Origin of the sequence: Saccharothrix obliqua, from assembly GCF_019375475.1 — a bacterium.
GTDB classification, from domain to species: domain Bacteria; phylum Actinomycetota; class Actinomycetes; order Mycobacteriales; family Pseudonocardiaceae; genus Actinosynnema; species Actinosynnema obliqua.
In genome coordinates this window covers 230,687-287,403 of the sequence record NZ_JAHXGQ010000004.1, presented here as the reverse complement: position 1 = coordinate 287,403, position 56,717 = coordinate 230,687, and the positions used below count along the sequence as shown (strand labels likewise).

The window sequence follows — 56,717 nt, the reverse complement described above, 5'->3', positions numbered from 1 at the left end:
CACGATCGTGCGTTGTGGACCTACCGGTCGCGGCCGGAACGGCGGCGAGTGGCGCGCGTACCACTCGCCGCCGTCACCGGGTCATTCGCCGAAGCGGGCGGACATCCACTCCGCCACGGCGGTGCGGTAGTCGGCCGCGTTCGGTGCGTAGCCGAGCGTGTGGCCGGCGTTGGGCAGCAGGTACGCGTCGACCGGCGTGGTCGGCGCGAAGTACGGCCGTTCCGCGTCCAGCAGCCGAGCGCGGTCCGCGCACACCGCGGCGCAGAAGATGCGGTCCGCCGCGCCGTTCACCAGGAGCACCGGCACGTCGATCTGCCTGCTCAACGGGCTGACGAAAGCGAGCGGGAACAGGTCGGGGACGATCGTGGCGGGCACCTGGTCCTTGGTGTCCTCGTCGGCGTCGACGACCGCCGGGTCCACCACGCCGGGGTCGTGGAAGACGCGCCGCTGGCCCGCCGCCGTGGTGATGTAGCCCGGGTCGGTGCCCCGCCGCACGAGCGTCGGGTCCAGCGCGGCCGGGCGGATGCCCTGGGCGAAGATGCGGACGAACTCCACCATGTTCACCGCGTGCGAGTAGCCGGTGAGCACGACGCCGTCCACGTCGCGGTAGGTGGCGGCGGCCACCACCGCCAGCCCGGAGCCCATCGAGTGGCCGACCAGCACCACCCGCTCGAACCGCCGGCCGAGGACGTGGCCGGACCGCAGCTTGCCGACGAGCTGGTGCACCACCGACGCCTGGGCGACGCCGGTGACCAGGACGCTGAGCGGGTGGTCGCTGCGGCCGGAGCCGATGGCGTCGAACGCGAATGTCGCGATACCGCGCGTCGCCAGGTCGCGCTGGTAGGAGTACCGGTGGCCGTCGAACGGGAAGTCCCAGTACCGGCTGCTGTAGGTCGCGCCGTGGACGAGCAGCTGCACGGTGCCGGGTGTCGTGCCCGCCGGGCGGCAGAGCTGCCCGCGCACGGTCTGGGTGAGCAGGCCCACCGACACCGGCAGTTCGGCTTCCGAGCAGTCGACGGTCGCGGTGCGCGCACCGGCCGGTGTGGTGAGCGTGACGATGAGCAGAAGTGCCGCGGCCAGGGTGCGGGGTGATCGCACGGCGCATCCTCTCGGGGATCGGCATTTGCGGGGAGTCGGATGAGACGAGCAGGCTACAACCGTGACAGTTGTCGTCTCTTCCGGGTAATGCGTTCACCCGTCAGGGCCGTTACGGTGCCCGTTTGGAATAGTGTTCCGGCGAAAAGAACATTCATCGGCGATGAATGTTCCCGGGTCACCACCAGCCGAGCGGCACCGCCTGGTGGACAACCCGCGTGGCGTCGTGCACCGGACCGCCCACGTCGAACACCGCCACGCCGGCGAGCGCCGCCCGCGACCGCTCGTGGTGGTGGCGGCACAGCAGGAGGTCGACCGCGTGGTCCGCGCCGGGCGGCGTCACCAGCACGACGACCGACGGCTCGGCCGCGCAGCAGCACGCCCGTTCCGCCGACCACACCACCGGCGCCCAGTCGAACGCCGCGGTCCGCTCCGCCACCGCCCGCTTCAACCAGTACGTGTTGTTGTCCACGCCGGAGAGCCAAACACGGCCGCGCCCGGTGGCGGCAGGGACCAAAGTCCCTGCGCGCCAAGCGCTTCACCGTGTTCCGGCACGGTCGCTTCACCCGAACGTGCAAGCGTGTCCGGGATGTGGGAAGGCGGTTCCGGCGGGTCGGCGCGCCCTACGCTCGGGCTCGTGAGTTCCTCGAACGCCACCGCGCTGCCGTTGATCGACATCTCCCGGTTCCGCGACCCGGGCGCCGACCGGGGGGAATTCCTCGCCGGGCTGCGGCGCGCCGCGCACGAGGTGGGCTTCTTCTACGTCGTCGGGCACGGCGTGCCGGAGGAGCTGACCACCGGCATCTTCCGCGTGGCGCGGGAGTTCTTCAGCCTGCCCGAGGCCGACCGGCTGGCCGTGGAGAACGTCAACTCGCCCCAGTTCCGGGGTTACACGCGCACCGGCCACGAGTACACGGGTGGCGCGCCGGACTGGCGGGAGCAGCTCGACATCGGCCCGGAGCGGGCCGCGCTCGACCTCGCGCCCGGCGACCCGGCGTGGCTGCGGCTGATCGGGCCGAACCAGTGGCCCGCCGCGCTGCCGGAACTGCGTGCCACGACGCTCGCGTGGCAGGCCGAGGCGCTGCGGGTGAGCCGGGAGGTGCTGCGCGCGCTCGCGGCGGCGCTCGGGCAGGACGAGGGCTACTTCGACACGTGGTTCGACGAGGAGGCCGCGACCCACGTGAAGATCATCCGTTACCCGGGCCGCCCGGCGCCCGACGCCGACCAGGGCGTGGGCGCGCACAAGGACTACGGCTACCTGGCGTTGTTGCAGCAGGACGACGTCGGCGGGCTCCAGGTGCAGGCGGCCGACGGCGGCTGGCTGGACGCGGCCCCGGTGCCGGGCAGCTTCGTGTTCAACATCGGCGAGATGCTGGAGATCGCCACGCAGGGGTACCTGACGGCGACCAGGCACCGCGTGGTCAGCCCGCCCGCCGGCGTCGAGCGGTTCTCCGTGCCGTTCTTCCTCGGCCCGCGCCTGGACGCCGTGGTCGAGCCGCTGGTGCTGCCCGCCGACCTGGCGGCCGGTGCGCGTGGCGTGTCGCAGGAGGCGGACAACCCGCTGCTCGCCGCGTACGGGGAGAACGCGTTGGTCGGCTGGCTCCGCTCCCACCCGGCCGTGGCGCGGCGGTGGTGGGGCGACGTGGTGGCGGACCGCGGATGACCGGCTGGTCGTTCGAGACGCGCCAGGTCCACGCCGGCGCGCGGCCCGACCCGGTGACCGGCGCGCGGGCCACGCCGATCTACCAGACGACGTCGTTCGCCTTCGACAGCGCCGAGCACGCCGCCGAGGCGTTCGCGCTGCGCGACCTGGAATCCCACGCCTACACGCGGTTGTCGAACCCGACCACGCAGGTGGCGGAGGAGCGCATCGCCGACCTGGAGGGCGGGGTGGCGGCGGTCGCCGTCGCCAGCGGTCAGGCCGCGTCCACGCTGGCGTTGCTGAACCTCGCGCGTGCCGGCGATCACGTGGTGGCGTCGTCGGCGCTGTACGGCGGCACGTACAACCTGTTCGCGCACACCTTCCCCGACCTCGGGATCGAGGTGGGCTTCGTGCGCGACCCGGACGACCTCGGCGAGTGGCGTGCCGCGATCCGGCCCGGCACCAGAGCCCTGTACGCGGAGAGCATCGGCAACTCGCTCGGCAACGTGCTGGACGTGGCGGCGGTCGCGGACGTGGCGCACGACGCGGGCGTGCCGCTGGTCGTCGACAACACCGTGCCCACGCCGTACCTGTGCCGGCCGTTCGAGCACGGGGCCGACATCGTGGTGCACTCCACCACCAAGTTCCTGTCCGGCCACGGCACCGGCATCGGCGGGGTCGTGGTGGACGGCGGCCGGTTCGACTTCACCGCCGACCCCGCGCGCTGGCCGCGGTTCAACCAGCCCGACCCGAGCTACCGCGGCGTGGTGTTCGGGACGGATTTCGGCGACCTGGCGTACGCGTTGCGGCTGCGCGCGAAACTGGTCCGCGACCTCGGTCCGGCGGTGTCGCCGTTCACCAGCTTCCTGCTGCTCCAGGGGATCGAGACGCTGTCGCTGCGGATGACGCGGCACGTGGCCAACGCCGAGGCGGTCGCCGGGTGGCTCGCCACGCGGCCGGAGGTGTCCGGGGTCCACTACGCCGGGCTCGCCGGCAACCGCTGGCACGACGCGGCGAAGCGGTACCTGCCGCTCGGCGCGGGCGCGGTGGTGGCGTTCGAGCTGGCGGGCGGCGCGGCGGCGGGTCGGCGGCTGGTGGACCGGCTGGAGCTGTTCAGCCATCTGGCCAACATCGGCGACGTGCGCAGCCTGGTGATCCACCCGGCGTCCACCACGCACGCCCAGCTCTCGCCGGAGCAGCAGCGGGCGAGCGGCGTCACGCCCGGCCTGGTGCGGCTCTCGGTCGGCATCGAGGGCGTCGCCGACCTGGTCGCGGACCTGGACCGGGGACTGGCCGATGGGTGAGTTCGCGGGCCGCACCGGGACGATCCACTTCGGACGGTGGTCGCCGCCGGAACCCTCGGCGCTGGTGGTCTTCCTGCACGGCCTGGGCGAGCACATCGGCAGCTACGACGCGCTGGCCGCCGCGCTGGGCTCCGCCGGGTTCGCGTTCTGGGCGCACGACCACGCGGGTCACGGCCGGAGCGAGGGCGTGCGGGTGCTGGTCGACTCGGTGGACGACCTCGTCGCGGACGCCGCCACGTCGTTGCGCCTGGCCCGCGCGGAACACCCCGGCCTGCCGGTGGTGCTCGCGGGCCACTCGCTCGGCGCGACGGTGGCCGCCCTGCTCACCGCGGAACAACTCGTGGGCACCGCCGACGCGCCGGACGCGCTGGTGCTGAGCGGCGCGTCCCTGCTGCCCGGGTACTCGCCACTGGCCGCGTTGCTCGCGTCCGGTGTCGACCCGTGGGACCTGCGCAAGGACCCGGGCGAGCTGACCCGCCACCCCGCTCACGCCCAGCGGATCCGCGAGGACCCGCTGACCTGGCAGGGCGGCCTGCGGCGGGAAACGCTGCACGCGTTGACCGCGGCGGCGCCCCGGCTGCACGCCGCGGTGGGCGCGTTGCGCCTGCCGGTCCTGCTGCTGCACGGCGCGGAGGACGACATCGCGTCCGCCGAGCACGCCGTCCGCGCCGCCGAGGAGCTGCCGGACGGCCACGTCACCGTCTTCCCCGACGACCGCCACAACGTCCTGAACGAACTCGACCGCGACGACGTGCACCGGGTGTTCGCCGAGTTCGTCGCCGCGCACACGGGCTGACGCCCGCACCGAGGAGGACCATGCGACGCCTGGCCCGGATCCCGGCTGCCCTGATCGCGGCGGCCCTGTGCACCGCGGCGTGCGGCACGGGTGACGCCGTCGACCCCGGTCCGGTCGCGAGCGGCCAGGAGGCCACCCCGCCGGACGACCGGCTGGACCTGGACGCCACCGCGAACGTGCGGGCGGTGCTCGAACCCACCAGCCTGAACCTGTTCGGCACGGCCGGCGCCGCGCTCGACCAGGTGTTGCTGGACAACGTGTACGAGGGCCTGCTGTCGGTGGACCCCGACGACGGCGACCGGATCGTGCCGCGGCTCGCCGAGTCGCACACCGCGTCGCCGGACGGGCTCACGTACACCTTCCGCCTCGTCTCCGGCGCGCGGTTCCACGACGGCACTCCGCTCACGGCGGCGGACGTCGTGTGGTCGCTGGAGCAGCAGACCGCGCCCGGCTCGAAGGGCGTGTACGCGGCGGACTTCGACGCCATCGCGTCGGTCACCGCACCCGACCCGGCCACCGTCGTGGTGTCGTTGCGGCAGCGCGACACGTTCCTGCTGTGGAACCTCGCCCAGCGCGGTGGCGTCGTCTACCGGCGGGGCACGGACTTCGCGTCGCTGGACGGCGCGGCCAACGGCACCGGGCCGTTCACGCTCGCCGGGTGGAACCGCGGCGCCACCATCACGTTGCGCCGCAACCCCGACTACCGGGGCGCGCGGCCCAAGGTGGCGCAGGTGGTGTTCCACTACATCCCGGACCCCAACGCCGCCGACAACGCCCAGCGGACCGGGCAGACCGACGTGCAGACCGCGGCCGACCCGACGCTGCTGCGACCGTTCACCGGTGGCGGTTTCACCGTCCTGCGCGGCACCACCACCGACAAGTACACGCTGGCGTTCAACGCGACCCGCGCCCCGTTCGACGACCCGGACGTGCGGCGCGCGATCCGGCGGGCGATCGACAAGCGGGACGTCGTGGGCGCGGTCGGCGCGGGCACGCTGATCGGCAGCGCGGTCCCGCCGCAGGACCCCTGGTACGAGGACCTGACCGGGATCGACGCGCACGACCCGGGCGGCGCCCGGGAGTTGTTGGCGCGGGCCGGTTTCCCGGACGGGCTGGCCGTGACGCTCACCGTGCCGTCGATCTACCCGCGGTCGATCGGCGACGTCCTGGTGTCCAACCTGAAGGAAGCCGGGATCACGCTCACCGTGCGGCAGGTCGAGTTCCAGACGTGGCTGTCGCGGGTGTACCGGGACAAGGACTTCGAACTCAGCCTCGTGGACCACGCCGAACCGCGGGACCTGGTGAACTTCACCAAACCCGGTTACTACTTCGGCTACGCCGACGAGCAGGTGCGCGAGTGGTTCGCGGGTGCGCGGTCCGCCGCGAGCGACGCGGAGCGCGACGGGTTGCTGAAGAAGGTCGCGCGGCGGATCACCGAGGACGCCGCCGCGGACTGGCTGTTCCTCAACCAGACGCACACGGTGGTGCGCGAGGGCGTGTACGGCGTGCCGGTGGCGCAGACCAGCAACCGCTACGACCTGTCCGCGCTGGCGGTGGCCCGGTGACGTGGTACCTGGTGCGCCGCACCGGGTTGCTGGTGCTGTCGCTGGCGGCGGCCGGCGTGCTCGTCTTCACGTTGCTGCGCCTGCTGCCCGGCGACGTGGCCGCCACGATCGGCGGGTTGCGGGCGGAGCCGGAGCGGTTGGCGGCGATCCGCGCCGACCTGGGCCTGGACCGGCCCCTGGTCGAGCAGTACGCGTCGTGGCTGGCCGGGGTGGCGCGTGGCGACCTGGGTCGCTCGCAGCTCAACGGGTCGTCGGTCGGCGCGGAACTCGGGCGGAAGCTCCAGGTGACCGGACCGCTCGCGGCCGGAGGGGTGGTGGTGGCGCTCGTCGTGGCCGTGCCGCTCGGGACGTGGGCGGCGTTGCGGTCGCGGACGGCGGTCGGCACGGGCATCTCCGCGCTGGCGCAGGTGGGCGTCGCGGTGCCGACCCTGTGGCTCGGCCTCGTGCTGGTGCTGGTGTTCTCGGTGCGGCTGGGTTGGCTGCCCGCGCAGGGCTTCCCGGTCGACGGCTGGGCCGATCCCGGCGCGGCGGCGCGCGCGCTGGTGCTGCCGTGCGTCGCGCTCGGGCTCACCGAGGGGGCGGTGCTGCTGCGGTTCGTGCGGTCGGCGGTGGTCGGCGTGCTGCACGCCGACCACCTCCGCACCGCGCGGGCCACCGGGCTCACCAGGGGCCGGGCGTTGTGGCGGCACGGTTTCCGCAACGCCGCGCTGCCCGTGGTGTCCGTGCTGGGGCTGCAACTGGCGGCGCTGCTGGTCGGCGCGGTCGTGGTGGAGCGGGTGTTCGCCCTGCCCGGTGTGGGTTCGATGCTGGTGGCCGATGTCGGCAACCGCGACCTGGTCAAGGTGCAGGGCGAGGTGTTCCTGCTGGTGGCGGTGGTGCTGGTGATCGGTTTCCTGGTGGACGTGGCGCACCGGCTGATCGACCCGCGGCTGCGGGAGCCGCGGTGACGCGCGTGGTGCTGCGCCGCCCGGGCGGCGTGTTCGGGTTGGCCGTGCTGGGCCTGCTGGTGGTGGGCGGCGTGGTGTCGTACTGGTGGACGCCGTTCGACCCGCGGGCCGCCGACCCTGCGCGGGCGTGGCTGCCGCCGTTGCGGGAGGGGCACCTGCTGGGCACCGACCGCATCGGGCGCGACCAGTTCAGCCAACTGCTCGCGGGCGCGGGTGGCACGCTGGTCGCGGCGGTGGCGTCGGCGGCGGTCGCGGCCGTGGTGGGTGTCGCGCTCGCGTTGGCGGCGGTGCTCGCACCTCGCCCGTTGCGCGCGTCGGCGGTGGGGCTGATCGACGTCCTGGTGGCGTTCCCGACGCTGCTGCTCGCGATGGTGTTGTCGGCGGTGTACGGCAGTTCGCTCGCCACGGTGGTGGCGGCGATCGGCATCGGCTTCGGCGTCGGCGTGGCACGCGTGACGCGAGCGGAGCTGCTTTCCGTGCTGGGCAGCGATTACGTCCTGGCGGCACGGGCGTCCGGCGCGCGCACCGGGCGGATCGTCCGGCGGCACCTGCTGCCGAACGTCGCACCGACGCTGGTCGTGCAGCTGTCGCTGGTGATGGCGCTGGCGGTGCTGGCCGAAGCGGCGTTGACCTACCTCGGGTACGGCGCGTCGCCGTCCTCCCCGTCGTGGGGCGGGATGCTGCACGAGCAGCAGGCCCACCTCGCCGCCCGGCCGCTGCTGGTGATCTGGCCGGGTGTCGCCGTCGCGGTGACCGTGCTCGGCTGCAACCTGCTCGGCGACGCCCTGCGGGACGCCGGCGACCCCCGGGCGGTGGCGGCCCGGTGAGCCTGCTGGAGGTGGCCGGCCTGACCGTGCGGTCCGGTGACCGGGTGCTGCTGGACGGCCTGGACTTCGCGGTGGGCGCGGGCGAGCGGGTCGGGTTGGTCGGTGGCTCGGGGTCGGGCAAGTCGCTGACGGCCCTGGCGTTGCTGGGTCTGCTGCCCGCGGGGATGACGGTCGAGGGCGGCGTGCGGCTGGCCGGCGTGGACCTGCTCGGCCGTTCCGACCGGGAGCTGTCGGCGGTGCGTGGGTCGCGGATCGCGATGGTGTTCCAGGAACCACGCACCGCGCTCGACCCGTTGATGCGCGTGGGCAGGCAGATCGCGTGGCCGTTGCGCGCGCACCGGGGCATGTCGCGGAAGGCGGCGTCGGCCGGGGCGGTGGAGCTGGCGGCGAAGGTCGGGCTGCCCGATCCCGAGCGCGTGGTGCGGGCGTTCCCGCACCAGTTGTCCGGCGGGCAGCGGCAGCGGGTCGGCCTCGCCATCGCGCTGGCGTGCCGCCCGGCGTTGCTGGTGGCGGACGAGCCGACCACCGCGCTCGACACGACCGTGCAGGCGGGCGTGCTGCGGCTGCTGGCCGGACTCGTGGCCGAGGAGGGCATGGCGTTGCTGTTCATCACGCACGATTTGGCCGTGCTGGCGCACATGGTGCGGCGGGTGCTCGTGCTGGGTGGTGGGCGGCTGCTGGAGGGCGGCGCGCTGGCCGACGTGCTGCGTGCGCCCGCGCACCCGGTGACGCGGGAACTGCTGGCCCTGGCGCGTGCCGGGGCGTTCCGACGACGGGAGGTGGCGCCGTGACCCTGCTGGCGGCGACCGGGCTGCACCGGTCGTTCCGACTGCCGCGCCGACGGGTGTTCGAGCGCGCGCCGCGGCGGCACGCGGTGCGGGACGTGAGCCTGTCCCTGGCGGAGGGCGGTCGGTTGGGTGTGGTCGGCGAGTCCGGCTCCGGCAAGTCGACGCTGGTGCGCCTGCTGCTCGGGCTGGACCGGCCGGACGCGGGCGACGTCCGGTACCGGGGTCGCGTGGTCGCCGGTCGTGACCTGACGTGGTTCCGCCGCGAGGTGCAGGTGGTGCTCCAGGACCCGTACGGCTCGCTGAACCCGCGGCACGTGGTGCGGGAGATCGTGGCCGAGCCGTTGGCGTGCCTGGCGGTGCCCGGTGACCACGACCGGCGGGTGGCCGAGGTGCTGGCCGCGGTCGGCCTCGACCCGGACGTGGTCACCCGGTACCCGCACGAGTTCTCCGGCGGGCAGCGGCAGCGGATCGCGCTCGCCCGCGCGCTGGCCCCGAACCCGCGGGTGCTGGTGGCGGACGAGCCGTTCGCCGCGCTGGACGCCTCGGTGCGGGCGCGGGTGGTCGACCTGGTCGCCGGGCTGTGCGACCGGTTCGGGCTGTCGCTGGTGCTGGTGTCGCACGACATCGGCGTGGTGCGGCGGTTGTGCGACCGGCTGCTGGTGCTGGCGGACGGTGAGGTCGTCGAGAGCGGTCCGGCGGAGGAGGTCCTGCACGCGCCGCGCCACCCGCGCACGAGGGCGTTGGTGGACGCCGTGCCGCGGTTGCCGGAGGAGATCGGGTGAGCGGGTTCAAGCTGGGGTTCCGGTCACGCGGCGCGGTGGAGCCCCGCGTGCTGCTGGACGTCTTCGCCGCCGCCTACCGGCTGGGCTTCGACGGGGGTTGGGTGGACATGCCGCTGACCGCACCGCTGGTGTTCCTGGGCGCGGCGGCGGTCCGCGCGCCGGGGCTGCGGCTGGGCGCGGTGACCGGCGGACCGGACGCCGCGGTGCTGGAACTCGGCGTGGACGAGCCGGACGTGCTGCGGGACGTCCTGTTCGGCGGGGCGGACGGCACCGTCCTCGCGGGCAGGCTGTGGCGGTCCGCGCGGGACGTGGCGGAGGCGGAGCGGGCGGGCCGCACGGGCGACGGGCTGGTGGTCGGGCGGCGCGACCTGGCCGCCGCCTACGCCGCTGCCGCCGCGCGGCCCCGGTTCGCGGTGTCCGACCCGGCGCTGGCCGACCTGCTCACCGGGGACGGCTGGTTCCTGCCCGAGCTGGAGCCGTCCGACGTGGACGAGGCGGTGGCCGCGTTGAGCCGCGTGGTGGCGGAGGTCGCGCCTGCCCTGGGGTGGCGGCGGTGAGGTGGTGGCCGGGTGCGGGGGAGGCGCGCCTCTCGCCGGGGTGAGGTCGGTGGCGGAGGTCGTGCGTGCGCCGGGCGACAGGTGGACGCGGTCGGCTCCCGCCCACCACGATGAGGACGAGCCCCCGACGAAAGGGACGCCGTGGCCACCACACGCACCCAGCCGTTGCCGTCCGAGGCGTCCGTGGTGGTGGTCGGCGGCGGTGTGGTGGGGGTGAGTGCCGCGTTCCACCTCGCCGAGGCGGGTGTGCGGGACGTGGTGCTGGTGGAGCGGGCCGGGTTGGGGTCCGGCTCCACGTCCCGCGCGGCGGGCGGGGTGCGGGCGCAGTTCTCCGACGAGTTGAACGTCCTGCTCGGCGCGCGCAGCCTGGAGGCGTTCGCCCGGTTCGGGCAGCGACCCGGCCAGGAGATCGACCTGCACCGCGTCGGCTACCTCTTCCTGCTCACCGAGGCGGCCGACGTGGCGGCGTTCGAGCGGCACGTGGCGGTGCAGAACCGGCTGGGCGTGCCGAGCCGGATCGTGGACGGCCGCACCGCGCGGCGGCTGTCACCGCTGATCGCCGCGGACGACGTGCTCGCCGCCGCGTTCTCGCCGGACGACGGCCACTGCACGCCGGAGGCCGTGGTGCTCGGCTACGCGACGGCGGCGCGCCGGCTGGGCGCGACACTGCTCACGGGCACCTCCGTCGTCGGCCTGGACGTGGTGGGCGACGAGGTCCGCGCGGTGCGCACCGACCGGGGCGCCATCCGCACCGGGACCGTGGTGTGCGCGGCCGGGGCGTGGTCGCGGGAGGTCGGGGCGATGGCGGGAGTGGACCTGCCGGTGACGCCGCTGCGGCGGCAGATCCTGTTCACCGGGCCGGTGCCGGACCTGCCCGACCCGCTGCCGATGACCATCGACTTCTCGTCGTCGTTCTACTTCCACCGCGAGGGCCGCGGCCTGCTGCTCGGCATGTCGGACCCGGAGCAGGAGCCGGGTTTCCACCTCGCCTACTCGGACGAGTGGCTGCCCCGCCTGACGTCCGCCATCGCGCGGCGCGCGCCCCGCCTGCTGGACGTCGGCCTGCACAGCGGCTGGGCGGGCCTGTACGAGGTGACGCCCGACCACAACGCGCTCATCGGCCGCGCCTCGTCGCCGTCGAACTTCCTGTACGCCACCGGGTTCTCCGGCCACGGGTTCCTCCAGGCACCGGCGGTGGGCGAAGTGCTCCGCGACCTGCACCTGGGCGTGCCGCCGTTCCTGGACGTGGCGCCGCTGTCCGCCGACCGGTTCGCGGGCCGCGCGCCGACCCGCCCGGAAGCGCACGTCGTGTGACCACGTCACCCGGCGAGGTGGTCCAACGTCTCCGCCAACCCGCGCAACGCCGCCGCCGAGTCCTCCGACGCCTCGTGCGGCCCGTGCAGCCACACCGCGAACTCGGCCACGTCCACCAGGCTCCACCGCAACCGGTACAACGCCAGCGCGCCCGGGTCGGGCTCGTACCCGGTGACCTCCGCGTACCGGTCGAGCGGGCCCGAGACCACGGCCAGGTCGCGTTCCGGCACGGCGGTGCCGACGGTGTCCCAGTCGACCAGCCGCCACCCGGCGGCGCCACGCACCAGGTTGCCGGGGTGCGGCTCGCCGTGCGTGACCGCGGTCCGGGCGGGCAGCCGGGCGGCGAGCCGGTCGAACTCGGCCAGCCGCGCCCGCACGACGCCGCGCCGCGTGGACAGCAGCTCACGGGCGGGCGTGGCGAACGGGCCGCCCGACCACGGTTCCCGCAGCCGGTCCAGCAGGTCGACCAGCGCCGCCCGCCCCGGCACGTCGGGCGCGACCGCGGGCGCGGGCACGTCCGTCGCGTGCAGCTCGGCCAGCATCTCCAGCACCCGGTCGTGGTCCGCGCGGCCGAGCACCTGGCCGAACTCGCCCGGTTCGCCGTCGACCAGCGGGAACACCGTCAGCGCGTACCGCTCGTCCAACGGCACCGCGGTGTCCCCGGCCGGTGTGCGCACCGGCGGCACCACGAAGTCCAGTTCCCCGCCCAACGCGGCGGCGGCGTCCATCGCCGCCCGCAGCCCGCGCAGCGCGGCCACCGGTCCGTCACCGCAGTGCGGCTTGTGCGCCAGGTCCGACACGGTGGCGAACCAGCGCCCGTCCACGCGCCAGTGGTGGTCGCCGAACCCGACCGGCGCGTGCGTCAGCGACCGCGCCCGGATGCCGAACGCGGCCAGCGCCCCGGCCACCCGGTCGTCCGGGAGATCGTGGGGTCGGTCCCGCATCACAACCAGTCCCGGCGCTTGAACAACAAGTACAGGGAAGCGGACGCGACCAGCATGAGCGCGGCGGACAGCCAGAAACCCCATGTCTCGCCGGTGCCGGGGAACGGCACGTTCTGCCCGTAGAACCCGGTGATCGCGGTCGGCACGGCGACGATCGCCGCCCACCCGGTCACCTTCTTCATGACCAGGTTGAGCCGGTTGCCCTGGAGGCTGAGCTGCGTCTCGCGGATCGTGGCGACCACCTCGCGCAGCGACTCCGTCCACTCGCCCGCCCGCAGCACGTGGTCGTAGACGTCCTGGTAGTACGGCATCAGCGGGGCGTCCACGATGTCCTGGTCACGCCGCATCAGGCCGCTGACCACCTCCCTCATGGGCAGCACCACGCGCCGCAGCGTCACCAGCGACCGGCGCAGCGCCAGGCTCCGCCGCTGCACGGCCACGGTGTCCGGCTGGTCGGCGAAGACCATGTCCTCCAACGACTCGATCTGCTCGTCCAACGCCTGCACGGCCTCGAAGTGGCTGTCCACCACGCAGTCCAGCAGCCCGTGCGCGAGGTAGCCGACACCGCTGCGCGCGAGCGTCGGCGACTCCTCCCACCGGTCCACGACCAGGCCCATGTCGAACCGGTCGTCGGTGCGGACGGTCACCAGCGCGTGCCGCGTGACGAACGCCGACAGCTCGGCCGTGACCAGCGCGCCCTGCTCGTCCAGGCGCGTCGCGTAGGCGGTGAGGAAGCAGTGGGTCTCGTACTGGTGCAGCTTCGGTCGCTCGTGCGGGTGCAGGGCGTCCTCGACGGCCAGCGCGTGCAGGCCCAGCTCGGCGGCGAGCGCGGGCAGCTCGTCCGTGGACGGCCCGCACAGGTCGACCCACAGCGTGACGCCGTCCCCGCGCAGCCGTTCGGGCACCTCCGCGACGGGGAAGTCCTCGGCGACGAGTTCGCCGTGCCGGTACTCGCGGGTCCGTGGCATCGACCCAGCCTAGATCAACCTCCCAGGAGCAGGTCCCGCACCGCGCGCCGGGGTGTCGGCGGCACCGGCGAGCCGTAGCCGACGCGCAGCAGCGCCTGCGGCACGACCGACCCGCCGAGCAGGCGGCGCAACTCGTCACGCACCTGCCGCACCTCGATCGGCTGGGACATGAAGGACGCCGACAGCCCGAGCGAGGTGGCGGTCAGCAGCAGCCGCTGCAACGCCTGCCCGGCCTGGACCTCCGCGAGCGGACCGGCGTAGAAGGAGCACAGCACCACCACCAGCGGGTCGGGCTCGTAGTCCTTGCCCGGCGGGCGTGGCGCGCCGTGGAAATCACGCAGCGCCCACTCGTCCTGCGGCGCGGGCAGCACGCCGGCCGATTCGGCGGGCACGCCACCGTTCGGGGCGCGGTGCGTGGTCCACGCGGTCAGCTCGGCCCGGACCGCGGGGTCCTCGGTCTGCACCCGGTGCGCCTTGGTCACCAGCCGCCGCACCTGGTAGCGCTCGTCGGCGTCGGCGACGACGTGCAGCCACGACCGCTCCCGCTCGACCGCGCGCACCAGCGCCCGCCGGTGCGCCACCGGCACCGGCACGTCCCGGAACGGCCGCCGGTTGGACCGCCGCGCGGGCACGGCCGCGAGCAGTTCTCGCGTCTCCTCGTCCGCCGGGTACCGGCCGCCCCGGCGCACCTCCGCGAGGGCCGCGCCGGGCAGCAGCGACACCAGCGGTCGGATGCCACGTGCCTGGAGCGCCAGCCGCAGGTTGAACAACGCCGCCCCGCACGCCAACCGCGCCTCCCGGCCGTCCGGGTCGGTCGCGGGCAGGTGGCGGTCCGGGTCCGGGTGCAGCTCGATCCGGTCCGGCGCCACCCGGAAGCGCCACGGTTGCGCGTTGTGCAGGGACGGGGCCAGGGACGCGGTCGCGAGCACCTCGGCGACCTCGTCGCCCGTCAACCCCAGTGCTTCCACGTGGATCACCTCGCTCCCGCCACCCACTATCCGCCGGAGCGCCGGGCGGGCACACGGTCGAAGGTCCCTGGTCGGCCCGGGACCGCCGGACTTGGTGCCGCCGGACCGGGCGTGACACGCTGCGTCCGTGGTCGGAGCCGAGGACGTGCCGCACCGTCTGCTGAGCGGGCTGCGGCTGGACGAACTGCTGGACGAGATGCGTGAGCGGCTGGCCGAGATCTCGTCCACGCGGGACAAGACGCAGCGCCTGCTGGACGCGGTGCTGGCCGTCGGCGCGGGGTTGGAGCTGGACTCCACGTTGCAGCGGATCGTGCAGGTCGCGACGGAGCTGGTCGGCGCGCGGTACGGCGCGCTGGGCGTGCTGGGTCCGCGTGAGGGCCTGTCGGAGTTCGTCTACGTGGGCATCGACCCGGAGACCCGGTCGCACATGGGGCACCTGCCGGAGGGCAAGGGCCTGCTGGGCCTGCTGATCGAGGACCCGCGGGCGATCCGGCTGCACGACCTGGCGACGCACCCCGCGTCGGTGGGCTTCCCGCCGAACCACCCGCCGATGCACAGCTTCCTGGGTGTGCCGGTGCGGGTGCGGGACGAGGTGTTCGGCAACCTCTACATGACGGAGAAGATCGAGGGCGCGGATTTCACGGCCGACGACGAGGTGGTGTTGTCGGCGTTGGCGGCGGCGGCCGGTGTGGCGATCGAGAACGCCCGGCTGTTCGAGCAGTCGCGGATGCGGGAGCGGTGGCTGGAGGCGGCGGCGGAGATCAACGCCGCCCTGCTGGGCGGCGCGTCGGCCGAGGACGCGCTGCACCTGATCGCGCAGCGGACCCGCGAGCTGTCGGTGTCGGCGGCGGCGTTGATCGTGCTGGTCGAGGACGACGGGCGGTTGCGCATCGCGTCCGGCGCGGGTGCGTCGGTGGAGAGCCTGGTGGGCACCGTGCTGCCGGGCAGCGGGACGTTCACGCAGGAGGTCTTGGAGTCCGGCACGCCGGTCCTGGTCGACGACCTGGAGCGGCGGCTCGGCGACTCGGCGGCTCCGGCGGGACCGGGCGTCGCGGTGCCGCTGCGGTCGGGCGCCGCCATGACCGGCGTCCTGCTGTCGGTCCGGGAGAAGGGCAGCGCCCAGTTCGGCGCCGACCAGGTGCCGCTGCTGGCGTCGTTCGCCGACCAGGCGGCGGTGGCGCTGGAGTTCGCCGAGAACCAGCGGGCGCGTCGGCTGGTCGCCGTGCTGGAGGACCGCGACCGCATCGCGCGCGACCTGCACGACCACGTGATCCAGCGGCTGTTCGCCACCGGCATGAGCCTCCAGGGCGCGTTGGCGTCCATCGGGCAGCCGCTGGTCCGGGAGCGGGTGGAGAAGGCGGTTTCCCAGCTCGACGAGACGGTGCTGGAGATCAGGACGTCGATCTTCGACCTCCAGGCGTCCGAGGACACCCCGGGCCTGCGCCGCCGGCTGCTCGACCTGATCAGCGAGCTGACCGACCACACCGCGCTCCGGCCGTCCGTGCGGATGACCGGGACGGTGGACAGCTCGGTGCCCGACGACGTGGCCGAGGACGCCGAGGCGGTGGTCCGCGAGGCGGTCAGCAACGCCGTCCGCCACGCCCGCGCGACGGAGCTGACGGTGACGGTGGAGGCGGGCGACCACCTGACCGTGACCGTCGCGGACAACGGGGTCGGGATGCCCGCGCAGGTGGCGCGCAGCGGGTTGCACAACCTGGAGCGGCGGGCCGCCGGGCTGGGTGGCGCGCTGGCCGTGACGGCGGAACCCGGGGGCGGCACCCGGTTGACGTGGAGCGTGCCGTTGGGGTGAGGCCGGTGCCTGGGGAGGGGGTGCCTGGGTGTCGTGGTGCGTGCCGTTGGGGTGAGGCCGGTGCCTGGCGAGGGGGTGCCCGATTGTCGTGGTGCGTGCCGCTGGGGCGAGGCCGGTGCCTGGCGAGGGGGTGCCCGGTTGTCGTGGTGCGTGCCGCGGGTTCGCGGGTTCGGCGTCCCGGCCGTACCGGTCGCCGCGGGGTCAGCCGTCCTCGCGGGGGACGGCCGGTTTGCGCAGGCGGGTCGCCAGCACCGCCGCCTGGGTGCGGCGTTCCAGGCCCAGCTTGGCCAGCAGGTGCGAGACGTAGTTCTTCACCGTCTTCTCGGCCAGGAACATCGCCTCGGCGATCTGCCGGTTGGTCAACCCGTGCCCGATGTGCTCCAGCACGACGCGCTCCTGCTCGGTCAGCATCCGCACCGGGTCGCCCTCCTCGCGCTCCCGGCGGATGCGGTTGAGCAGGGCCGACGTCGAGCGCGCGTCCAGCAGGGACTCGCCGGACGCCACCGTGCGGACGGCGGACACCAGGTCGTTGCCCACGATGCGCTTGAGCACGAAGCCGGACGCGCCCGCCATGATCGCGTCGAACAACGCCTCGTCGTCGGTGAACGACGTCAGCATCAGGCACTTCAGCTCGGGCAACCGGGACCGCAGCTCGCGGCACAGCTCGATGCCGTTCCCGTCCGGCAGGCGGACGTCCAGCACGGCGACCTCCGCGCCGCTGGTCGGGACGCGTGCCAGCGCCTCGGCGACCGAACCCGCCTCACCGACGACCTCCAGGTCCGCCGAGCTGTTCAGGAGTTCCCGAACACCCACCCGGACCACCTCGTGGTCGTCCACCAGGAACACCTTCGCGCTCACCGCACCCCCTAGCCGTCCCGCCGTCGATCCTGACCCTCGCCCACGCGCACCGCCACCGAACAGGGTCGAAGGTCCCGCGTGCCCTCCGCGTCGTCGTCCCTGCGCAGCGCCCTGAAGGCGAACGCCGCCGCACCCGCGACCAGCAGCAGGCCGGACAACGCCATGACCAGCATCTGCGTCCCGTGCACACCGTAGTACCAGTTCATGTCACTCCTCTCGCGCTCCTTTCATTACGCCATTCGGGTGCAGGTCGCGCAGTGGTCGAAGGGCCCCTCCCGACCGGGACCTTGGACCGCGTCCACCACCCGCCCCGCTGCCTAGCGTCGGGGTCGTCGCCGCGCGGGTTCGGCGCACTTCGGAAAGGATTGACCCATGAGCGTTCCGATCGTGGTCGGTGTGGACGGTTCGACGTCGGCGTTGTCGGCGGTGCGGTGGGCGGCGGCGGAGGCCGCCCGGCACCACGTCGCGCTCAAGCTGGTGCACGCGTACCTGGTGCCGGGTCGGGGCTACCCGGAGGTCGTGCTCACCGCCAACGAGGTGCGGCAGGCGCTGGAGGAGCAGGGCAGGCAGTGGCTGGCCGACGCGGAGGCGGTGGTGCGCGCGGCCGAACCCGACGTCGAGGTCGGCGTCGAGCTGGCGCACTCCGGCGCGGCGGGCGCGATGGTGTGGGAGTCCAAGCGCGCCCGGCTGGTGGTGCTCGGCTCGCGCGGGCTCGGCGGGTTCACGGGTGTCCTGGTCGGGTCGGTCGCGGTGGCCGTCGCGGCGCACGGGGAGTGCCCGGTCGTGGTGGTCCGGGAGGAGCTGCCGGAGGGCGGTCCGGTGGTGGTCGGCGTGGACGGCTCGCCGACCAGCGAGCAGGCCGTGGCGTTCGCGTTCGAGGCGGCGTCGATGCGCGACGCGCCGCTGGTCGCGCTGCTCGCCGGCAACGACTTCCCGCTGGTGTTCGGCGGCCCCGTGCCGGTGGACTGGGACCAGGTCGAGGAGCAGGAGCGGCTGGAGCTGGCGGAACGGCTCGCCGGGTGGCAGGAGAAGTACCCGGACGTCCGGGTGGAGCGCAAGGTGGTCCGCGACCGCCCGGCACGCGCGTTGCTGGAGCTGGCGGCCACGGCGCAGCTGCTGGTGGTCGGCAGCCGGGGCCGCGGTGGGTTCAAGGGGATGCTGCTCGGCTCGACCAGCCAGACCCTGGTCTACCACGCGCCGTGCCCGCTGGCCGTGGTCCGCTCGCACCCGACCGCCTGAGCACGCACGGCCTGGGCATACAGCCTGGGCACGCACCGCCTGAGCACACCGCTCGGGCACACACCGCTCGGGCACACACCGCCCGGGCACACAGCGACCGAGCACACCACCGACTGAGCACACCACCGACTCGGAGGGGCACACCGCATGTCGGACCTGGCACTGGTCGACGCCTACTGGCGCGCCGCGAACTACCTCTCGGCGGGCCAGATCTACCTGCTGGACAACCCGCTGCTCACCGAACCGCTCACACCAGCGCACATCAAACCCCGGCTGCTCGGGCACTGGGGCACGACGCCGGGGCTGAACTTCGTCTACGCCCACCTGAACCGGGCGATCCTGGAACGCGACCTGAACGCGATGTTCGTGACCGGCCCGGGGCACGGCGGACCGGCGCTGCTCGCGAACACCTGGCTGGAGGGCTCCTACAGCGAGAACTACCCGGAGGTGCCGCGTGACGGCTACGGGATGCGGCGGCTGTTCCGCCAGTTCTCGTTCCCCGGCGGCGTGCCCAGCCACGTCGCGCCGGAGGTGCCCGGCTCCATCCACGAGGGCGGCGAGTTGGGCTACTCGCTGGCGCACGCCTTCGGCGCGGCGTTCGACAACCCGGACCTGCTGGTGGCGTGCGTGGTCGGCGACGGCGAGGCGGAGACCGGTCCGCTGGCCGCGAGCTGGCACGGCGCCAAGTTCCTGGACCCGCGCCGGGACGGCGCGGTGCTGCCGATCCTGCACCTCAACGGCTACAAGATCGCCAACCCGACCGTGCTCGCCCGCATCCCGCACGACGACCTCGACGCGCTGCTGCGTGGTTACGGCTACGCGCCGCACTACGTCGAGGGCGACGAGCCGGCCGCCATGCACGCCCGGATGGCGGAGGTCCTGGACCGGGTGCTGGACGAGATCGCCGGGGTGAAGTCCGCGGGCGGCCGGTGGCCGATGATCGTGCTGCGCAGCCCGAAGGGCTGGACCGGACCGTCCGAAGTGGACGGCAAGCCGGTCGAGGGCACGTGGCGTGCGCACCAGGTTCCGCTGGCCGGCGTGCGGGACAACCCGGAGCACCTGGCGCTGCTGGAGGAGTGGCTGAGGTCCTACCGGCCGGAGAAGTTGTTCGACGAGCACGGCAGGCCGAAACCGGAGCTGCTGGCGCTCGCACCGGGCGGCACGCGGCGGATGGGTGCGAACCCGCACGCCAACGGTGGTCTGCTGCTGCGCGAGCTGCGGCTGCCGGGCCTCGCCCGCTACGGCGTGGAGGTCGCGAAGCACGGCACCACCTCGTCCGAGCCGACGCGCGTGCTCGGCCGGATGCTGCGGGACGTGCTGGCGCTCAACGCCGAGCAGCTCAACTTCCGCCTGTTCGGCCCGGACGAGACGGCGTCCAACCGGCTGGACGCGGTGTTCGACGTGACCGACAAGCAGTGGCAGGCCGAGATCCTGCCGACCGACGAGCACCTGTCCCGCGACGGACGCGTGGTGGAGGTGTTGTCCGAGCACCTGTGCCAGGGTTTCCTGGAGGGCTACCTGCTCACCGGGCGGCACGGCCTTTTCAACTGCTACGAGGCGTTCACGCACATCGTGGACTCGATGTTCAACCAGCACGCCAAATGGCTGGGCACGCACCGGAAGCTGCCGTGGCGGCGGCCGGTGGCGTCGTTGAACTACCTGCTGTCGTCGCACGTGTGGCGGCAGGACCACAACGGCTTCTCCCACCAGGACCCCGGCTTCATCGACCACGTGATGAACAAGAAGGCCGAGGTGGTCCGGGTCTACCTGCCGCCGGACACCAACACGCTGCTGTCGGTCGCGGACCACTGCCTGCGCAGCCGCGACTACGTCAACGTGGTCGTGGCGGGCAAGAACCTCACACCGGACTGGCTGGGCCCCGAGGAGGCCGTGCTGCACTGCGCGCGGGGCGCGGGCACCTGGGAGTGGGCGGGCAACACCGACGGCGAGCCGGACGTGGTGCTGGCCTGCGCGGGCGACGCGCCGACCCTGGAGGTCATGGCCGCCACCGCACTGCTGCGCGAGCACCTGCCGGAGTTGAAGGTGCGCGTGGTGAACGTGGTCGACCTGATGCGCCTCCAGCCCGAGACCGAGCACCCGCACGGGATGCCCGACCGCGAGTTCGACGCGTTGTTCACCCGGGACAAGCCGGTGATCTTCGCCTACCACGGCTACCCGTGGCTGATCCACCGCCTGACCTACCGGCGGACCAACCACGTGAACATCCACGTGCGCGGCTACAAGGAGGAGGGCACCACGACCACGCCGTTCGACATGCTGGTGCTCAACGACATGGACCGCTACCGGCTGGTGATCGACGTGGTGGACCGCGTGCCGGGGCTCGGGCCGAAGGCGGCCGGGCTGCGTCAGCGGATGGCGGACCAGCGGACCAGGCACCACTTCTACATCCGCGAGCACGGCGAGGACCTGCCCGAGGTCCGCGACTGGGCCTGGCCGTACTGATGGCGGCCGTGCTGGTGGTGAACGCGGGGTCGTCCAGCCTGAAGCTGTCCGTGCTGGACGACGACGACCGGGTGCTGGCGCAGCGGCACCTGGAGCGGTGGGACGGGTCGGGCGGCGTGGCCGAGTTCCTGGCCGACGCGCCGCCGGTCGCGGCGGTGGGGCACCGGGTGGTGCACGGCGGGCCGGACTTCCCGGGTCCCGCCGTGCTCGACGCGGGCACGCGGGAGCGGATCGAGCGGCTGACCGACCTCGCGCCGCTGCACCAGCCGCGGGCGCTGGCGGGCGTCGACGCGGTCACCGAGCACCTGCCGGACGTGCCGCAGGTCGCGTGCTTCGACACCTCCTTCCACCACACCATGCCGGGGTTCGCCGCCACCTACGCCGTGCCGCGCGAGTGGCGGGACTGGGGCCTGCGCCGGTACGGCTTCCACGGCCTGTCGCACGCGTACGCGTCCCGCCGGGCCGTCGACCTGGCGGGCGGCTCGCTCGTGGTCACCTGCCACCTGGGCGCGGGTTGCTCGCTGGCGGCGGTGCGGGACGGCCGGTCGGTGGACACCACGATGGGTTTCACCCCGCTGTCCGGCCTGGTGATGGCCACCCGCAGCGGTGACGTCGACCCGGGCCTGCTGGTGTGGTTGCTGCGGCACGGGAAGGTCGACCCCGAGCAGTTGGAGGACGGGCTGGAGCACCGGTCGGGGCTGCTCGGCCTCGCGGGTAGCGCCGACCTGCGGGACATCCACCGCGCCGGTACGCCGGAGGCGGCGTTGGCGGTGGACGTGTTCGTGCACCGGCTCCGGCAGGGCATCGCGGCCATGGCGGCGTCGTTGGGCGGCATGGACCTGCTGGTGTTCACCGGCGGTGTGGGGGAGCACGACGCGGAGGTCCGGGCGCGAACGGCGGCGGGACTCGGGTTCCTGGGCGTCGAGCTGGACGCGGGGCGCAACGCGGACCGGTCCGGCGACCAGCGGGTCAGCACCGAGGACGCGCGGGTCGGCGTGTGGGTGGTCGAGGCACGCGAGGACGTGGAGATCGCTCGCGGCGTGCGGCACGCGCTGACCGCGTGACCGTCCACAGGGGACGGCACCGGGGTGTTCAGGATGTGGGAGCAGTGGACTGGGCACGCCCGCGCGACGGATGATTCGCCCGTTTGCGAACTACACGGACGGGATGGCACATGTCGTCTTCACTGGACAACCCGGCGTGGGCGTCGCTGACCGGCGCGCACGCCCACTTCGCCGAGCGGCACGGCCAGGTGCTGCGGTACCGCCCGGACGTCGCGCCGTTCCTCGCGCTGCCGGACGACCCGGACGACCGGGTGTGGGACGACATCGCGGCGCTGGCGGGCGCGGGTGAGGTGGTGCCGATCAACAACCCGGCGGGCGTGGACCCGCCGCCCGGCTGGGAGGTCGAGTTCCGGGGCGCGGGCGTGCAGCTCGTGGACGACGGCGTGCGGGTCGCCGAGGACCCGGAGGCGGTGCGGCTGACGGCGGACGACGTGCCCGAGATGCTGGACCTGGTGGAGCGCACCAAACCGGGTCCGTTCCGGGAACGCACCATCGAACTGGGCGTCTACCTGGGCATCCGCCGGGGTGGCCGGCTCGTGGCGATGGCGGGCGAGCGGCTGCACCCGCCGGGCTACACCGAGATCAGCGCGGTGTGCACGGACCCCGCGCACCGCGGCCAGGGGCTCGCCACCCGGCTGGTGCTGGCCGTCGCGGCGGGCATCCGGGCGCGGGGCGAGACGCCCATGATGCACGCGGCGGCGGAGAACACCAACGCGATCCGGCTGTACGAGTCGCTCGGCTTCCGGCTGCGGCGGCACTCGGAGTTCATGGCGGTGCGCGTCCCGCTGGCCGAGGTCGCCTGAGCCGGTCGGCTCCGCCCGGTCCGCCGGAGTCGCGCGGTGGACCGAAGCGGCGGCCGTGCGGAGGTGGTGCGCGGCGCCCGGCAGCCGGCACTGTCGGCCCCTCTTGACCGCTCGGCCGAGGGTGACGCGTTGACGAACGACGACCGCGGCGGGTTGCGGCGGCAGCTCTCCGGCCGTCAGATCGGCATGATCTCGCTCGGCGGCGCGCTGGGCACCGGCCTGTTCCTCGGCTCCGGGCTCGCGATCTCGATGGCGGGCCCCGCGGTCGTGGTGGCCTACCTGGTCGGCGCGCTCGCCGCGGTGGTGGTGGTCTACGCGGTGGCCGAGATGGTCGCGGTGCACCCGGAGGCGGGCGGCTTCGGCGCGGTCTCGGACCGCTACCTCGGGCCGCTCGCGGGGTACGTGCAGCGGTGGTGCTACTGGTTCGCGCAGGTCGCCACGGTCGGCGGCGAGGTGGTGGCGGCCGGGCTCTACGTGCGGTTCTGGTGGCCGCAGGCACCGCTGTGGGCGGTGGTGCTGGTGTTCGCGCTCGGGATCGCGCTGGTGAACGTCGCGGCCGTGCGGGTGTTCGGCGAGGTCGAATACTGGCTCTCCATGGTCAAGGTAACCGTGCTGGTGGTGTTCGTCGTGCTGGCGTTGTTGCTGGTGGTGTTCGGGCTGCCGGGACGGGGCGCGCCGGGGTTGGCCGCGTGGACCGCGCACGGCGGTTTCCTGCCCAACGGGCTGGGCGGGCTGGTGCTGGCGCTGACCGTCGCGACGTTCAGCTACGGCGGCGTCGAGGGCGTGGCGATGACGGCGGCCGAGTCGCGGCGGCCGGAGCGGGACCTGCCCCGCGCGGCGCGGCGGGTGGTGTTGCGGCTCGCCCTGTTCTACGTGCTGGCGAACGGTTTGATCGTGGCCATCGTGCCGTGGACGCGGTCCGCGGCGGCGGAGGGCGTGGCGCAGAGCCCGTTCGTCGAGCTGTTCGGGTCGATCGGGCTGCCCGCGGCGGCCGGGGTGATGAACTTCGTGGTGCTCACGGCCGCGTTGTCGGCGGCGAACACCACGCTGTACCTGGGCGCGCGGACGGTGCACTCGCTGGCCCTGGACGGGTACGCGCCGCGCGCGCTGGCCGCGGTGAACGCGCAGGGCAGCCCGCGACGGGCGGTGCTGGTGTCCGCCGCGGGGCTGGGCGCCGCGGCCGTGGTGTCGGCGGTGGCGGCGGACACCGCGTTCCTGGTGCTGCTGGGCATCACGCTGTTCGGCGGGATGATCGCGTGGCTGTTCATCCTGGTCTGCCACGCGGCGTTCCGCCGGGCGCGCCGGGACCTGCCGCCGTCGCCGGTGCGCCTGCCCGGCGCGCCGACGACGACGGTGCTGGGTGCGGTGTTCGTCGCGGGTGTCCTGGTGATCACCGCGTTCACCGACGTGTTCGGCCGCGCCTGGCAGGTGGGGCTGCCGTTCCTCGGCCTGGTGCTGCTGTCCTACCCGCTGGTGCGCAGGCGGGTCACGGCGTCGCCGCGTCGTTGACCGGCGTCACGTAACCGTGCCGCACGATCCGGCGCGCGGCCTCCTTGTACGCCGAGGGGTCCTCGGGCGTGATCGTGGCCAGCCCGTCGACGTAGCGGTTGTACATGCTGAACGCCGCCGCGATCAGCACCGTGTCGTGGATCTCGACGTCGGTCGCGCCTTCCGCGCGGGCCTCGTCCACGAGCAGGCGGGTGACCTTGCGGCCGGACTCCTGCACGGCCGCGGCGATCTTGAGCAGCGCGCGCAGCTTGTCGGGGATCGGTGCGCTGTCCGGGTCCTTGCGCACCTCCTTGACCAGCGCCAAGCCGTCGTCGAGCTGCTCGGCGGCGAACGCCGAGTGCGAGTCGCAGCAGAACGTGCACTCGTTGAGGCCGGACACGTAGGCGGCGATCAGCTCGCGTTCACCCGGAGGCAGGGAGTGCGGCGCGCGCAGCAGGATCTCGGCCAGCTCGTTGAGCGGTCCGGCCGTCTCGGGCCGGAACTTGAGGGGCCCGTTGATCCCGGGGAACTGGGTCTCGTCCACGCCGAAGTCGATATGCGCCATGTCCACCAAGCTAGTCCCCGGGGCGCGGCCCGCGTGCCCCGAAACGGACGAACCCCGGCGAACCGACGGGTGACCGCGGCCGTGCCGGTCACGGGGTGACCGGCACGTTGGTCAGCCCGCCGACGGCGCGGCTCACCTGGTTCGACGCGTGCACGACGTTCGGCAGGCCCGCGCACTTCGACGTGGACGTGATCTTGATCGCGTACTGGCCGACGCCGCCGAGGTCGGAGCGGTTGCCACGCCACGTGTTGCCGCAGCCGTTGGGGAACGACGGCGTGGTGGCCGGGTTGTGGGTCTCGTAGCCGTTCGCGAACCTGCCGGGCGGCGCGAAGACGCCGGTGTTGTCCTCGATGGTGTAGCCGATGCCCTTCACGTCGATCCACGAGTCGGCCGAGTTCTCGCCCGAGATGCCGGTGCCGTCGAACGCGTTGCCCCGGATCACGCCGCCGGAGGTGCCCTCCTTGACGTCGATCGGCTCGGCGGCGGTGTTCGGGCCGATGCGGTTGCCGACCACCTGCACGCGGTCGCTGCGGTCGACGCCGCCGGAGTTGCCGTGGCAGCCCCAGTTCGAGTTCGCCGAGCCGATGTACACGCCCTCGCCGTAACCCCGCTGCACCAGCCCGGTGTCGGTGACGGTGGAGTCGCGCAGCACGCCGTCCGCCGAGGAACGCCGGAAGTGGACGCCCTCCTCGTCCACGTGGTGCACGTGCACCCGCGAGATCACCACGTGGCGGGAGTCGTCCACCACGATCCCCTTCTTCGAGTCCCGCACGGTGAAGCCGCTGAGGTTCCAGTGCGACGCGCCGGACAGCCACAGGCCGTAGCCGGAGTCCCAGCCCGCGGTGGGCGTGGGGCAACCCGGGGCCGTGCCCGACGGGCCGTCGTTGACCAGCACGGCGTCGGCCGGCCCGGTCAGGGTGATCGGGGCGGCGGCGGTGCCGGGCGTGGTGGCGACGAACGAGCCGCGGTACGCGCCCGGCGCGAGCCGGATCGTCCGGCCGGGCACGGCTCGTGCCAGCGCGGCGCGGAGCTGTTCGGCGGTCGCGACGTCCACAGTGGATCCACCGCTCGCCGGACTCGTGGTGGCCGTGGCGGAAGCGCTCGCCGGGGACGTGTTGCCCGCGGCGTCACGGGCGCGCACGGTGAAGGTGTAGGCGGTGTCCGGGATCAGGCCGCTCACCGGGGTGGCGGCGCTGGTGGTCGTGGCGAGCACTGTCGAGCCCACGAGCACCTGGTAGTCGGTGACGGCCGTGTCGTCCGTGGAAGCGTTCCACGCCAACGAGATCGACGTCGCCGTGACGTCCGTGACGCGGGGCGTGCCCGGCGTGGTCGGCGGGGTGGTGTCCGGAGCGGGACCGCCGCCGGTGCACGGCGATCCGTTCACCGTGCAGCCGGTGGGCAGGCCGAGACCGCTGACGTTGAAGCCGAAACCCGCCGTGCCGCCGGGGCGCACGCGACCGTTGGAACCGGCGTTGACGAACCGGTGGTGCTGCCCGGTGCGGGTGAGCGCGGCGTTCCAGGAGTTCGTGACGCGGCTGCCCGCGGGCAGGTCGAACTCGACCACCCAGCCGGTGCTCTCCGCGTCGCCGTTGTTCGTCAGCGTGAACTCGCCGCCGTATCCGGTGCTCCACACCGACTTCTGGGCGAAGGCGGCGGCGAGGTCCGCCGTGGCGGCGTGGGCGGGGGTGACGAGCGCGGCGCACGCGGTCGCGACGACCAGCACCGGCAGCGTTCTGCGCATTCCGGACGACCTCTCGGAGCGGCGGCGGGCGCGGCGGTCACCCGTGGTCCGGACCTTTATAGGCAGGTGGTCGGGTGCGGTCAACGGTGCGTCGCCCGGCGCGTTGGCCGAGCAGGACGCCGACCAGGACCAGCACGAGCCCCAGCGCCTGCCGGGCGGTCAGCGGCTCGCCCGCCACGACCAGGCCCAGCACCACCCCGGTCACCGGGTTGAGCAGGCCGATCAGACCGACCGCGCCCGCGTCCAGGTGCCGCAACCCGGTGAACCAGGCGCTGAACGCGATCGCGGTGGCGACGACCGACACGTAGCCGAACGCGGCGACGCCGGTCGGGGTGAGCGCCGGTGGCGCACCCTCCACCACCAGCGCGGCGGCGGTCAGCACCAGGCCGCCCGCGACGAGCTGCCACGAGGTCACGGACAGCACGTCGGCGGTGGCGGTCCACTTCTTGGTCAGCACGTGCCCGAGCGCGGACATCAGCATCGCCGCCGCGGACGCGGCGACACCCGCGGGGCTCACCGCGCCGATGCCGCTGAACAGCATCAGCACCACGCCGACGAGCCCGACCAACGCGCCCGCCACCGCCCTGACGCGGGGCTTCTCGGCGAGGGCGAGCCACGCCAGCGCGATCATCGCGGCGGGCGACACGGCCATGATCGTGGCGGCGGTGCTGGTCGGCAGCAGTTGCGCCGCGACGTAGACCAGGGCGAAGAACGCGCCCATGTTGAGCGTGCCCAGCACGAGCGCGCGCCACCACCAGTCGCCGCGCGGGCGTTCCCGGCGGACGGCGAGCAGCAGCAGCCCGGCGGGCAGGGCACGCAGCGCGGCGCCCCACAGCGGTTGATCGGCGGGGAGGAACCGGTGCGTCACGTAGTACGTCGAGCCCCAGGCTATCGGCGCGACCGCGGTGACCAGCGCCCAGCGCGTACCGGTTGTCATGGCGGGCAATATAGCTTCCGTGGAAGGTATATCGTGCCGGGTGTGACCGGACACCTCGACCACGTCGCCCGCATCCAGGCCGAGTGGGCACGCGAACGGCCGGACCTCGACGTCGCGCCGCAGGGCGTCATCGGCCGCCTGCACCGGCTGGCGGCCGTGCTCACCGAGCAGCTCACCACCGTCTACCGGCGGCACGGGCTGGGCGAGGGGGAGTTCGACGTGCTGGCCGCCCTGCGCCGCGCCGGCGAGCCCTACGAGCGCGCGCCCGGCGAACTGGCCCTGCACACCATGGTCACGACGGGCGCGATGACCAAGCGCGTCGACCGGCTCGAACGCGACGGCCTGGTGACCCGCCGCTCCGGTGAGGGCGACGGCCGCCGCCGCGTCGTCGCCCTCACCGCCGCGGGCAAGCGCGTCATCGACCGCGCCTTCGCCGAGCACATGGCCAACGAGCGCCGCCTGCTCGACCAGCTCGACCCGGCCGACGCACGCGACCTGGAACGCATCCTCACCACGTGGCTGGGCCGCTTCGAATCGCCCTGACCGGTCAGCGGACGGGTTCGGCCGGCAGCCGCCGGACGGAGCGCACGGCGAGCGCCGGCGGCGTGCTCAGCACGGCGATCAGCGCGCCGGCCAGCAGCACGGCCTCCGCCCCGACGTGCTCGGCGGCCGGCCCGGCCAACGCCATGCCCAGGGGAGCGGCGGCCAGGGCCACGACGGTGGAGAAGCCGGTCGTGCGGGCGACCAGCTCGGCGGGCACGTGCGTCTGCCGCGCGGTCTCGGTGAGCACGGCGTACAGGGCGGCCTGCACACCGGCCGGCACCGCCGCGGCGGCGAGCAGCGGCGTCGGCGCGCCGGCGGCGAGCAGGGCCAACAGCGGCGCGAGGGCGACGGGGATGGTCACGGCGACCAGGAGCGGGCGCCGCGGGCGCCAGCGCAGGGCGATCGCGCTGCCCAGCAACGCGCCGACGGCGTAGCCGTTGCCGATCAGCGCCCAGGCCATCGGGCCGCCCAGCCGCCGGTCGGCGATGACCGGGCCGATGACCAGGAACGGCGAGATGCACGCGCCGTTGATGACGGCGACCTGGATGGTGGTGGCCTGGAGCCACGGGCGGGTGCGGAAGTCGTGCCACCCGTGCCGCAGGGCGGCCAGGAGCGCCGGTCGGGCCGCGACGGACCGGTCCGGCGCCTTCATCGCGAACAACGCGCCGGCGCTGACCGCGAACGTCGCGGCGTCCACGGCGAAGGACACCCCCGCGCCGGCCGCGGCGACCAGCGTCGCGGACAACGCCGGCGCGACGAGCGTCGCGGCGTTCTGGGCGGTGGTGAGCACGGCGTTGGCCTGGCGACGCCGGGACTCGGGCACCACGTCGGCGACCAGGCCCGCCGCGGCGGGCGTGAAGAAGGCGGTCGCCGCGCCGGCCACGGCCTGCAACGCCGCCAGGTGCCACAGGGCCGCGGCACCGGTGATCATCAGGACGGCCGTGAGGCCCTGCGAGGCGAACCGGACGAGGTCGGCGGCGAGCATGACCGCGCGGCGCGACAGCAGGTCGCCCACCACCCCGCCGAGGAGCGTGAGCACGACCACCGGTAACCGGCCGGCGAGCAGCACCAGCCCCACCTCGGTCGGCGACGCGCCGAGGCGCAACGCGCCGAACAGCAGCGCGATGCCTATCAGGCCGTCACCGAGGTGGGACGACGTGCGGGCGAGGAAGTACCAGCGGAACGCCGGATCGCGGAGCACCGGCGACACGAGACGGATCACGGGTGTGAACCTGCCGGCGCACACCGACAATCCGGCACCGACAATCCGGCACCGACAATCCGGGCAGCCCGACGCGGTGTGCGAGAGTTCCGGCGGAACGGGGGGAGTTCGCGGTGGGGGAACCGGTCGGGGATCTGCGGATGGCGCGCGCGTTGGGGCCGGTGCTGGTCGCGTCGGCGGCGACGCTGCTGCCGTTCACGGTGTTCAGCACCTTCCTGGTGCCGATCTCGCGGGAGGCGGGCGCGGACGTCGCCGTGGTCGGCTCGTTGCGCGGTCTCGGCGGGCTGGCCGCGTTGGCGGTCGGCGCCGGGCTCGCGCCGCTGCTGGACCGCGTGGCCCGGCTGCGTGCGGCGGCGGTGGGCCTGCTGGTGCTGGCGGCGGGCTCGGTGGTCGGCGCGTTCGGGCGGTTCGCCGCGCTGGTGGTGTTCTGCCTGCTGGTCGGCGCGGCGATGGCGGTGCTCAACCCCGCGCTGGGCGCGGCGGCGGCCGACCGGTTCGACGCCGGCCCGGTCGCCGCGCGGGCGGCGACGCTGGTCACCGCGACCCAGTCGTTGACCGCGATGCTGGCCGCGCCGCTCGTCGCGCTGCCCGCCGCGTTGTGGGGCTGGCGTGGTGACCTGGTGGCGATCGCCGTGTTGTCGGTGGTGCTGGCACTGGTGTTCTTCACCCGTCCCGGCACGGTGGTGGCCGAACGGCCGCGCATCGGTTACCTGGCGGCGTACCGGGAGTTGGCCGCGTTGCGGCCCGTGTTCGCCGTGGCGATGCTGCGGACCGCCGCGTTCATGGGTTACCTGTCCTACCTGGCGGCGTACTACGACGAGCGGTTCCAGGTCACGCCGGGCGCGTTCGCGGTGATCTGGACGCTCAGCGGCACGTCGTTCTTCCTCGGCAACCTGGTGTCCGGGCGGCTGCTCGGCGCGGACCGGGTCACGGCGCACCGGGTGCTGCCGGTGGCGCTGGCGATCGCGCTGGTCGCGGTGGTGGCCATCTTCTTCGTGCAGGTGTTCGCGGTGGCGTTGGTGCTCACGTCCGTGCTGGCGGTGACCCACGCGACCGCCACGGCGTGCCTGGTGACCCTGCTGGTGCGGCGCAGCGGCGACAGCCGCGGTGCGGCCCTCGGCGTGAACGGCGCGGCCATGAGCGTCGGCACGTTCGCCGGCGCGGCGCTCGGCGGTGCGGGCCTCGGCGTCGCGGGCTACCCCGGCGCGGCGGCGGTGTTCGGCGGCCTCTCCCTGGTGGCGCTGGGCGCGGCGGCGCTGGTGCGGAAGACCGGGGAGGACGTCCTCGCCCGGGCCTGAAACCGCGGCGTACCGGAACGGACGGCCGCTCCGGGGACCCCGCCCCGGACCCGAGGGAACCCGACGGCCCGTCGCGCTGTCTCACCACGTGTCGTGACCGTCACGGGACAGGGGGCGTCGATGGCAGCGGACCAGCGGGCCGAGTTACCGGATTTCGGGCCGTACCGCATCCTCGGGATGCTCGGCCAAGGCGGTATGGGCGTCGTCTACCGGGCCTACGACACCGCGAACGACCGCATCGTCGCGTTGAAGAAGCTGCCGTCCGCGTCCGCCGACCCCGAGTTCCGCGCCCGGTTCCAGCGCGAGGCGCGCCTCGCCGCCGCGCTGCGCCACCCCAACGTCATCCCGGTCCACGACTTCGGCGAGATCGACGGCCAGCTGTTCCTGGACATGATGCTGGTCGACGGCACCGACCTGCGCCGGATGCTCGGCCGGGGCGAGGTCGACCAGGACCGGGCGCTGGCGGTACTGCGGCAGGTCGCGCGCGCACTGGACGCGGCGCACGCCGGCGGTCTCGTGCACCGGGACGTGAAGCCGTCGAACATCATGGTCGACGGCGCGGGCAAGGCGTACCTCGCGGATTTCGGCATCGCCCGGGAGACCTCGCCCGAGGCGACCGTGCTCACCCAGTCCGGAGACCTGATCGGGTCGTGGGACTACATGGCGCCCGAACGCCTCTCCCGGGGCGCGGTCGACGGCCGCGCCGACCAGTATTCGCTGGCGTGCGTGTTGTTCGAGTGCCTGACCGGGCGGCTGCCGTACCCGGCGGACGACATGGCGGCCAAGGTCGCGGGCCACCTGCTCCAGCCGCCGCCCGCCCCGTCCGTGTTCGTGCGGACCATCACCCCCGCGCTGGACGCCGTGGTGCTGCGTGCCCTGGCCAAGGAACCCGGCCGCCGCTTCGAGTCGGTGACCGCGATGATCAGCGCCGCCGAGGCCGCCGCGTACTCCGGCGACACCGCCCGACCGGCGAAGCCGACCGCGTCCGGCCCGTCCAAGGAACGCGACCAGGGCCGCCTGGTGAAGGCCATCGTGCGTGCGTCCGGCGCGCGCCGCCCCGCGACCCGCAAGCTCGGTGCGCCGCCGGTGTGCCCGTACCCCGGCCTGAGCGGTTTCGAGCGGTCCGACGCGGACGTCTTCCACGGCCGCGACCACGTGGTGTCCGACCTGCTGGTGCGGCTGGCCGAACAGCTCGACACGGGTGAACCGGTGGTCGTGGTCGGCGCGTCCGGCTCCGGCAAGTCGTCGGTCGTCCGGGCCGGCCTGCTGCCCGCGCTGGCGGGCGAGGCGTCCGAGCAGGAGTGGCCGCAGGTCGTGCTCACCCCCGGCCGCGACCCGGTGGGCGGGCTGGCCGCCGCGATGGCCGCCCGGTCGCCGGTCGGCGCGGTGGAGTGGGCGCGGGTGATCCGCGAGACGCCCGGCCGGTTCGGCGAGCTGTGCGCGCGGTCCGTCGGCGCGGCCACGGCCCGGCCGGTGCTCTTCGTGGACCAGTTCGAGGAGCTGTTCACCCACGGGGTGCCGGAACCGGACCGGATCGCGTACGCCACGGCCCTCGCGTCCGCGAGCCCGGCGATCGTGGTGCTCGCCGTGCGTGCCGACCTGGTGGACCGGTGCATCGAGCTGGCGCCGCTGCGGCCCGCGCTGACCGCGCCCGTGCTGCTCGGCCCGATGACCGCCACCGAGCTGCGGCAGGCCATCGTCACCCCGGCGCGGGACGCGGGCCTGGAGGTCGAGCCCGGCCTGCCCGAACGGCTCATCGCCGACCTCGGCGTGCGTGGCGAGATCGGCTACGACCCCGGCGCGCTGCCCAGGCTCGCGCACGCGCTGCGCGAGACGTGGCACCACCGCGAGGGCGACGTCCTCACGCTCGCCGCGTACCGGCGGGTCGGCGGCATCGACGGCGCGGTCTCCCGCACGGCCGACGAGATCCACGACCGGCTCGACCCGACGGGGCGGCAGCTCCTGCGCGACACCATGCTGCGCATGGTGACCGTGTTCGACGACGGCACGGTCGTGCGCCGGCGCGTGGACCCGCGCGAGCTGCCCGCGCCCGCCGTGGTCGACCACCTCATCAACGCCCGCCTGGTCACGGTGGACGGCACCGGCGCGCGGCTCAGCCACGAGGCGCTGCTGACCGCGTGGCCGAGGCTGCGGGGCTGGATCGACGAGGACCGGGCGGGCCTGATCCAGCACCGCCGGTTCACCGACGCGGTGCGGGTGTGGGCCGAGTCCGGGCAGCACGCCGACGACCTGTACCGGGGCGTGCGGCTCGCGGCCCTCACCGCGTGGCTGGACACCGCACGCGACCGGGTCCGGTTGCAGCCCCTGGAACAGGAGTTCCTGATCCGCTCCGACACCGCCGAGCAGGCGGGCCAGCGGGCGGCGCGGCAGCGCACCCGGCGGCTGCGCGCCCTCGTCGCGGCCCTCACCGCGTTGCTCGTGGTGGCGGGCGGCACGGTGGTGGTGGCGATGCGGCTCCAGCAGGACGCGAACGACGAGCGCGACCGGGCCGACGCGTCGCGGCAGCTCGGGCTGTCCCGGCAGCTCGCCTTCGAGGCGTCGCTGGCGCGCGGTGTCGACCCGCGCCGCAGCGCGCTGTCCGCACTCGGCTCGTGGCAGGCCGGTGAGACCGTGGAGAGCCGCAGCGCGTTGCTCGCCGCCCAGACCGACAGCTACCGCGGCCGGATGGGCAAGCACGACGGCGTCGTCTCGTCCATCGCGATGAGCGCGGACGCCGCGGTCGCCGCGACCGGCGGCCGGGACGGCACGCTGCGGTTGTGGGACCTCCCGCGCCGCACCCAGCTCGCGGTGCTCGACGACTCCGGCGGCTGGTACCGCACCGTGTCGATGACACCGGACGGGAAGCTGCTCGCCGTCGCCAACCCGACCCAGCAGAGCGTCACCGTGTGGGACGTCGCCGGGCGCAAGCTGCTCAAGCGGCTGCCCGGTGTCGCCATCGACACGGCGATCTCGCGTGACGGCAGGACGTTGGCGGCGCTGATGGACAAGGGTGTCGTGGTGTGGGACGTGCGGACGTGGACGGAGATCGCGTCCTTCCAGGCGTCGCCCTCGATCTTCATGGCCTACAGCCCGGACGGGAAGCTCATCGCCACCACCGCCGGGGACAAGGTGGAGGTGCACCGGGTCGCGGACGGCGTGCTGGTCGCGAACCTCGCCGCGCACACCGACAACGTGTCGTCCATGGCGTTCGACGCCACGGGCGCCACGCTCGCCACGGCGTCCGTCGACCGCACCGTCCGGCTGTGGGACACGTCGTCGTGGGCGGAGCGGCTGACGCTCAACACGTCCGAGGGCGGCCTCAGCTCCGTGGTGTTCAGCCCCACCGGCACCACCGTGATCGCCAGTGGCATCGGCACCAGCGTCTACGCGTGGGACCCGGCGAACGGCTCGCTCGTCGCACGCCTCGCCACCCGGTCCGTCACCACCTACAGCGTCGCGGTGTCGGGTGACGGGCACACCCTGGTCGGCGCGGACTCGGCGGGCGAGATCACCACGTGGTCGCTGCTGCGCACCGCGCTCGGCGACCGGTCCAGCGCCGTCGTCGGGGTGGAGTTCCAGCCGAACGGCGACCTCCTGGCGGCCGTGGACGGCGCGGGGGCGCTGACGCTGTGGGACACCGCCAAGGGCGACCTGGTGCGGCGGATCAACGCGCACAAGGGCCCCGCGCACGACGTGGCGTTCAACCCGGACGGGACGCAACTGGTCACCGTCGGCGAGGACGGCGTGGTCGTGCTGTGGCAGTCGGACGGCACCGAGCTGCACCGCTTCACGCGGCCCGGGACCGTGTTCGCCGCCGTCCGGTTCAGCCCGGACGGCCGGAAGATCGCGGTCGGCGGGCGCGCGCCGGCCACCTCGTCCGAGGACCGCGACGAGGTGCTGCTGCTGGACGCGGCGAACCTCGCCGAGTCGCCGCAGCGCAGGCCCACCCGCGACAACCCGCGCAACAGCCAGGCCGACGAGACCGGGGCCAACCACCCCAACGGGATCGCGTTCAGCCCGGACGGCCGGACGCTGGCCGTGACGTTGTCCGCGGGCAAGGTCGGCCTGTGGAACCTGGTCGACCCGGGCGCGCAGCTCGACCTGCTGCCCGGTCACGAGGGCATCGCGATCGACGCCGAGTTCAGCCCGGACGGCGCGGTGCTCGCCACCGGCGGCTCGGACCGCGTGGTGCGGCTGTGGCGGGTGCGGGACCGGCAGCAGGTGGGTGAACTCACCGGCAGCGACTCCACCGTGCGGCGCATCGCCTACAGCCCCGACGGCCGGCTGATCGCGGCGGCGAGCCAGGACACCGTGGTGCGCGTGTGGGACGCGGCGACCGGGCGTTCGCTGGCCCGGCTCGACCGGCACGAGGACCAGCTCAACGACGTGGCGTTCGACTCCACCGGGAAGCGGCTGGCCAGCGGCGGCGCGGACGGCGTGAGCCGGGTCTGGGACCTCGACCCGGATCGCGGTGTGGCGGCGTTGTGCGCGCTGCTGGACCGCGACACGCTGGCCGAGGAGTGGGAAGCGCTCGGGCCGGACCGCGGCGACCCGCCGAACTGCCCGCGTTAGGGGGACCGCGATGCCACGCGTGGTGGTCAGGGCGCCCGGCACGGGCGCGGTGGTGCTGCGGCCGGGCGAGACGTTGTTGTTCGGGCGCGCACCGCGTGCGGCGGCGCCCGGCCGGGTCGCGTTGACCCTGCCCGACTGCGCGCCGCACGTGTCCCGCCTGGTCGGTGAACTCGTGGTCGGCTCGGACACCGTGGCGCTGCACTGGGTCGGTGCGGGCGAGGCGCAGCTGTCCAGCCTGTTCGACGCGCCCGGCGGCGCGCGGCGGGTGATCCTGGCGCGGTCCATGTCCGCGTTGCTCGACCGCGGCGAGAACCAGCTCGTGCTGCTGCTCGGCAGGCAGGGCGAGCGTGGTTTCACCGACCTGGTGGTGAACATCGACGTCGAGGGCGCCCCCGCGCCGTCCGCGCCGCCGCCCGACGACGGCGACACCGGGAAGGGACCCGGTCTCGTGCGCGGGAGCCGCGACTGGTTCGTGGCGCTCGCGCTGTGCGAACCGTGGTTGGCGGGCAACGACGACTACCCCCGCCCGCCGTCGAACCGGGAGGTCTGCGAACGGGTGCTGGAATGGCACGGCTACGCGTGGAACCTGCACCGGCCGCAACGCGTGGACGACGCCATCCGGGCCATTTCCGCCATCGCGTTCGGCGTCACCGGTGACCCGTTCCTCGCACCGCGCGCGGGGCGGTTGCAGAACACCCGGTTCGCCGTCGCCCGCCGGGCCGCCGAACTGCGGTTGGTCACCTCGGCGGACCTGGCCGAGGTGGTCCGCGCCGCGCGCAACCGGAAGGTTCCCCCGCCGCCGGCCTCGTCCGGACCCGGGCCGGGCCACTAGTTTCTGCCGGCAGTTCCGCTGAAAGGACACCACCATGACCGAACCCGCGCTCGACCCCGCCGGCCGGAGGCCGAAGAAGTCCACCGGGATCGTCGTACTGCTGGTGATCGTCTCGTTGGCCAACCTGTTCGCGCTCGTGGTGGGCGTGGCCGGGGTGGTCGACGAAGCCGATCACGGCGCCGAGTGGGACGACGCGTCGTTACGGGCGATGACGTTCGTCGTCGTGATGAGCCTGATCGCCCTCGTCGGCCTGGTCGGCGCTTGGCTGACCCGCCAGTGGGGTCCTCGGGTGTACGTCATCAGCAGCGTGCTCAGCCTGATCATCGGCCTGCTGCTGTCCGAGGGCTCGTTCAACCCGTTCAGTTTGGTCGGCCTCGCCCTGGCGGTCGGTCTGTGGCTCCACGCCGAGAACAACTGGTAGGCCCGAGCGGTGCGTGGTCGGCCCGTCCTCCGGGGCGGGCACCCGCTCGGGGTTCGAGTACGACGCGGTCGGCGCTTCGGACCGCACGCCCTCGGACGGGGAGCCGTTCGCCGGCCGTGCCGTCGGGGTGGGCGAAGCCGTTGCCGCGCCGGGGAATCCGATCCCCGGTGGGGAGGTCGGGTGGTACCCGGCGGCGGGAGGTGCCGCCGCAGCGGGGAATCCGCCCGCCGGGGGAGCCGCGCCGTACGGGGTCGTGGTGGTCGGGGAGCGGCCGGCGAGCCGCCGGCGGCGGGTGACGAGGACCGCCGTGCCCGCGGTCGCGGCGGCCACGGCCAGGCCGCCGCACGCGATCGCGAGCACCACCAACAGGGTCGTGGGCGAACTGCCCGCCACACCGCCCTTGTCCGCCGCGAGCCGGCGGAACTCGGCGGCCTGCCGGTGGCCCGGCGAACCGGCGATCGCGGCGTCGAAGTGCTCGACCGCACCGTCGTAGTCGCCCTCGTAGTAGCGGTCCAGACCGGCCCGGAAGTCCTGGTCGTGCGGACCGGTGCCGACCTGGAGCCGCCCGGCCCGCAACACCTCCACCAGCGTCCGGGTCGAGGCGGCGAGGTTGAACGCCTGCGTCTCGCCCGGCGAGCCCTGGCTGATCAGGCCGACCACGTCGCCCCGCACGTCCACCACGGGACCGCCGCTCATACCGCGCGTGGCGGCGGCGCTGAACTCGTAGAACGGCCGACCGCCCTGCGTCCGGCGTGCCGATATCCGACCGTCCTTGTTGCTCGGCTCCAAACTCGGGTCGACCGCGGTGCTGGTGGAACCCGGGTAGCCGATGGCGAGGATGGGCGTGCCGACCGGTGCCGGGTCGTCGCGGATCGCGATCGACGGCAGGTTGCGCCGCGGTACCCGCAGCACCGCCACGTCGCCGTCCTCGGGGGCGACCAGGTCCACGACGGTCGCGGGCGCGATGTCGCGCACCTCCCCGCCATCGCGTGCTTCCACGCGCTCCACCTGGATCCGCCGGTCGACGGGGCTGTCCGGCGTCGCGCCCTCGGCCGAACCGCGCTCGGCGAAGTCCTGACGCGCCTTCGCCACGTCCCGCACGCGACCGACCTCCGCGAGATCGGCGATCGCCGCCTCGAACAACGCGCCGCCACCACCGAGCGGTCCGGTGTGGACGCAGTGGCTGGCGGTCGCCACGTAGCCGTCGGGGCTGATGACCGCACCGCTGCACGCGGTCTTCACCTCGTACCCGCCGGTGCCGCCGAACACCTCGCCGGTCCGCTTGTCCCGCACCCAGCCGCGCCACGTGACGGACAGGAACACGACACCCGGCCGGGCCACGGCCGCGGCGCGTTCCTCCGGGCTGGAGGGGTCCGCCGCGGCGGGCAGCGGGTGCAGCGCCAGCAGCACCGCCACGCCGACGAGAACCGCGAAGCGCGTCATCAGCCGTACACCCCGCTTCCGTCGGTGCGAACCCATCGCGCCCGGTACCCGGACGCGTTGCTCTCCACGGCCCGCGTGCCCTCGCACGTGTAGTCGTCGACCTCGTTGAGGGCCGGCTCCGGCTCCAGCGGCTGCGTGGCGATCAGCCCGCGCTGGTCGAACATCGTGTACGTCATGGTGGTCGCGGTGCGCGCGACGTAGGTGAGCTGCCTGTCGGTCGCGGTCCACCTGAACTCGTTCGTGCCGTTGGCGACGATCCGCAGCTCGTTGCCCTGGTAGCTGCCGGTCAGCACGACGTTGTCCTGCCGCTCCGTGCCCGTGCCGTCGGGCCGGAACTCGTACCGCCGCCCGCTGCCGGTGAACAGGATCGGGTCGTTGTCGGTGTAGAACCGCACCATCGACCGCTCCTCGGCGGACTCCCAGGAACCGACCAGGCACAGGGGCGGCCCGGCGGGGCGCTCGGTCGTGGTGGGCGGTGTCGGCGACGGGCGGTCGTCCGACTCGACCACCGCGGCGCGGTCCGGCCCGGAGCCGGTGACGGCCACCGCGGTCAACGCGCCCGCGCCGAGCACCGCCGCGGCGGCCACCGCGAACAGGGCGACCACGACGGATTTCGGTGGTGGGCTGGACGGATCACGCACCGTCCCATGGTATTGACCGCGGTCCGCGCACCGGTGCGGAACGGCGCGGAAGTTTCCGGCCGTTCCGGCCCCGTGCGGTCGCACGTGGCGTCACGGCAGCACGGCGACCTCCAACGCGGCCAGCCGGCGCGGGTTCGAGACCACCTCGAACCGCGCCACCCGGTCGTCGCGCACGGTGATCACCAGCGCCAGCACCAGCCGGCCGAACGGCGCGACGACCGCGCCCACCGCGCCGTCCAGGAGGGCGGGCGCGGCGAACCGGGACGGTGTCGCGAGCACCACCGCCTCCTCCGCCACGGCCCGCGCACCACACGCGGTGGCCGGCACGCCGGGCGGCAGCACGGCCGGGTCGGCGACCCGCACCACGTCCGGCGCGAGCACCGCCAGCAACCCGGCCAGGTCCCCGGTGCGCGCGGCGGCCAGGAACGCGTCCACCACGTCCCGGTGCCGGGCGATCGCCGCTTCCGGCAGGTCGGTCGTGCCGCGCACGCGCTGCCGGGCGCGGCTGGCGAGCTTCTTGGTGGTCGTGGTGGTGCGCCCGACGATGGGGCCGATCCCGTCGAACGGCACGGCGAACAGGTCGTGCAGCACGAACGCCACCCGCTCGGCGGGCGCCAGGGCGTCCAGCACGACCAGCAACGCCCGGCCGACCGACTCGGCCAGCAGCGCCTCCTGCTCCGGGTCGGCCTCGGACACCCGCTCCGGCAGGTCGCCCACCGGTTCCTCGGGTCGGGCGCGGCGGGCGCGCAGCACGTCCAGGCAGACCCGGGACACGACGGTCCGCAGCCACGCGGCGAGGTTGGCCACCTCGTCCGGGTCGACCCGGCTCAACCGCAGCCACGTCTCCTGCACCGCGTCCTCGGCCTCGGCCAGCGAACCGAGCATCCGGTACGCGACCGCCCGCAGGTGCCCCCGCTGGGCCTCGAACCGCTGAGCCAACTCGTCCACCGGTCACCTTTCGTCGTCGTGCCGCGTCGTCGTGGTCGACGGCGCACAGCCGTGCGAAGTGACAGGAGGACCACCGCGGATGACTGACATCACACCACTGCTGACCCCGGTCGAGCTGGGCGGACTCCGCTTGCCCAACCGCGTCGTGATGGCGCCCATCACCCGTGCGCGTGCTACCGCGGACGGTGTGCCGACCGAGCTGCACGCCGCCTACTACGGGCAGCGCGCGACCGCGGGACTGATCATCACCGAAGGCACCTGGGTGGGTGAACGCGCCATCGGTTTCCCGGGCGTGCCGGGCCTGCACCGCCCGGAGCAGGTGGTGGCGTGGCGGCGGGTGACCGACGTCGTGCACGCGTTGGGCGGGCGGATCGCGGCGCAGCTGTGGCACGCCGGGCCGGGTTCGCCCGCCGAGCTGTCCGTCGCGGACCTCCGGGTGGTGGCGGCCGACTTCCGCGCGGCGGCCCGGTGCGCCCGGGAGGCCGGTTTCGACGGGGTGGAGGTGCACGCGGTCGGGGACTTCCTGCTGCCGAGGTTCCTCAACCCGCGCACCAACCGCCGCACCGACCGGTACGCGGGCGGGCGGCTGCTGCTCGACGTGGTGGACGCGGTGGTCGGCGAGTGGGGCGGCCGTCGGGTCGGCGTGCGCCTGTCACCGTACTGGTCCACGACCGAGGGCTTCGTCCCGGACGAGTCCACTTTGGACGCCTATGACGGCCACGTGGCGGGGTTGGCGGAGTACCCGTTGGCCTACCTGCACCTGCGGGGACCGGAGGCGTTCGACCCCGACCACACCCCTTTCCGCCGCTACCGGGCCCTGTTCACCGGTCCGCTGGTCGTGAACCTCGGGTTCACGCGTGCCGCGGCGGACGACGTGGTGGCGTGCGGGGTCGCGGACGCGGTCTCGTTCGCCACGCACTACATCGCCAACCCGGATCTGGTGGCGCGCTTCGCGTTGCGCCACGCTCTCGCGGTGGGCGACCCGGCCACCTACTACCGGGGCGGCGCGGAGGGTTACGTCGACTACCCGGAGCACCGGCCCCGGGTGCTGTCCTCGAGCGGGAGCGCGGCCGAAACCACCCCGCCGGCGCGGGGATGACGGCGCTCGGGCGACGCCTCAACTTTCAGGGAGCCTGCCTGAAAGTTTGTGCCGTGAAACTTTCAGGCAGGCTTCCTGAAAGTCTCGTGGGCGGTGGCTTCCGGGGCCACCCGGTTGGTGTGGGGTGGGGTCGGGTGGGTGTTAATTATCAGGCAGGCTTCCTGAAAGTTTCGCGGGGCGGTGGCTTTCGGGGCCGCCCGGTTGGTGTGGGGTGGGGTGGTCGGGTGGGGTGTTAATTATCAGGCAGGCTCCCTGAAAGTTTCGCGCGCGGCGGCTCCCGGGACCAGCCCGGCTGGTGCGGGGAGACGTCCGCCAGCGGTTCAGGTCCTAAGCGAGGTTGTGGAACCGGGACGCGGCGGCGGTGAGGGCGTCGGTGAAGGCCCGGGTTGTGCCGCGGTTGTCGTCCTCGGCCCGGGTGAAGGCGTAGATGGTGCGGTTGAGCGCGGGACGCGTGGTGAGGATGCGCACGCCGTCCGGCACGGTGTCACGGCCGAGACGGGGCACGACGGCCGCGCCGACGTTGCCCGCCACCAGGGCCAGCTGCGTCGGGTAGCTGCCGACCGCGCACGTGATCCGGCCGTTGCCGTGCTGCCGGAGCACGTGCGCGAGCCAGTCGTAGCAGCTCGAACCCGCGCACCAGGCGATCCACGGTATGTCGTCCACCTCGGCCAGGTCGACCGCCTTGCGGTGCGCGAGCCGGTGGCTCGCGGGCAGCGCGAGGTCCGCCACGTCGTGCAGCAACGTGATCCGCGACGTGCCGGGCGGCGCGGTGAGGGGCCGGTGCTCCCAGCTCTCCAGCACCGCCACGTCGAGCCGCCCGTCCACCAGGCGCGGCAGGGTCTCCTCGGCCTCGCCCTCGTGCAGGGTCACCTCCAGGCCGGGGTGCTGGGCGCGCAGCGCCGACAGCACGGGCGGCAGCAGGGCGTGCACGGTGGTCGGGATGGCGCCGATGCGCAGGGGACCGGTGATGTCGTCGCGGAGCAGTTCCAGGTCGGCGCGGGCCTGGTCGACCTGGGCGAGGATGGCCGCCGCGTGACCCGCGAGCACGTGACCCGCGGTGGTCAGCCGCACGGTGCGGCCGTGCGGCTCCAGCAGGCGCTGGCCCGCCTCGCGTTCGAGCTTCGCGAGCTGCTGGGACACGCCGGACGGGGTCACGTGCAGCGCCGACGCCGCCGCGGCGACCGTGCCGTGGGTGGCGACGGCGTGCAAGGCGCGCATCCGCTCCAGACCGAACACGGTAGCGATGCTACCGAAATTCGCTGAAGAACAATCGCTTGTCCTTGATGGTCGGCAGATCGCAGGCTGAGCGCGTGACGACCACCGACACCCGTACCGCGCCCGCCCGGACCCGCGTGCACCCGGTGGTGCTCGCGCTGGCCGGCAGCCTCTGCGTCGCCCTGTCGTCGGTGTTCATCAAGGTGTCCGGCACGAGCGGGGCGACCAGCGCGTTCTGGCGCTGCCTGTGCGCGTTGCCGGTGCTCGCCGCGCTGGTGTGGCTGGAGCGGCGACGCGGATCCGCCCGGCGTCGCGTGCTGCTGCCCCTGCTGGCGGGGATCGGGCTGGGCGTGGACTTCGTGCTCTGGGGCGACGCGATCGCCCTGGTGGGCGCGGGCATCGCGACCGTGCTGCTGTCGGTGCAGGTGGTGATCGTGCCCGTGGTGGCCTGGCTCGCGTTCCGGGAACGACCCTCGCGCCGCTTCGTCCGCGCGGCGCCCGTGTTGCTGGGCGGGATCGTGCTCGCGGGCGGACTGGCCGGCACCCCCGCGTTCGGCCCGGACCCGGTGCTGGGCGCGGTGCTCGCGCTCGGCGCGGGTGTCGGGTTCGCCGGTTACCTGCTGCTGATGCGCCGCAGCACGGGCGTCGGCAGCCGGGAGCACACGCTGTTCCTGGCGACCGTCTCCGCCGGCGTGGTGGCGGTGGCGCTGGGCGTGCCGACCGGGCGGCTGGACCTGGACCCCGGCTGGCCCGCGCTGGGCTGGTTGGTGGCGCTCGCCCTGCTCGGGCAGGTCGTGGGCTGGCTGCTGATCTCCACGGCGCTGCCGAGGATGTCGAGCGCGACCGGCGCGACGGTGATGCTCGCGCAACCCGTCGGCGCGATCCTGCTGGGCGTCGCCCTCCTGCACGAGCAGCCGAGCGCACCGCAACTCGCCGGTTGCCTGGTGGTGCTGGCCGCCGTGGCGTACGTCAGCACGGCCCGCTGACGGGTTTTTGCCAGTTCCCGTTCGGGCGGCGGCAATTCTCGTGGTGGGGAATACCCCGGCCCGTGAGTCCACTGAGGACCGGGTCGTCGCGTGACCTCGCCGGTTGTCGAGAAACCCGCCGGATGAACCGGAACCGGGCATCCTCTCGTTGCGCCGACCGGACCAGGACGGCCGCGTCCGCGCGGGAGGATTCCAAGATTCCGGGAAACCACGCCCGAACGCCACCATGGAGCACGGGTTGCCAACACAGCACAGGGAGGGAAGATGCGGCTCGGTGTCCGGATCGCGGCGTTGGTGGCGACGGTCCTCGCCTGGTCGGCGGGCGGGACCGCGTTGGCCGCCGCACCGCTGAACCAGTGGAGTTCGTGGGCCTCGTTGGGTCGGCCGTCGGTCGGCTTCTCGGGTGCTCCGGCCACGGTGGCGCGTGGTGGTGGGTTCGCCAACGTCTACGCGCGTGGTGGCGATGGGGCGTTGTGGCAGTTGGGTTGGGACGGCACGCGGTGGTCCGGGTGGCAGCGCCACAACGACGGGGCCGTGCTCGACGCGACTCCGGCGGTGGGTTCGCTGAACCCCGATCACGAGCACGTGTTCATCCGCACCACCACCGGTCAGCTCTGGCAGAAGTGGTGGACGCGGACGGGTGGCTGGAGCGGGTGGGCGTCGCTGGGCGCGCCCTCGGTCGGTTTCACGGGTGCCCCGGCGACGGTGGCGCGGGGCAACGGGTTCGCCAACGTCTACGTGCGGGGTGGCGACGGTGCCGTGTGGCAGTTGGGTTGGGACGGGACGCGGTGGGCGAACTGGTACCGCCACGACGGGTTCACCGTCGCTTCGCCCATCGCCGCGGGTTCGCTCGGGCCGGATCACGAACACCTCTTCGCCCGCGGCCTCGACGGGAAGCTCTGGCAGAGGTGGTGGACGCGGACGGGTGGCTGGAGCGGGTGGGCCTCGCTCGGCGCCCCGCCGGTCGGTTTCACGGACGCCCCGGCGACGGTGGCGCGGGGCAACGGGTTCGCCAACGTCTACGTCCGCGGTGGCGATGGCGCGTTGTGGCAGTTGGGCTGGGACGGGACGCGGTGGTCGGACTGGCAGCGCCACCCGGACGGGGCCGTGCTCGACGCGACTCCGGCGGTGGGTTCGCTGAACCCCAACCACGAGCACGTGTTCATCCGCAACGTCAACGGCGAGTTGTGGCAGAAGTGGTGGAACGGCTGACCGGACCGGTCAGCCGGCCAGCGCCGTGACCAGGTGGTGACGACCGTCCGCGCCGGTCTTGCGGAAGATCGACTTGAAGTGGTCGTGCACGGTGTGCGCGGACACGCCGAGGCGGCGGGCGATCTGCTTGGGCACCGCGCCGTCGAGGAGTTCGGCGATGACCTGGCGCTCGCGCGTGGTGATGCCGTACCAGTCGCCGAACACCGGGAGCAGCGGCGTGCCGGAGGCCGCCTGGAGGACGACCGCGACGTCACCCGTGCCCGTCGGCTGCGCGTGGAAGGCGACCCACCGGCCGAAGGTCGCGGCGGGCCCGTGGACCAGGGCGGGCGGGACGCGGGGGTCGCGGGCGTGCCGGCGTGCCTGGGCCGACAACGCGGCGAGGAAGAGCCGACCGACCCACTCCGTCCCGTGCCCGGCACGACGCGGCTGCCACCGCCGGGCCGCCGGCGTGCTCGCCCGCACCCGGTCGTCGGGGCCCAGGACGACCACACCCGGCGGATCGGGTGGTCCGGACGGGGCGAGCGGGCCGCCCGTGACGTGCGCACGCAGCGCGGCGATCAACCACGGGCCCAGGTCGAGCGCCCGGCGCACGTCGTCGGCGTCGAACGGCCGTGCTCGCACCAGGCTCAGCGAGCCCCACTCGCCGCGGGCGTCCCGCAACGTCAGCCGCAGTTCGCCGTGGTCCACGAACACGCGGCGGAGCACCGGGGCGTCGCCGTTCCCGCGAGGTGGGCACGCGGGGTCGAAATCGGCCCCGTACCCGTGCGGGAAGCCCAGCGGGTGCACACCACCCGCCGCCGAGGGCGTCGTCCCGGACAGCCGCACGCCCTCATGCGCCACCACCGGCGCGACGGCCCGCGACAGCACCTCGCCCAACTCGTCCGCACCCAGTTCCCCCGCCACCGCGACCAGTTCACGCAGCAGCCGATCCCCCGACCCCGTCATGCGACCGAGTGTGACGCCTGGAACCACCCGACGCCACCCGCCCGAGCGGCGCCACGGCTCGGTCTCCACCCGCACGAGGGCCGGTCGCGGGACATCGCGACCGGCCCGGCTCCGTGGCGACACCCGGTGTCGAGGTCCCACCGCCAGGAGGGGCGACGACGTCGGCGCGGCACACCGGAGTCCACAGTGGACCTGGCTGCCCGCCCGGCTCCGATCAGTACGGACGACGGCGGTAACCCTCGCGGCCGTTGTCCTTGTGGCCCCGGTGACGGATGCCGAGGGTGTCGCGGGTGACCTCGCCCGTTTTGGACGCCATGGGCGGAACGTAGCGCTTCGGCTGTGCTTCCATGCTGTTCTCCTCGTCGTGCCGGGTGATCCGGTCGACCACCTGCCCACCCACGATCAGCCGTCACCCGGGTGCCGGCAACAGCTCCGCGCCCCGCTCATCCTTCCGGCCACCCGACCGGGCGGTCCCCGCACGCCGCGTGACAGCCGCCGCTCAGGCGGAGAACCGCTGCCACGCGGACTGCCTCGTCATGCTCAAGGCGTCCCCGACCCGTGCCCACGTCACGCCACGCGCGCGCAACTCGGCCACGCGCTCCCGCAGGCCGGTCTCGATCCGGTCGGCGTTCGCGGCGATGCGGGGGAGCTGCCCCAACAACTCGTCGTCGGACATGACGGACCACTCCGGGACGTGCGCCTCGCCGGGTCCGTCGTCCGCGTCGAGGATGCGGGCGCACGTCGCCACGCACTCGTCGCAGATGTAGACGCCGGCCCCCGAGATGATCTTGCGGACCTGTTCGGCGGGCTTGCCGCAGAAGGAGCACGTCGGGGTGAAAACCTCGTCGGACACGCGACCACCTCCAGAGTTTGTCAGGCAATTCCTGACAAGGTGAACGGTAGCGTGTCGGTCACCGCCCCGCAACGCCCTCGTCCGGGGAGCGTCACCGATCACGCGGAACCGCATGGACCGGTTGGCGCAGAACGGTTTCCGCCGCTCGGGTGAGTCGGCGGGATTTCTTGACGTGAACCAACGCGTCCCGATATGGTCTAGACCACTTGCCGGAATCGGCCGCCCACCTGCGGGAGGACCGGTCCGGCGCGATCCGGTCGCCGCGGATTAGGACCCTGCCCAGGGAATCCCTTGGGGTTCCTCCGAAGGAGCTGGACAATGAGCCTCAAACGGAAGCTCGCGGCGGTGCTCGCCGGCGTGGGCATCGCACCGTTCATCGTCGTGGTGTCAGCGGGAACGGCCAGCGCGCACGGCTACATCACCTCGCCGCCCAGCCGGCAGGCGAACTGCGCGTCGGGCAAGGTCTCCAAGTGCGGTCCGATCATCTACGAACCGGCCAGCGTGGAAGGCCCGAAGGGGCAGCAGAACTGCCACGGCGGTGACGCCCGGTGGGCGCCGCTGAGCGACGACAGCAAGGCGTGGCCCGCCGCGAAGGTGAGCGACAACGTCTCGTTCAACTGGCTCATCACGGCCAACCACGCCACCACCACGTGGCAATACTTCGTCGGCGGCAGCAAGATCGCCGAGTTCAACGACCACGGCCGCCAGCCGGGCCGGACGGTCACGCACAACGTGAGCCTGGGCGGTCGCACCGGCCGGATCAAGCTGCTCGCCGTGTGGAACATCGCCGACACGGCGATGGCGTTCTACAACTGCGTCGACCTCCAGGTCGGCCCCGGTGGTCCCGAGCCGACGACCACCACCACGACGACGACCACGACGCCTCCGACGACGACCACCACCACCCCGCCGGTGACCGGTCCGTGGGCCGCGGGCGTGTCGTACCCGGCGGGCTCCGAGGTGACCTACGGCGGCTCGTCCTACCGCTGCCTCCAGACCCACACCTCGCTGGCGGGCTGGGAACCGCCGAACGTCGCATCCCTCTGGCAGCGGCTCTAGCACCCCGCCGCGGCGCGGCCGTCCTGGGGCCGCGCCGCACGTCGCCCCGGTCCGGGCCCGACTCCACGTCGGCCCGGACCGGGGCGCTTCGCGTTTCCGGCGGTTGCCCGATCGGGCAGAGCCGGCGCGTCACTCGAACGGCCGCTGGCCGGTCGAGTCCCCGGTCCAGCAGCCTGTAGCCCGTATGCCACCACTACCGGTTTGGGGCTCGTGCGGATCGTTCGGCCGATCATCGGATTCCGGCGCTGGGGTGTGGTTCGCCGTAGGGACTCCGATGTGCTCGGCCACCGTGTTCCCGCTTCGTGCGAGGCGTGCCCCGCTGTGCCGGTCGGTCCGGGGTGGTCCGGTCGAACGAGAGGTAAGGCCCACGAATGAACGGAACTCGGCCCGCGGCTGTTCTTCCCGGCGAGCTGGCGGGCAAGCGAGCCGTGGTCACCGGTGGCAGCCGGGGCATCGGCGCGGCCATCGTGCGCAACCTGCTCGACGCCGGTGCGAGCGTGGTCACGTCCGCCCGCACGCCCACGGAGCACACGCCGTCCGGGGCGGAGTTCGTGCGTGCCGACGTCAGCACGCCGGAGGGCGTGCGTGAGTTCGCCGACGCCGCGCTGGCGCACCTCGGCGGCGTGGACATCGTCGTCAACAACGCGGGTGGCTGCCGCACCTTCAACACCGTGCTGGACCTGGAGAAGGACTGGCAGTACACGATGGACCTGAACTTCCTCGCGGCCGTCCGGCTGAACGCCGCGCTGGTGCCGTCGATGCGTGAGCGCGGCGGCGGGGTCATCGTCCACGTCTCGACCATCGCGACCATCTCCGCCTACCCGATGATCGTCCACTACGCCGCCGCCAAATCCGCATTGGAGACCTACAGCAAGGGGCTCGCGGCGGAGCTGGCGCCGGAGGGCATCCGCGTCGTCGCCGTCTCGCCGGGCAACGTGACGACGCCGGGCGCGGACGCGGGTCGGCGGCAGGTCATCGACTTCCTCGGCCAGGACCCCGAGGAGAACGCGGACATCTGGGCGAACGAGATCCCGCTGGGGCGGATCGGCGAGGTGCACGACGTCGCCGACGCGGTCGCCTTCCTCATCTCCCCGCGTGCCGCGTGGATCACCGGCAGCAACCTGGTCATCGACGGCGGGCGCACCGCCTCCCTGTGACCCGGCCGCGTCGCCGGCGGCCCGCGTCGCTCTCCGTTACGCGGCAGGTGATCCCGCGTCGAAGTTCTGCCCGATCAGGCGGAGTGCGCGCGGCACAGTGGACAGCCGGTTCTTCGACGTACTCAACGACGCGGTGCGGTGTGCTTGTGCCGCACCGCTACCGGCACGGCGACCGGGTTCGCCGCCGACCTCACCCGTCCGCGTGCCGACATCACTCGGCTGGACCAGTGCCGTGCGGGAAAAGCTCTGGCAACTCAGCGTTGTAGGACACGCACGGTCGGGGGTGGAGCGCTCTCAATGGGGCGGTTCGGACGCGTGCGGGTTGGTTCGACCGGCGGTTGTTGGTTCCATGTGATGTGGAGGAACCGGGACACCGCGGGCTCCGATGAGCCGGGAACAACCGCGTCGGTCCGACCGGCGACGAGTGTGTGAACAGCGGCGCGAGGGTTCTCCGCCTGGCGTGGACCGGTGGCCGGTGTGCGTGCCGGCTGTGGTTCCGTCGCAGTGCATTTATCCGCTATGTCGGATTCGGAGATCGGAGAAGATCAACAATGTACGAGACACCTCGGCTGATGAAGCTCGGAACGTTCCGCACCCTCACCCGGCGCGGCGGCGCGCGTCCGCCCCGCGACAGCCGCTGGACCCGCCGTCGGCGTCGTGGCGAGTGAGCGCACCACGGGTGATGATGTGATCGCCTGGTGAATCGCGGAACGGGGCACGGGCGCGCGGTGCCCGCACCCGGTGGCATTGGTGCGGGTGGCAGCCGATCCGTGTCCCGTTCTCACCCGGAACGCCCGTGGTGTCCGCTTTCCCGACCCGAGGTCGGGCGCCCGCGACCGGAGGACCGAGAGGACGACGATGGACCAGCCCGGTTGGGACCTCGCTGGACAGGCGTGGTTCGTGATCCTGCCCGACGACGACGCCGCTGCCGACGCGATCGCGTTGCTGCCGGAGCCGACGTCGTGGGTGTCGCACCCCTCGGGTCGGCCGTGGTTGGTGGGGCGGTGGGACCCGGCCGCGGTGCGGATCGGCGCGGCACGCGGGGTGCGGCTGGTCCTGGTCGGCTGGACCCGGGTGTCCCAGGAGCGGGTGAACGCGTTGGCGGGCCGGGTGCGCGAGGTGGCGGACGTGGCCCGGGTCTGCGCGGATCTGTCGGGCTGCGCGCACGTGCTGTCCTCTGTGGACGGTGAAGTGGTCGCGCACGGCACGGTTTCCGGTGTGCGGCGGCTGTTCTACGCGCGAGTGGGTGGCGTGGTGGTCGCCGGGGACCGGGCGGACGTGCTGGCCCGGTTGGCGGGTTCGGGCGTGGACGAGCGTGCGCTGGCCATGCGGTTGGTGGTGGGTGAGGACATCGTGCCCGGCCTGTGGGACCCGGTGATGTGGCGGGGGGTCACCCCGGTGCCCGAGGACAGCTACCTCGCGGTGGACCGGCGGGGCCGTTCGCGCGTGGTGCGGTGGTGGTGGCCGCCCGAGCCCGTGCTGTCCTTGCGCGAGGGCGCGTGGAAACTGCGGACAGCGTTGATCGACGCGGTCGAGACGCGCCGGGACACGGGTCTGGCGCTGAGCGCGGACCTGTCCGGCGGTCTGGACAGCACCACCCTGTGCTTCCTGGCCTCGCGGGGCGACCGGCCGCTGGTCACGTTCACGAGCAAGAACGACGACCCGGCCGATGAAGACCCGCTGTGGGCCGACCGCGCCGCGGCCCGACTGCCCGCCACCGTGTCGCGGATCGTCCTGACCGACGACGTGTCGCCGACGCAGTATTCCGACCTGACCGAGTTCGGTCCAGTCCTGGACGAACCGTTCCCGGAGATCAGCGTTCGCCCGGTGTACACCGAGCGGGGCCGCCTGCTCATGGCGCGCGGCTCCCGGTTGCACCTGACCGGCGACGGCGGTGACGAAGTCCTGCAGGACTCCCCGGCGTACCTGGTCGACCTGCTGCGGGCCCGACCGCTGCTGGGCGCTCGGCGGTTCACGGCGTACTGGCTGACCCGCCGCTGGCCGCCGGCGCACGCGTTGCGGTACGTGCGGCCTCGCCGGGACGAAGGGGCCTGGCTGGTGGAGGTGGCGGACGGCTTGACCAACCGGCTGCCTCGCGAGGAGTACCCCCGGCTGGCCCTGCATCTGCCGCCGTGGGCGACCACGAACGCGGTGCGGCTGGCCAAGGAGTACCTGCGAGAGATCGCCGCGGTGCTCCCGCCGCACCGCGGCGAGCACACCCAGCGCCAACTGGTGCGCGATCTCCGGTTCAGCGGGCACATGGCGCGCATGGACCAACAGCTCTTCGCCGCGATGGGTCTGTCGCTGACGGCGCCGTTCTTCGACAACACCGTGCTGAACGCGTGCCTCGCGGTCCGGCCGGAGGAGCGCACCTCCCCGTGGGCGTACAAGCCGCTGCTGGCCGAGGCGATGCGCGGCATCGTCCCGGACGTCTCGCTGACTCGGACGACCAAGGCCACCGGGTTCGACGTCGACCACATCGCGGTGCGGCAGAACCGCGCGAGCCTGTTCGCGCTGTGCGCGGACTCCCTGCTGGCCGACCACGGGCTGATCGACCCCGACGCGCTGCGCGCCGCGTGCTCGACGACCATGTGGGAAACCATGCTCGTGCCGCACGCGATGGCCCGGACCTTCAGCGCCGAGCGGTGGCTGCGGGACCGGCCGGAGTACGCGACGCCGCCGATCCCCGATGCGACGGTGGCGGGATCGGCATGACCACCGCCACGCCGCGAAAGGTGTTCTCGTGACCACACCGGAAGCACTGCCCGTCCGCCGCTCACTGGGTTTCGGCCGCCGCCTGGAGGCGACGGTCGCCGTCGTCATCGCGCGCCTGCTGACTTTCCTGTCGCCCGAGCGGCTGCGGGCGCTGCTGCGCACGCTGCGGCGTGGCGCGAGGCCCGCCCCCTACCGCGCGACCGCACGTGCCCGCGAGGCGGTGACCACGGTCAGCCTCCACTGCGCCGGTGAGGGTTGCCTCGCGCGCTCGATCGCCACCGCCCTGATCTGCCGGGCCCACGGCACCTGGCCCACCTGGCGGGTCGGCGTGCGGACCGAGCCCTTCACCGCGCACGCCTGGGTCGAGGCGGACGGCCGGCCGGTGGGCGAACTGCCCGGCACGGAAGGCTTCTACGTCCTGATGACGGTGGCCTAAGCGACCAGGTACTGCTGGCCGGGCAGGAAATCGCCGATCGGCACCATGCGCGCGCCCGCACCCAGCACGGTGCCGGCGAACGGGTCCCCGGCGTGCATGGCCAGCAGCAGCGAGTCGGCGCCGAACCAGTGGCGTGCCACGACCGCCTCCCTGGCCTTCGCCATGCTCTCGTTGAGCGCCCAGTTGGAGATGAACAGGTCCGCGTCCACCTCCGTCGTGCCGACCAGACCGATCGGCACCAGGTTGACGCGCCCGGTGACGGGCCGCACCGGTGACGCGTGGTGCAGCACGACCCGCTCCTCCCCGAGCACGGCGGACAGGTAGAGCCACTGCACGGCGCTGAAGACCGGGGTGTCGAAGATGACGCAGGTCGGCTCACCGCTGTGCATGGCGACCACCAAGCGCATCAGCGCCCCGAAGCCGCCGCCCCACTCCACGATCGTCGCGGCGTCGTCGATCCGCCAGCCGGTCGCCTCCTGGTAACGCAGCAGGTGGAACAACTGGTGCACGGTGTTGGACGACGTGCGGATGTCGCTGCCCGGCAGGGGGACCGTGGGCGGCCCGCCGACCGGTGGTTCGGCGAGCAGGCGTTCGTCGGTGATCCGGGCACGCACATAGGGCAGTTCGTGTGGCAGCAGCCGCTCGTTGACGAACATCTGGAACGCGATCGACGGGTGGCGCAGGAAGTCCGCCGGGGGAGTGGGCAGCAGGTCGCGTTCGAGCTCGACGTTGCGCCGCGCCCAGTCCGGCCGGACGAAGTGGACGTCGCCGTGCGGGCGGACCGCGGCCAGCCGATCGGCGAAGCGCCGTGCCAGGTCGGCGAACGGGGTGCCGCGCCGCCGGTCGTCTGCCGAGTGCATGACGAGGCGCTACCCCGCCCACCGCCCGCCAAACCCCCGCGTCGGACAACCACGCGGTCGGTTGGCCTCACCGGGAGGTGTGACAGCCCGGTGGTTGCCTGGCGCGGGTCGGCGCGGGGTGCTTCAGTCGGGGCCGCCAAGTTTCGTGTCCAGAGTGGAGGCCCGGTGTTCCGGATGGCTTTGCGGCGTGGTGCGGTCCTGCTGGCCCTGATCGCCGGTCTGGTCGGTGGTGGCGTGCCGGCGGTGACGTTCACGGCCACGGCGGAGGTCTTCGCCCACTGCCGCCTCGCGACCTGCGACGACGCGCGGTCCGCCTACCGGTACTGGCAGGGCGAGGGCTGGCCGCCGAAGCGCGTCACCAACCACCTCGCGGACGGCCGGTGCATCACCGGCGGCGGCACGTTCGGCAACCGGGAAGGCCAGCTGCCCGTTCGTCCCCTCGGCACGTACCGCGAGTTCGACGTCTACCCGCGCCAGTGCGGTGACCGCCGCGACGCGCACCGCATCGTGGTCGACCACACCACCGAGACCGGCTGGTACACCGACAACCACTACCAGGACTTCCACCTGCTCTGACCGGCGACCCCGCCCGCGGCCCCCGGACGAGCGGGAGCCGCGGGCGGGGTCGGTCACGCGGTCGCGAACTGGGCCGAGTACAGCCGGTGGTACGCGCCCTCGTGGGCGATCAGCTCCTCGTGGGTGCCCTGCTCCACGATCCGACCCGACTCCATCACCAGGATCAGGTCGGCGTCGCGGATCGTGGACAGCCGGTGGGCGATCACGAAACTGGTCCGCGAGGACCGCAGCGCCGCCATCGCGTGCTGCACCAGCGACTCGGTGCGGGTGTCGACCGAGCTGGTCGCCTCGTCCAGGATCAGCAGGGACGGGTCCGCCAGGAACGCCCGCGCGATGGTGATCAGCTGCTTCTCGCCCGCGCTGACGTTCGAGCCCTCCTCGTCGATCACAGTGTCGTACCCGTCGGGCAGGGTCCGCACGAACCGGTCCACGTAGGTGGCGCGCGCGGCGGCGACGATCTCCTCCTCGGTGGCGTCCGGCTTGCCGTAGGCGATGTTGTCCCGGATCGTGCCGCCGAACAGCCAGGTGTCCTGGAGCACCATGCCGGTCTGGGCCCGCAGGTCCTCGCGCCGCATGGCGGTGATGTCGACGCCGTCCAGCGTGATCCGGCCCGCGTCCAGCTCGTAGAACCGCATGATCAGGTTGACCAGCGTGGTCTTGCCCGCGCCGGTCGGGCCGACAATGGCGATGGTGTGACCCGGCTCGGCGACCAACGACAGGTCCCGGATCAGCGGCTGGTCCTCCTGGTAGGAGAACGCCACGTCCGTGAACTCCACGCGGCCCCGGCGCTCGGCGGGCACCACCGCGTCCGCCGGGTCGGGGGACTGCTCCTCGGCGTCGAGCAGCTCGAACACCCGCTCGGCCGAGGCGACGCCGGACTGCATCAGGTTCGCCATCGACGCCACCTGCGTCAGCGGCTGGGTGAACTGGCGCGCGTACTGGATGAACGCCTGCACCTCGCCCAACGACATCGCGCCGGACGTGATGCGCAGACCGCCCACCACGGCCACGGCCACGTAGGTGATGTTCGACAGGAACATCATCGTCGGCATGATCAGACCGGAGATGAACTGCGCGCCCAGCGACGAGTCCAGCAGCTCGTCGTTGCGGCGGCGGAACTCCTCCTCCGACTCGCGCTGGCGGCCGAACACCTTCACCAGCTGGTGACCCGTGAACGACTCCTCGATGTGCGCGTTGAGCGCCCCGGTGTGCTTCCACTGCGCGATGAACAGCTTCTGCGACCGCTTCCGGATGCCGTTGGTGGCCAGCACCGAGATCGGGATCAGGGCCAGCGCGATCAACGACAGCAGCGGCGAGATGGTGACCATCATGACCAGCACGCCGATCACCGTGAGCAGCGCGGTGAGCAACTGGCTCAGCGTCTGCTGGAGCGTGGTGGACACGTTGTCGATGTCATTGGTGACGCGGGACAGCAGTTCGCCGCGCGGCTGGCCGTCGAAGTAGCGCAGCGGGAGCCGGTGGAGCTTGTCCTCCACCTCGGCGCGCATCCGGAACACGAACCGCTGCACGACGTTGTTGAGGATGCGGCCCTGCACCCAGCCGAACAGCGACGACGCCAGGTACAGCACGAAAACCCAGGCGAGCACTTCGCCCAGCGCGCGGAAGTCGATGCCCGCGCCGGGTTCGCCACGCCACCGCGCGAGGATGCCGTTGAAGATGATGTCCGTGGCGTAACCGAGGATCTTCGGTCCCACCACGGCCAGCGCGACGCTGATCACGCCGAGGGCGATCACGGCGGACAACGCGGCCCGCTCGTGCCGCAGCCGGCGGACCAGCCGCTTGGCGGACGAGCCGAAGTCGTCCGCCTTGCCCATCGGGATGCCGCCGCCGGGGAACCCGCCGCCGCCCAGGCGGGTGGGCGTCGCGGGTCGCTTCGTGGTCGGGGCGCTCATGCCGCCTGCTCCGTGGTCAGCTGGGACTGGACGATCTCCACGTAGGTGGGGCAGGTGTCCAGCAGTTCGTGGTGGGTGCCGATGCCGACGACCTCGCCGTTGTCCAGCACGACGATCTGCTCGGCGTCGATGATGGTGGACACGCGTTGCGCGACGACGATCACCACGGAGTCCGCGGTGTGCGGGCGCAGCGCCGCGCGCAACCGGGCGTCGGTGGCCAGGTCGAGCGCGGAGAACGCGTCGTCGAACAGGTACACGTCCGGCCTCCGGACCAGGGCACGCGCGATGGACAGCCGCTGCCGCTGACCGCCGGAGACGTTCGTGCCGCCCTGGGCGATGGCGGCGTCCAGGCCACCCATCTCCCGCACGAAGTCCGCGGCCTGCGCGATCTCCAGCGCATCCCACAGCTCCTCGTCGGAGGCGTCGGGCTTGCCGTAGCGCAGGTTGCTCGCGACCGTGCCGGTGAACAGGTACGGCCGCTGCGGCACCAGGCCGAGCCGGTCGCACAGCACGTCCGGGTCGACCGCCCGGACGTCGGAGCCGTTGACCAGCACCGCGCCGCCGGTGGCGTCCATCAGCCGGGGGATGAGCGAGACCAGCGTGGTCTTGCCCGCGCCGGTGCTGCCGATGATCGCGGTGGTGCGGCCCGCCTCGGCCCGGAACGCGATGTCCCGCAGCACGGGCTCGGCCGCGCCGGGGTAGCGGAACTCGGCCTGCCGGAACTCCACCTCGGCCCGCGTGCGCAGCTCCCGCACCGGTGCGGACGGCGGCGTCACGGACGATTCGGTGTCCAGCACCTCGTTGATGCGCTCGGCGCAGACGGTGGCACGCGGGACCATCATGGAGATGAACGTCGCCATCATCACGGCCATCAGGATCTGCATGAGGTAGCTGAGGAACGCGGTCAGGGAGCCGATCTGCATCTCGCCGGTGTCCAGGCGCTGCGCGCCGAACCACAGGACGGCGACGCTGGAACCGTTGAACATCAGCATGACGACCGGGAAGATCAACGCCTGGAGCCGGCCGACCCGCAGGGCGGTGTCGGTCAGCGCGGCGTTGGCGTCGGCGAACCGCTTGGTCTCGGCGCGTTCCCGCACGAACGCGCGCACCACGCGGATGCCGGAGAGCTGCTCCCGCAGCACCCGGTTGACCGCGTCGATGCGTTCCTGCATGAGCCGGAACTGCGGAACCATGCGGATCACGATCAGGCCGATCGCGACCACCATGGCGGGCACGCACACCGCGAGCAGCCAGGACAGGCCGACGTCCTCGCGCAGCGCCATCACGATGCCCGCCGCGCACATGATCGGCGCGGTGACCAGCATGGTGCACACCATCACCACGAGGGTCTGCACCTGCTGCACGTCGTTGGTGGTGCGGGTGATCAACGAGGACGGGCCGAACGCGTTGACCTCGCGCGCGGAGAACTCGCCGACCCGGTGGAAGACGGCCGAGCGCACGTCCCGGCCGAACCGCATGGCGGTGCGCGCGCTGTAGTAGACGGCTCCGCCGGAGCAGAGGATCTGGAGCACGCTGACCGCCAGCATCCAGCCGCCGGTGGACATGATGTAGCCGGTGTTGCCGGTGGCGATGCCGAAATCGATGATGTCGGCGTTGAGGCTGGGCAGGTACAGCGACGCGACCGTGCCGATGAACTGGAGCACCAGGATCACCGTCAGCTCGCGCCGGTACGGGCGGAGAAATGTCCGGAGTAGCCGGTATAGCAACGTTTCCCCCCAAGAAACGGACCGGGTTTTAGTGTAGGGCACAGTAGACCCGAGGGTTAAGAAACGCAAAGTATCTTAGGGGTAGGGTGTCGGAGCCGAAGTCGCGCCGCCGCGGCGCCGAGCTGGAGCGGGCGATCCTCGACGCGGCGTGGGCGGAGCTGCGCGAGGTCGGGTACGCCCGGTTCACCGTCGAAGCCGTCGCCGCGCGGGCGGGCACCAGCAAGCCCGTCCTCTACCGCCGGTGGAAGAACCGGGCCGAACTCGCCGTGGCCGCGTGGCAGCAGCGGATGCCGGCGTTCGGCGACGTGCCCGACACCGGAGCCCTGCGCTCGGACCTGTTGACGTTGTTCACCCGCATCGGGTTGCGCACCGGCAGCATGATGTCCGAGATGGTGGCAGGCGTGATGGCCGAGGCGTTCCGCCACCCGGAGGTCGCCGACCTGCTCCGTTCGCGGCTCACCCAGCCGATGCCGTTGACCGAGGCCGTGCGGGAGATCGTGGAGCGGGCCGTGGCGCGGGGTGAGCTGGCGCCCCTCCACCTGCCGCCGCGAGCCTTGCGCGCACCTCTCGACCTGGTGC

The 56,717-nt window shown here is 73.3% G+C and carries 51 protein-coding genes (1 of these 51 cut by a window edge); 30 read left to right on the top strand and 21 right to left on the bottom strand.

All coding sequences use genetic code 11. The annotated features are described in order from the left end of the window. Positions 1 to 81: 81 nt before the first annotated feature. Both KZQ38_RS14715 and KZQ38_RS14710 read right to left on the bottom strand, forming a co-directional pair. Positions 82 to 1,098: an alpha/beta hydrolase gene (locus KZQ38_RS14715; protein WP_219442333.1), complete on the bottom strand. Its 1,017-nt coding sequence runs from the start codon at positions 1,096 to 1,098 to the stop codon at positions 82 to 84. A 175-nt stretch (positions 1,099 to 1,273) separates the two neighbouring features. Then, on the bottom strand, positions 1,274 to 1,567 hold the full coding sequence (locus tag KZQ38_RS14710) for a hypothetical protein (protein WP_219442331.1): 294 nt from the start codon (positions 1,565 to 1,567) through the stop codon (positions 1,274 to 1,276). A 117-nt stretch (positions 1,568 to 1,684) separates the two neighbouring features. Between KZQ38_RS14710 and KZQ38_RS14705 the strand changes: the two genes are divergently transcribed. The 10 genes from KZQ38_RS14705 to KZQ38_RS14660 all read left to right on the top strand — a co-directional run bounded on the left by KZQ38_RS14705 (position 1,685) and on the right by KZQ38_RS14660 (position 11,617). Then, on the top strand, positions 1,685 to 2,758 hold the full coding sequence (locus tag KZQ38_RS14705; protein WP_219442986.1) for an isopenicillin N synthase family dioxygenase: 1,074 nt from the start codon (positions 1,685 to 1,687) through the stop codon (positions 2,756 to 2,758). Continuing rightward, positions 2,755 to 4,041 carry an O-acetylhomoserine aminocarboxypropyltransferase/cysteine synthase family protein gene (locus tag KZQ38_RS14700; RefSeq protein ID WP_219442330.1) on the top strand — a complete coding sequence of 429 codons (1,287 nt, stop codon included), beginning with the start codon at positions 2,755 to 2,757 and terminating at the stop codon, positions 4,039 to 4,041. Before KZQ38_RS14705 ends, KZQ38_RS14700 begins: the two co-directional genes overlap by 4 nt. After that, positions 4,034 to 4,837, top strand: a complete 804-nt coding sequence (locus KZQ38_RS14695) for an alpha/beta fold hydrolase (RefSeq protein WP_219442328.1) — start codon at positions 4,034 to 4,036, stop codon at positions 4,835 to 4,837. Before KZQ38_RS14700 ends, KZQ38_RS14695 begins: the two co-directional genes overlap by 8 nt. 20 nt (positions 4,838 to 4,857) lie before the next feature. Then, positions 4,858 to 6,402, top strand: a complete 1,545-nt coding sequence (locus KZQ38_RS14690) for an ABC transporter substrate-binding protein (protein WP_219442326.1) — start codon at positions 4,858 to 4,860, stop codon at positions 6,400 to 6,402. After that, positions 6,399 to 7,349, top strand: coding sequence for an ABC transporter permease (locus tag KZQ38_RS14685; protein WP_219442324.1), 951 nt, complete (start codon positions 6,399 to 6,401; stop codon positions 7,347 to 7,349). The genes KZQ38_RS14690 and KZQ38_RS14685 overlap by 4 nt, the downstream gene beginning before the upstream one ends. Further along, complete coding sequence (locus tag KZQ38_RS14680; protein ID WP_219442322.1) at positions 7,346 to 8,176, top strand: ABC transporter permease; 831 nt, start codon at positions 7,346 to 7,348, stop codon at positions 8,174 to 8,176. The genes KZQ38_RS14685 and KZQ38_RS14680 overlap by 4 nt, the downstream gene beginning before the upstream one ends. Next, on the top strand, positions 8,173 to 8,967 hold the full coding sequence (locus tag KZQ38_RS14675) for an ATP-binding cassette domain-containing protein (protein WP_219442320.1): 795 nt from the start codon (positions 8,173 to 8,175) through the stop codon (positions 8,965 to 8,967). The genes KZQ38_RS14680 and KZQ38_RS14675 overlap by 4 nt, the downstream gene beginning before the upstream one ends. A 2-nt stretch (positions 8,968 to 8,969) precedes the next feature. Further along, positions 8,970 to 9,746 (top strand): ABC transporter ATP-binding protein, encoded by a 777-nt coding sequence (locus tag KZQ38_RS14670; protein ID WP_372452248.1) that lies wholly within the window; start codon positions 8,970 to 8,972, stop codon positions 9,744 to 9,746. Continuing rightward, positions 9,743 to 10,303, top strand: coding sequence for a hypothetical protein (locus KZQ38_RS14665; protein ID WP_219442317.1), 561 nt, complete (start codon positions 9,743 to 9,745; stop codon positions 10,301 to 10,303). Before KZQ38_RS14670 ends, KZQ38_RS14665 begins: the two co-directional genes overlap by 4 nt. Positions 10,304 to 10,444: 141 nt before the next feature. Then, entirely contained in the window at positions 10,445 to 11,617 is a 1,173-nt protein-coding gene (locus tag KZQ38_RS14660; RefSeq protein WP_219442315.1) for an NAD(P)/FAD-dependent oxidoreductase, read from the top strand. Between the two features lie 5 nt (positions 11,618 to 11,622). Here the strand turns inward: KZQ38_RS14660 and KZQ38_RS14655 are convergent, their stop codons facing one another. Genes KZQ38_RS14655 through KZQ38_RS14645 form a run of 3 tightly spaced genes read right to left on the bottom strand, consistent with a single transcriptional unit; the run spans position 11,623 to position 14,497 of the window. Then, complete coding sequence (locus KZQ38_RS14655; RefSeq protein WP_257901421.1) at positions 11,623 to 12,561, bottom strand: phosphotransferase family protein; 939 nt, start codon at positions 12,559 to 12,561, stop codon at positions 11,623 to 11,625. After that, positions 12,561 to 13,529 (bottom strand): magnesium transporter CorA family protein, encoded by a 969-nt coding sequence (locus tag KZQ38_RS14650; protein WP_219442314.1) that lies wholly within the window; start codon positions 13,527 to 13,529, stop codon positions 12,561 to 12,563. Before KZQ38_RS14650 ends, KZQ38_RS14655 begins: the two co-directional genes overlap by 1 nt. A 14-nt stretch (positions 13,530 to 13,543) precedes the next feature. After that, positions 13,544 to 14,497: an Acg family FMN-binding oxidoreductase gene (locus KZQ38_RS14645; RefSeq protein WP_308258404.1), complete on the bottom strand. Its 954-nt coding sequence runs from the start codon at positions 14,495 to 14,497 to the stop codon at positions 13,544 to 13,546. Between the two features lie 127 nt (positions 14,498 to 14,624). On the opposite strand from KZQ38_RS14645, the gene KZQ38_RS14640 reads away from it, so the two are divergent. Then, a complete protein-coding gene (locus KZQ38_RS14640; RefSeq protein WP_308258403.1) occupies positions 14,625 to 16,307 on the top strand; it encodes a sensor histidine kinase in 1,683 nt (560 codons plus the stop codon). 201 nt (positions 16,308 to 16,508) lie between these two features. On the opposite strand, the gene KZQ38_RS14635 is transcribed toward KZQ38_RS14640, so the two are convergent. Continuing rightward, positions 16,509 to 17,165: a response regulator transcription factor gene (locus KZQ38_RS14635; protein ID WP_219442312.1), complete on the bottom strand. Its 657-nt coding sequence runs from the start codon at positions 17,163 to 17,165 to the stop codon at positions 16,509 to 16,511. A gap of 8 nt (positions 17,166 to 17,173) precedes the next feature. After that, a complete protein-coding gene (locus tag KZQ38_RS14630) occupies positions 17,174 to 17,371 on the bottom strand; it encodes a hypothetical protein (RefSeq protein WP_219442310.1) in 198 nt (65 codons plus the stop codon). A 166-nt stretch (positions 17,372 to 17,537) separates the two neighbouring features. Between KZQ38_RS14630 and KZQ38_RS14625 the strand changes: the two genes are divergently transcribed. The 5 genes from KZQ38_RS14625 to KZQ38_RS14605 all read left to right on the top strand — a co-directional run bounded on the left by KZQ38_RS14625 (position 17,538) and on the right by KZQ38_RS14605 (position 24,243). Then, positions 17,538 to 18,404, top strand: a complete 867-nt coding sequence (locus KZQ38_RS14625) for a universal stress protein (protein WP_219442308.1) — start codon at positions 17,538 to 17,540, stop codon at positions 18,402 to 18,404. A 147-nt stretch (positions 18,405 to 18,551) separates the two neighbouring features. Beyond that, entirely contained in the window at positions 18,552 to 20,867 is a 2,316-nt protein-coding gene (locus KZQ38_RS14620; RefSeq protein WP_219442306.1) for a phosphoketolase family protein, read from the top strand. Next, entirely contained in the window at positions 20,867 to 21,931 is a 1,065-nt protein-coding gene (locus tag KZQ38_RS14615) for an acetate/propionate family kinase (RefSeq protein WP_219442304.1), read from the top strand. Before KZQ38_RS14620 ends, KZQ38_RS14615 begins: the two co-directional genes overlap by 1 nt. A gap of 110 nt (positions 21,932 to 22,041) precedes the next feature. Beyond that, positions 22,042 to 22,734, top strand: coding sequence for a GNAT family N-acetyltransferase (locus tag KZQ38_RS14610; protein WP_219442302.1), 693 nt, complete (start codon positions 22,042 to 22,044; stop codon positions 22,732 to 22,734). A 129-nt stretch (positions 22,735 to 22,863) separates the two neighbouring features. Beyond that, the gene (locus KZQ38_RS14605) at positions 22,864 to 24,243 is read left to right on the top strand and encodes an amino acid permease (protein ID WP_257901420.1); all 1,380 of its coding nucleotides are present in this window, start codon (positions 22,864 to 22,866) and stop codon (positions 24,241 to 24,243) included. Here the strand turns inward: KZQ38_RS14605 and KZQ38_RS14600 are convergent. The 3 genes from KZQ38_RS14600 to KZQ38_RS14590 form a co-directional block, all read right to left on the bottom strand. Then, positions 24,221 to 24,787: a carboxymuconolactone decarboxylase family protein gene (locus KZQ38_RS14600; protein WP_219442300.1), complete on the bottom strand. Its 567-nt coding sequence runs from the start codon at positions 24,785 to 24,787 to the stop codon at positions 24,221 to 24,223. The two genes, KZQ38_RS14605 and KZQ38_RS14600, sit on opposite strands and share 23 nt — an antisense overlap. An 88-nt stretch (positions 24,788 to 24,875) precedes the next feature. Beyond that, entirely contained in the window at positions 24,876 to 26,528 is a 1,653-nt protein-coding gene (locus KZQ38_RS14595; RefSeq protein ID WP_219442299.1) for a cellulose binding domain-containing protein, read from the bottom strand. Positions 26,529 to 26,565: 37 nt separating this feature from the next. Continuing rightward, positions 26,566 to 27,465 carry a DMT family transporter gene (locus KZQ38_RS14590; RefSeq protein WP_257901419.1) on the bottom strand — a complete coding sequence of 300 codons (900 nt, stop codon included), beginning with the start codon at positions 27,463 to 27,465 and terminating at the stop codon, positions 26,566 to 26,568. Positions 27,466 to 27,507: 42 nt separating this feature from the next. On the opposite strand from KZQ38_RS14590, the gene KZQ38_RS14585 reads away from it, so the two are divergent. After that, positions 27,508 to 28,008, top strand: a complete 501-nt coding sequence (locus tag KZQ38_RS14585) for a MarR family winged helix-turn-helix transcriptional regulator (protein WP_219442295.1) — start codon at positions 27,508 to 27,510, stop codon at positions 28,006 to 28,008. 4 nt (positions 28,009 to 28,012) lie between these two features. On the opposite strand, the gene KZQ38_RS14580 is transcribed toward KZQ38_RS14585, so the two are convergent. Continuing rightward, entirely contained in the window at positions 28,013 to 29,230 is a 1,218-nt protein-coding gene (locus KZQ38_RS14580; RefSeq protein ID WP_219442293.1) for an MFS transporter, read from the bottom strand. 140 nt (positions 29,231 to 29,370) lie between these two features. On the opposite strand from KZQ38_RS14580, the gene KZQ38_RS14575 reads away from it, so the two are divergent. The 3 genes from KZQ38_RS14575 (at position 29,371) to KZQ38_RS14565 (ending at position 35,932) form a co-directional block, all read left to right on the top strand. Then, positions 29,371 to 30,528 (top strand): MFS transporter, encoded by a 1,158-nt coding sequence (locus KZQ38_RS14575; RefSeq protein WP_219442291.1) that lies wholly within the window; start codon positions 29,371 to 29,373, stop codon positions 30,526 to 30,528. A 120-nt stretch (positions 30,529 to 30,648) separates the two neighbouring features. Next, complete coding sequence (locus tag KZQ38_RS14570; protein WP_219442289.1) at positions 30,649 to 35,100, top strand: serine/threonine-protein kinase; 4,452 nt, start codon at positions 30,649 to 30,651, stop codon at positions 35,098 to 35,100. Positions 35,101 to 35,110: 10 nt separating this feature from the next. Further along, on the top strand, positions 35,111 to 35,932 hold the full coding sequence (locus KZQ38_RS14565; RefSeq protein ID WP_219442287.1) for a hypothetical protein: 822 nt from the start codon (positions 35,111 to 35,113) through the stop codon (positions 35,930 to 35,932). A gap of 199 nt (positions 35,933 to 36,131) precedes the next feature. On the opposite strand, the gene KZQ38_RS14560 is transcribed toward KZQ38_RS14565, so the two are convergent. The 3 genes from KZQ38_RS14560 to KZQ38_RS14550 all read right to left on the bottom strand — a co-directional run bounded on the left by KZQ38_RS14560 (position 36,132) and on the right by KZQ38_RS14550 (position 39,385). After that, positions 36,132 to 37,796, bottom strand: coding sequence for a trypsin-like peptidase domain-containing protein (locus tag KZQ38_RS14560; RefSeq protein ID WP_219442285.1), 1,665 nt, complete (start codon positions 37,794 to 37,796; stop codon positions 36,132 to 36,134). After that, on the bottom strand, positions 37,796 to 38,437 hold the full coding sequence (locus tag KZQ38_RS14555) for a hypothetical protein (RefSeq protein WP_219442283.1): 642 nt from the start codon (positions 38,435 to 38,437) through the stop codon (positions 37,796 to 37,798). Before KZQ38_RS14555 ends, KZQ38_RS14560 begins: the two co-directional genes overlap by 1 nt. 90 nt (positions 38,438 to 38,527) lie before the next feature. Then, positions 38,528 to 39,385 (bottom strand): sigma-70 family RNA polymerase sigma factor, encoded by an 858-nt coding sequence (locus KZQ38_RS14550; protein WP_219442281.1) that lies wholly within the window; start codon positions 39,383 to 39,385, stop codon positions 38,528 to 38,530. 79 nt (positions 39,386 to 39,464) lie between these two features. Here KZQ38_RS14550 and KZQ38_RS14545 point away from each other — a divergent pair, with 79 nt between their 5' ends. Continuing rightward, complete coding sequence (locus KZQ38_RS14545; RefSeq protein WP_219442279.1) at positions 39,465 to 40,484, top strand: oxidoreductase; 1,020 nt, start codon at positions 39,465 to 39,467, stop codon at positions 40,482 to 40,484. Between the two features lie 327 nt (positions 40,485 to 40,811). Here KZQ38_RS14545 and KZQ38_RS14540 read toward each other — a convergent pair whose 3' ends face one another. Next, a complete protein-coding gene (locus KZQ38_RS14540; RefSeq protein WP_219442278.1) occupies positions 40,812 to 41,720 on the bottom strand; it encodes a LysR family transcriptional regulator in 909 nt (302 codons plus the stop codon). Positions 41,721 to 41,794: 74 nt separating this feature from the next. On the opposite strand from KZQ38_RS14540, the gene KZQ38_RS14535 reads away from it, so the two are divergent. Next, positions 41,795 to 42,685: a DMT family transporter gene (locus tag KZQ38_RS14535; RefSeq protein WP_308258402.1), complete on the top strand. Its 891-nt coding sequence runs from the start codon at positions 41,795 to 41,797 to the stop codon at positions 42,683 to 42,685. Positions 42,686 to 42,949: 264 nt separating this feature from the next. After that, entirely contained in the window at positions 42,950 to 43,897 is a 948-nt protein-coding gene (locus tag KZQ38_RS14530; protein ID WP_219442274.1) for a DUF8189 domain-containing protein, read from the top strand. Between the two features lie 9 nt (positions 43,898 to 43,906). Here KZQ38_RS14530 and KZQ38_RS14525 read toward each other — a convergent pair whose 3' ends face one another. The 3 genes from KZQ38_RS14525 to KZQ38_RS14515 form a co-directional block, all read right to left on the bottom strand. Next, a complete protein-coding gene (locus KZQ38_RS14525; RefSeq protein ID WP_219442272.1) occupies positions 43,907 to 44,842 on the bottom strand; it encodes a helix-turn-helix transcriptional regulator in 936 nt (311 codons plus the stop codon). A gap of 214 nt (positions 44,843 to 45,056) precedes the next feature. After that, positions 45,057 to 45,242, bottom strand: coding sequence for a hypothetical protein (locus KZQ38_RS14520; protein ID WP_219442270.1), 186 nt, complete (start codon positions 45,240 to 45,242; stop codon positions 45,057 to 45,059). A gap of 99 nt (positions 45,243 to 45,341) precedes the next feature. After that, positions 45,342 to 45,695 (bottom strand): ClpX C4-type zinc finger protein, encoded by a 354-nt coding sequence (locus KZQ38_RS14515; protein WP_308258401.1) that lies wholly within the window; start codon positions 45,693 to 45,695, stop codon positions 45,342 to 45,344. Positions 45,696 to 46,013: 318 nt separating this feature from the next. Here KZQ38_RS14515 and KZQ38_RS14510 point away from each other — a divergent pair, with 318 nt between their 5' ends. From KZQ38_RS14510 to KZQ38_RS14490, 5 genes are all read left to right on the top strand, one after another. After that, a complete protein-coding gene (locus KZQ38_RS14510; RefSeq protein WP_219442266.1) occupies positions 46,014 to 46,754 on the top strand; it encodes a lytic polysaccharide monooxygenase in 741 nt (246 codons plus the stop codon). A gap of 371 nt (positions 46,755 to 47,125) precedes the next feature. Next, positions 47,126 to 47,911 (top strand): SDR family oxidoreductase, encoded by a 786-nt coding sequence (locus tag KZQ38_RS14505; protein WP_219442265.1) that lies wholly within the window; start codon positions 47,126 to 47,128, stop codon positions 47,909 to 47,911. 551 nt (positions 47,912 to 48,462) lie between these two features. After that, positions 48,463 to 48,579, top strand: coding sequence for a lasso RiPP family leader peptide-containing protein (locus KZQ38_RS37500; protein ID WP_219442262.1), 117 nt, complete (start codon positions 48,463 to 48,465; stop codon positions 48,577 to 48,579). Positions 48,580 to 48,769: 190 nt separating this feature from the next. Then, the gene (locus KZQ38_RS14495; protein WP_219442260.1) at positions 48,770 to 50,626 is read left to right on the top strand and encodes an asparagine synthase-related protein; all 1,857 of its coding nucleotides are present in this window, start codon (positions 48,770 to 48,772) and stop codon (positions 50,624 to 50,626) included. A gap of 28 nt (positions 50,627 to 50,654) precedes the next feature. Beyond that, the gene (locus KZQ38_RS14490) at positions 50,655 to 51,062 is read left to right on the top strand and encodes a lasso peptide biosynthesis B2 protein (RefSeq protein ID WP_308258400.1); all 408 of its coding nucleotides are present in this window, start codon (positions 50,655 to 50,657) and stop codon (positions 51,060 to 51,062) included. Here KZQ38_RS14490 and KZQ38_RS14485 read toward each other — a convergent pair. After that, positions 51,059 to 51,922 carry a class I SAM-dependent methyltransferase gene (locus KZQ38_RS14485; RefSeq protein WP_219442256.1) on the bottom strand — a complete coding sequence of 288 codons (864 nt, stop codon included), beginning with the start codon at positions 51,920 to 51,922 and terminating at the stop codon, positions 51,059 to 51,061. The genes KZQ38_RS14490 and KZQ38_RS14485 overlap by 4 nt on opposite strands. A 174-nt stretch (positions 51,923 to 52,096) precedes the next feature. Between KZQ38_RS14485 and KZQ38_RS14480 the strand changes: the two genes are divergently transcribed. Next, on the top strand, positions 52,097 to 52,498 hold the full coding sequence (locus KZQ38_RS14480) for a ribonuclease domain-containing protein (RefSeq protein ID WP_257901499.1): 402 nt from the start codon (positions 52,097 to 52,099) through the stop codon (positions 52,496 to 52,498). Positions 52,499 to 52,551: 53 nt separating this feature from the next. Here the strand turns inward: KZQ38_RS14480 and KZQ38_RS14475 are convergent, their stop codons facing one another. After that, a complete protein-coding gene (locus KZQ38_RS14475; RefSeq protein ID WP_219442253.1) occupies positions 52,552 to 54,411 on the bottom strand; it encodes an ABC transporter ATP-binding protein in 1,860 nt (619 codons plus the stop codon). Continuing rightward, the gene (locus KZQ38_RS14470; RefSeq protein ID WP_219442251.1) at positions 54,408 to 56,138 is read right to left on the bottom strand and encodes an ABC transporter ATP-binding protein; all 1,731 of its coding nucleotides are present in this window, start codon (positions 56,136 to 56,138) and stop codon (positions 54,408 to 54,410) included. The genes KZQ38_RS14475 and KZQ38_RS14470 overlap by 4 nt, the downstream gene beginning before the upstream one ends. Before the next feature lie 86 nt (positions 56,139 to 56,224). Here KZQ38_RS14470 and KZQ38_RS14465 point away from each other — a divergent pair, with 86 nt between their 5' ends. Then, positions 56,225 to 56,717 carry the 5' portion of a TetR/AcrR family transcriptional regulator gene (locus KZQ38_RS14465; protein WP_219442250.1) on the top strand. Its footprint extends 101 nt past the window's final position, so the window shows 493 of its 594 coding nt (coding positions 1-493); the start codon lies at positions 56,225 to 56,227; the stop codon falls past the right edge of the window.

Excerpts from the sequence above, each read along its gene's own strand:
- KZQ38_RS14705 (WP_219442986.1), top strand. The coding sequence starts at position 1,685 with ATGTGGGAAGGCGGTTCCGGCGGGTCGGCGCGCCCTACGCTCGGGCTC.
- KZQ38_RS14700 (WP_219442330.1), top strand. The coding sequence starts at position 2,755 with ATGACCGGCTGGTCGTTCGAGACGCGCCAGGTCCACGCCGGCGCGCGG.
- KZQ38_RS14695 (WP_219442328.1), top strand. The coding sequence starts at position 4,034 with ATGGGTGAGTTCGCGGGCCGCACCGGGACGATCCACTTCGGACGGTGG.
- KZQ38_RS14690 (WP_219442326.1), top strand. The coding sequence starts at position 4,858 with ATGCGACGCCTGGCCCGGATCCCGGCTGCCCTGATCGCGGCGGCCCTG.
- KZQ38_RS14655 (WP_257901421.1), bottom strand. The coding sequence starts at position 12,561 with ATGCGGGACCGACCCCACGATCTCCCGGACGACCGGGTGGCCGGGGCG.
- KZQ38_RS14650 (WP_219442314.1), bottom strand. The coding sequence starts at position 13,529 with ATGCCACGGACCCGCGAGTACCGGCACGGCGAACTCGTCGCCGAGGAC.
- KZQ38_RS14630 (WP_219442310.1), bottom strand. The coding sequence starts at position 17,371 with ATGAACTGGTACTACGGTGTGCACGGGACGCAGATGCTGGTCATGGCG.
- KZQ38_RS14625 (WP_219442308.1), top strand. The coding sequence starts at position 17,538 with ATGAGCGTTCCGATCGTGGTCGGTGTGGACGGTTCGACGTCGGCGTTG.
- KZQ38_RS14620 (WP_219442306.1), top strand. The coding sequence starts at position 18,552 with ATGTCGGACCTGGCACTGGTCGACGCCTACTGGCGCGCCGCGAACTAC.
- KZQ38_RS14615 (WP_219442304.1), top strand. The coding sequence starts at position 20,867 with ATGGCGGCCGTGCTGGTGGTGAACGCGGGGTCGTCCAGCCTGAAGCTG.
- KZQ38_RS14610 (WP_219442302.1), top strand. The coding sequence starts at position 22,042 with ATGTCGTCTTCACTGGACAACCCGGCGTGGGCGTCGCTGACCGGCGCG.
- KZQ38_RS14600 (WP_219442300.1), bottom strand. The coding sequence starts at position 24,787 with ATGGCGCATATCGACTTCGGCGTGGACGAGACCCAGTTCCCCGGGATC.
- KZQ38_RS14595 (WP_219442299.1), bottom strand. The coding sequence starts at position 26,528 with ATGCGCAGAACGCTGCCGGTGCTGGTCGTCGCGACCGCGTGCGCCGCG.
- KZQ38_RS14590 (WP_257901419.1), bottom strand. The coding sequence starts at position 27,465 with ATGACAACCGGTACGCGCTGGGCGCTGGTCACCGCGGTCGCGCCGATA.
- KZQ38_RS14575 (WP_219442291.1), top strand. The coding sequence starts at position 29,371 with ATGGCGCGCGCGTTGGGGCCGGTGCTGGTCGCGTCGGCGGCGACGCTG.
- KZQ38_RS14570 (WP_219442289.1), top strand. The coding sequence starts at position 30,649 with ATGGCAGCGGACCAGCGGGCCGAGTTACCGGATTTCGGGCCGTACCGC.
- KZQ38_RS14565 (WP_219442287.1), top strand. The coding sequence starts at position 35,111 with ATGCCACGCGTGGTGGTCAGGGCGCCCGGCACGGGCGCGGTGGTGCTG.
- KZQ38_RS14560 (WP_219442285.1), bottom strand. The coding sequence starts at position 37,796 with ATGACGCGCTTCGCGGTTCTCGTCGGCGTGGCGGTGCTGCTGGCGCTG.
- KZQ38_RS14545 (WP_219442279.1), top strand. The coding sequence starts at position 39,465 with ATGACTGACATCACACCACTGCTGACCCCGGTCGAGCTGGGCGGACTC.
- KZQ38_RS14530 (WP_219442274.1), top strand. The coding sequence starts at position 42,950 with ATGCGGCTCGGTGTCCGGATCGCGGCGTTGGTGGCGACGGTCCTCGCC.
- KZQ38_RS14525 (WP_219442272.1), bottom strand. The coding sequence starts at position 44,842 with ATGACGGGGTCGGGGGATCGGCTGCTGCGTGAACTGGTCGCGGTGGCG.
- KZQ38_RS14510 (WP_219442266.1), top strand. The coding sequence starts at position 46,014 with ATGAGCCTCAAACGGAAGCTCGCGGCGGTGCTCGCCGGCGTGGGCATC.
- KZQ38_RS14505 (WP_219442265.1), top strand. The coding sequence starts at position 47,126 with ATGAACGGAACTCGGCCCGCGGCTGTTCTTCCCGGCGAGCTGGCGGGC.
- KZQ38_RS37500 (WP_219442262.1), top strand. The coding sequence starts at position 48,463 with ATGTACGAGACACCTCGGCTGATGAAGCTCGGAACGTTCCGCACCCTC.
- KZQ38_RS14495 (WP_219442260.1), top strand. The coding sequence starts at position 48,770 with ATGGACCAGCCCGGTTGGGACCTCGCTGGACAGGCGTGGTTCGTGATC.
- KZQ38_RS14485 (WP_219442256.1), bottom strand. The coding sequence starts at position 51,922 with ATGCACTCGGCAGACGACCGGCGGCGCGGCACCCCGTTCGCCGACCTG.
- KZQ38_RS14480 (WP_257901499.1), top strand. The coding sequence starts at position 52,097 with ATGGCTTTGCGGCGTGGTGCGGTCCTGCTGGCCCTGATCGCCGGTCTG.
- KZQ38_RS14475 (WP_219442253.1), bottom strand. The coding sequence starts at position 54,411 with ATGAGCGCCCCGACCACGAAGCGACCCGCGACGCCCACCCGCCTGGGC.